General features: G+C 45.5%; 61 protein-coding genes (1 of these 61 only partly in view). 9 read left to right on the top strand and 52 right to left on the bottom strand.

What is annotated here, in order from left to right:
• From BW931_RS04445 to BW931_RS04310, 28 genes are all read right to left on the bottom strand, one after another.
• Positions 1–486, bottom strand: partial view of a dihydroorotate dehydrogenase gene (locus BW931_RS04445; RefSeq protein ID WP_076570319.1) — the 5' portion only. Its footprint begins 417 nt before the window's first position; 486 of the gene's 903 nt are visible here — the first part of the coding sequence; the start codon lies at positions 484–486; the stop codon falls past the left edge of the window.
• Positions 483–1199: a dihydroorotate dehydrogenase electron transfer subunit gene (locus BW931_RS04440; protein WP_076570643.1), complete on the bottom strand. Its 717-nt coding sequence runs from the start codon at positions 1197–1199 to the stop codon at positions 483–485. The genes BW931_RS04445 and BW931_RS04440 overlap by 4 nt, the downstream gene beginning before the upstream one ends.
• Before the next feature lies 1 nt (position 1200).
• Entirely contained in the window at positions 1201–4404 is a 3204-nt protein-coding gene (gene carB, locus BW931_RS04435) for a carbamoyl-phosphate synthase large subunit (RefSeq protein WP_076570316.1), read from the bottom strand.
• Positions 4391–5479: a glutamine-hydrolyzing carbamoyl-phosphate synthase small subunit gene (gene carA / locus BW931_RS04430; RefSeq protein WP_093105585.1), complete on the bottom strand. Its 1089-nt coding sequence runs from the start codon at positions 5477–5479 to the stop codon at positions 4391–4393. Before carA ends, carB begins: the two co-directional genes overlap by 14 nt.
• Complete coding sequence (locus tag BW931_RS04425) at positions 5479–6753, bottom strand: dihydroorotase (RefSeq protein ID WP_076570312.1); 1275 nt, start codon at positions 6751–6753, stop codon at positions 5479–5481. The genes carA and BW931_RS04425 overlap by 1 nt, the downstream gene beginning before the upstream one ends.
• Positions 6701–7621 carry an aspartate carbamoyltransferase catalytic subunit gene (locus tag BW931_RS04420; RefSeq protein WP_076570310.1) on the bottom strand — a complete coding sequence of 307 codons (921 nt, stop codon included), beginning with the start codon at positions 7619–7621 and terminating at the stop codon, positions 6701–6703. Before BW931_RS04420 ends, BW931_RS04425 begins: the two co-directional genes overlap by 53 nt.
• Positions 7622–7631: 10 nt before the next feature.
• On the bottom strand, positions 7632–8993 hold the full coding sequence (locus tag BW931_RS04415) for a uracil-xanthine permease family protein (RefSeq protein WP_076570308.1): 1362 nt from the start codon (positions 8991–8993) through the stop codon (positions 7632–7634).
• Positions 8994–9134: 141 nt separating this feature from the next.
• Positions 9135–9677, bottom strand: coding sequence for a bifunctional pyr operon transcriptional regulator/uracil phosphoribosyltransferase PyrR (gene pyrR / locus BW931_RS04410; protein WP_076570305.1), 543 nt, complete (start codon positions 9675–9677; stop codon positions 9135–9137).
• 142 nt (positions 9678–9819) lie between these two features.
• Positions 9820–10728: an RluA family pseudouridine synthase gene (locus BW931_RS04405; RefSeq protein ID WP_076570303.1), complete on the bottom strand. Its 909-nt coding sequence runs from the start codon at positions 10726–10728 to the stop codon at positions 9820–9822.
• The gene (gene lspA, locus BW931_RS04400) at positions 10725–11198 is read right to left on the bottom strand and encodes a signal peptidase II (protein WP_076570301.1); all 474 of its coding nucleotides are present in this window, start codon (positions 11196–11198) and stop codon (positions 10725–10727) included. Before lspA ends, BW931_RS04405 begins: the two co-directional genes overlap by 4 nt.
• Positions 11199–11312: 114 nt before the next feature.
• Entirely contained in the window at positions 11313–12080 is a 768-nt protein-coding gene (locus BW931_RS04395) for a YlmH family RNA-binding protein (RefSeq protein ID WP_076570299.1), read from the bottom strand.
• Between the two features lie 94 nt (positions 12081–12174).
• Entirely contained in the window at positions 12175–12444 is a 270-nt protein-coding gene (locus BW931_RS04390; RefSeq protein ID WP_076570297.1) for a YggT family protein, read from the bottom strand.
• Positions 12445–12450: 6 nt separating this feature from the next.
• Positions 12451–12891: a cell division protein SepF gene (locus tag BW931_RS04385; protein WP_076570294.1), complete on the bottom strand. Its 441-nt coding sequence runs from the start codon at positions 12889–12891 to the stop codon at positions 12451–12453.
• Positions 12892–12893: 2 nt separating this feature from the next.
• On the bottom strand, positions 12894–13583 hold the full coding sequence (locus BW931_RS04380; protein WP_200802034.1) for a YggS family pyridoxal phosphate-dependent enzyme: 690 nt from the start codon (positions 13581–13583) through the stop codon (positions 12894–12896).
• Between the two features lie 14 nt (positions 13584–13597).
• Positions 13598–14392: a peptidoglycan editing factor PgeF gene (gene pgeF, locus BW931_RS04375; protein WP_076570291.1), complete on the bottom strand. Its 795-nt coding sequence runs from the start codon at positions 14390–14392 to the stop codon at positions 13598–13600.
• A 292-nt stretch (positions 14393–14684) separates the two neighbouring features.
• Complete coding sequence (gene ftsZ, locus BW931_RS04370; RefSeq protein WP_008589762.1) at positions 14685–15830, bottom strand: cell division protein FtsZ; 1146 nt, start codon at positions 15828–15830, stop codon at positions 14685–14687.
• 39 nt (positions 15831–15869) lie between these two features.
• Positions 15870–17204 carry a cell division protein FtsA gene (gene ftsA / locus BW931_RS04365; protein ID WP_052034745.1) on the bottom strand — a complete coding sequence of 445 codons (1335 nt, stop codon included), beginning with the start codon at positions 17202–17204 and terminating at the stop codon, positions 15870–15872.
• Between the two features lie 172 nt (positions 17205–17376).
• The gene (locus BW931_RS04360; RefSeq protein ID WP_076570289.1) at positions 17377–18210 is read right to left on the bottom strand and encodes a cell division protein FtsQ/DivIB; all 834 of its coding nucleotides are present in this window, start codon (positions 18208–18210) and stop codon (positions 17377–17379) included.
• A gap of 260 nt (positions 18211–18470) precedes the next feature.
• Positions 18471–19811 (bottom strand): UDP-N-acetylmuramoyl-L-alanine--D-glutamate ligase, encoded by a 1341-nt coding sequence (gene murD / locus BW931_RS04355; protein ID WP_076570287.1) that lies wholly within the window; start codon positions 19809–19811, stop codon positions 18471–18473.
• Positions 19808–20794, bottom strand: a complete 987-nt coding sequence (gene mraY / locus BW931_RS04350) for a phospho-N-acetylmuramoyl-pentapeptide-transferase (RefSeq protein WP_008589755.1) — start codon at positions 20792–20794, stop codon at positions 19808–19810. The genes murD and mraY overlap by 4 nt, the downstream gene beginning before the upstream one ends.
• 36 nt (positions 20795–20830) lie before the next feature.
• On the bottom strand, positions 20831–22180 hold the full coding sequence (locus tag BW931_RS04345; RefSeq protein WP_008589753.1) for a UDP-N-acetylmuramoyl-tripeptide--D-alanyl-D-alanine ligase: 1350 nt from the start codon (positions 22178–22180) through the stop codon (positions 20831–20833).
• A gap of 1 nt (position 22181) precedes the next feature.
• Positions 22182–23645, bottom strand: a complete 1464-nt coding sequence (locus tag BW931_RS04340) for a UDP-N-acetylmuramoyl-L-alanyl-D-glutamate--2,6-diaminopimelate ligase (RefSeq protein ID WP_008589749.1) — start codon at positions 23643–23645, stop codon at positions 22182–22184.
• A 145-nt stretch (positions 23646–23790) separates the two neighbouring features.
• On the bottom strand, positions 23791–25932 hold the full coding sequence (locus BW931_RS04335; protein WP_076570285.1) for a penicillin-binding protein: 2142 nt from the start codon (positions 25930–25932) through the stop codon (positions 23791–23793).
• A 19-nt stretch (positions 25933–25951) separates the two neighbouring features.
• Positions 25952–26320, bottom strand: a complete 369-nt coding sequence (ftsL, locus tag BW931_RS04330) for a cell division protein FtsL (protein WP_008589745.1) — start codon at positions 26318–26320, stop codon at positions 25952–25954.
• Entirely contained in the window at positions 26317–27294 is a 978-nt protein-coding gene (gene rsmH / locus BW931_RS04325; RefSeq protein WP_076570283.1) for a 16S rRNA (cytosine(1402)-N(4))-methyltransferase RsmH, read from the bottom strand. Before rsmH ends, ftsL begins: the two co-directional genes overlap by 4 nt.
• Before the next feature lie 21 nt (positions 27295–27315).
• Complete coding sequence (gene mraZ / locus BW931_RS04320; RefSeq protein ID WP_076570280.1) at positions 27316–27747, bottom strand: division/cell wall cluster transcriptional repressor MraZ; 432 nt, start codon at positions 27745–27747, stop codon at positions 27316–27318.
• A gap of 218 nt (positions 27748–27965) precedes the next feature.
• Positions 27966–29585, bottom strand: coding sequence for a bacillithiol biosynthesis cysteine-adding enzyme BshC (gene bshC, locus BW931_RS04315; RefSeq protein ID WP_008589740.1), 1620 nt, complete (start codon positions 29583–29585; stop codon positions 27966–27968).
• A gap of 133 nt (positions 29586–29718) precedes the next feature.
• Complete coding sequence (locus BW931_RS04310; RefSeq protein ID WP_076570278.1) at positions 29719–30102, bottom strand: DUF3397 family protein; 384 nt, start codon at positions 30100–30102, stop codon at positions 29719–29721.
• A 147-nt stretch (positions 30103–30249) separates the two neighbouring features.
• On the opposite strand from BW931_RS04310, the gene BW931_RS04305 reads away from it, so the two are divergent.
• Entirely contained in the window at positions 30250–30738 is a 489-nt protein-coding gene (locus BW931_RS04305) for an N-acetyltransferase (RefSeq protein WP_008589736.1), read from the top strand.
• A gap of 60 nt (positions 30739–30798) precedes the next feature.
• Here the strand turns inward: BW931_RS04305 and BW931_RS04300 are convergent, their stop codons facing one another.
• From BW931_RS04300 to BW931_RS04290, 3 genes are all read right to left on the bottom strand, one after another.
• Complete coding sequence (locus BW931_RS04300; protein WP_008589735.1) at positions 30799–31542, bottom strand: enoyl-CoA hydratase/isomerase family protein; 744 nt, start codon at positions 31540–31542, stop codon at positions 30799–30801.
• Between the two features lie 125 nt (positions 31543–31667).
• On the bottom strand, positions 31668–31841 hold the full coding sequence (rpmF, locus tag BW931_RS04295) for a 50S ribosomal protein L32 (RefSeq protein ID WP_008589733.1): 174 nt from the start codon (positions 31839–31841) through the stop codon (positions 31668–31670).
• A gap of 49 nt (positions 31842–31890) precedes the next feature.
• Positions 31891–32406 carry a YceD family protein gene (locus tag BW931_RS04290; protein WP_008589731.1) on the bottom strand — a complete coding sequence of 172 codons (516 nt, stop codon included), beginning with the start codon at positions 32404–32406 and terminating at the stop codon, positions 31891–31893.
• Between the two features lie 143 nt (positions 32407–32549).
• Between BW931_RS04290 and BW931_RS04285 the strand changes: the two genes are divergently transcribed.
• Positions 32550–33749 (top strand): nucleotidyltransferase, encoded by a 1200-nt coding sequence (locus BW931_RS04285; RefSeq protein WP_008589729.1) that lies wholly within the window; start codon positions 32550–32552, stop codon positions 33747–33749.
• A 120-nt stretch (positions 33750–33869) separates the two neighbouring features.
• Here the strand turns inward: BW931_RS04285 and BW931_RS04280 are convergent, their stop codons facing one another.
• From BW931_RS04280 to rsmD, 3 genes are all read right to left on the bottom strand, one after another.
• Positions 33870–34886 carry a SepM family pheromone-processing serine protease gene (locus BW931_RS04280; protein WP_076570275.1) on the bottom strand — a complete coding sequence of 339 codons (1017 nt, stop codon included), beginning with the start codon at positions 34884–34886 and terminating at the stop codon, positions 33870–33872.
• Positions 34887–35087: 201 nt separating this feature from the next.
• Positions 35088–35570 (bottom strand): pantetheine-phosphate adenylyltransferase, encoded by a 483-nt coding sequence (gene coaD / locus BW931_RS04275; RefSeq protein ID WP_076570272.1) that lies wholly within the window; start codon positions 35568–35570, stop codon positions 35088–35090.
• Position 35571: 1 nt separating this feature from the next.
• Positions 35572–36129: a 16S rRNA (guanine(966)-N(2))-methyltransferase RsmD gene (rsmD, locus tag BW931_RS04270; RefSeq protein ID WP_076570269.1), complete on the bottom strand. Its 558-nt coding sequence runs from the start codon at positions 36127–36129 to the stop codon at positions 35572–35574.
• Between the two features lie 214 nt (positions 36130–36343).
• On the opposite strand from rsmD, the gene BW931_RS04265 reads away from it, so the two are divergent.
• Entirely contained in the window at positions 36344–36727 is a 384-nt protein-coding gene (locus BW931_RS04265) for a DUF7147 family protein (protein ID WP_008589722.1), read from the top strand.
• An 80-nt stretch (positions 36728–36807) separates the two neighbouring features.
• Here the strand turns inward: BW931_RS04265 and BW931_RS04260 are convergent, their stop codons facing one another.
• Together BW931_RS04260 and BW931_RS04255 are read right to left on the bottom strand one after the other, a co-directional pair.
• Complete coding sequence (locus tag BW931_RS04260; RefSeq protein WP_008589720.1) at positions 36808–37083, bottom strand: YlbG family protein; 276 nt, start codon at positions 37081–37083, stop codon at positions 36808–36810.
• Positions 37084–37099: 16 nt separating this feature from the next.
• Positions 37100–37534 carry a YlbF/YmcA family competence regulator gene (locus BW931_RS04255; RefSeq protein ID WP_008589718.1) on the bottom strand — a complete coding sequence of 145 codons (435 nt, stop codon included), beginning with the start codon at positions 37532–37534 and terminating at the stop codon, positions 37100–37102.
• A gap of 183 nt (positions 37535–37717) precedes the next feature.
• Between BW931_RS04255 and BW931_RS04250 the strand changes: the two genes are divergently transcribed.
• Both BW931_RS04250 and ytvI read left to right on the top strand, forming a co-directional pair.
• The gene (locus tag BW931_RS04250) at positions 37718–38089 is read left to right on the top strand and encodes a YugN family protein (protein WP_008589716.1); all 372 of its coding nucleotides are present in this window, start codon (positions 37718–37720) and stop codon (positions 38087–38089) included.
• A gap of 82 nt (positions 38090–38171) precedes the next feature.
• The gene (ytvI, locus tag BW931_RS04245; RefSeq protein ID WP_076570266.1) at positions 38172–39230 is read left to right on the top strand and encodes a sporulation integral membrane protein YtvI; all 1059 of its coding nucleotides are present in this window, start codon (positions 38172–38174) and stop codon (positions 39228–39230) included.
• A gap of 157 nt (positions 39231–39387) precedes the next feature.
• Here ytvI and BW931_RS04240 read toward each other — a convergent pair whose 3' ends face one another.
• The 10 genes from BW931_RS04240 to BW931_RS04195 form a co-directional block, all read right to left on the bottom strand.
• A complete protein-coding gene (locus BW931_RS04240) occupies positions 39388–39843 on the bottom strand; it encodes a DUF420 domain-containing protein (protein WP_008589712.1) in 456 nt (151 codons plus the stop codon).
• A gap of 2 nt (positions 39844–39845) precedes the next feature.
• Positions 39846–40763 (bottom strand): cytochrome c oxidase assembly factor CtaG, encoded by a 918-nt coding sequence (ctaG, locus tag BW931_RS04235; RefSeq protein WP_076570263.1) that lies wholly within the window; start codon positions 40761–40763, stop codon positions 39846–39848.
• 254 nt (positions 40764–41017) lie between these two features.
• A complete protein-coding gene (ctaF, locus tag BW931_RS04230) occupies positions 41018–41344 on the bottom strand; it encodes a cytochrome c oxidase subunit IVB (RefSeq protein WP_076570260.1) in 327 nt (108 codons plus the stop codon).
• A gap of 3 nt (positions 41345–41347) precedes the next feature.
• On the bottom strand, positions 41348–41971 hold the full coding sequence (locus BW931_RS04225) for a cytochrome (ubi)quinol oxidase subunit III (protein ID WP_008589707.1): 624 nt from the start codon (positions 41969–41971) through the stop codon (positions 41348–41350).
• A complete protein-coding gene (gene ctaD, locus BW931_RS04220) occupies positions 41968–43791 on the bottom strand; it encodes a cytochrome c oxidase subunit I (protein WP_143023809.1) in 1824 nt (607 codons plus the stop codon). Before ctaD ends, BW931_RS04225 begins: the two co-directional genes overlap by 4 nt.
• A gap of 62 nt (positions 43792–43853) precedes the next feature.
• Complete coding sequence (gene coxB / locus BW931_RS04215) at positions 43854–44921, bottom strand: cytochrome c oxidase subunit II (protein WP_076570257.1); 1068 nt, start codon at positions 44919–44921, stop codon at positions 43854–43856.
• Between the two features lie 67 nt (positions 44922–44988).
• Positions 44989–45930: a heme o synthase gene (gene cyoE, locus BW931_RS04210; RefSeq protein WP_076570637.1), complete on the bottom strand. Its 942-nt coding sequence runs from the start codon at positions 45928–45930 to the stop codon at positions 44989–44991.
• Positions 45931–46201: 271 nt separating this feature from the next.
• Entirely contained in the window at positions 46202–49645 is a 3444-nt protein-coding gene (gene pyc / locus BW931_RS04205) for a pyruvate carboxylase (protein WP_076570254.1), read from the bottom strand.
• Positions 49633–50823 (bottom strand): putative lipid II flippase FtsW, encoded by a 1191-nt coding sequence (ftsW, locus tag BW931_RS04200; RefSeq protein ID WP_076570251.1) that lies wholly within the window; start codon positions 50821–50823, stop codon positions 49633–49635. The genes pyc and ftsW overlap by 13 nt, the downstream gene beginning before the upstream one ends.
• 97 nt (positions 50824–50920) lie before the next feature.
• The gene (locus BW931_RS04195; protein ID WP_008589694.1) at positions 50921–51202 is read right to left on the bottom strand and encodes an Fpa/YlaN family protein; all 282 of its coding nucleotides are present in this window, start codon (positions 51200–51202) and stop codon (positions 50921–50923) included.
• Positions 51203–51401: 199 nt separating this feature from the next.
• Between BW931_RS04195 and BW931_RS04190 the strand changes: the two genes are divergently transcribed.
• A complete protein-coding gene (locus tag BW931_RS04190) occupies positions 51402–51896 on the top strand; it encodes a hypothetical protein (protein ID WP_076570249.1) in 495 nt (164 codons plus the stop codon).
• An 83-nt stretch (positions 51897–51979) separates the two neighbouring features.
• On the opposite strand, the gene BW931_RS04185 is transcribed toward BW931_RS04190, so the two are convergent.
• On the bottom strand, positions 51980–52270 hold the full coding sequence (locus tag BW931_RS04185) for a hypothetical protein (protein WP_076570247.1): 291 nt from the start codon (positions 52268–52270) through the stop codon (positions 51980–51982).
• Between the two features lie 131 nt (positions 52271–52401).
• On the opposite strand from BW931_RS04185, the gene BW931_RS04180 reads away from it, so the two are divergent.
• Positions 52402–52605, top strand: coding sequence for a YlaI family protein (locus BW931_RS04180; RefSeq protein ID WP_076570244.1), 204 nt, complete (start codon positions 52402–52404; stop codon positions 52603–52605).
• Between the two features lie 42 nt (positions 52606–52647).
• On the opposite strand, the gene BW931_RS04175 is transcribed toward BW931_RS04180, so the two are convergent.
• Positions 52648–53016 carry a YlaH-like family protein gene (locus BW931_RS04175; protein ID WP_076570242.1) on the bottom strand — a complete coding sequence of 123 codons (369 nt, stop codon included), beginning with the start codon at positions 53014–53016 and terminating at the stop codon, positions 52648–52650.
• A 130-nt stretch (positions 53017–53146) separates the two neighbouring features.
• On the opposite strand from BW931_RS04175, the gene BW931_RS13475 reads away from it, so the two are divergent.
• A complete protein-coding gene (locus BW931_RS13475; RefSeq protein WP_156330869.1) occupies positions 53147–53290 on the top strand; it encodes a hypothetical protein in 144 nt (47 codons plus the stop codon).
• Positions 53291–53421: 131 nt separating this feature from the next.
• Here BW931_RS13475 and BW931_RS04170 read toward each other — a convergent pair whose 3' ends face one another.
• On the bottom strand, positions 53422–54222 hold the full coding sequence (locus tag BW931_RS04170) for an inositol monophosphatase family protein (protein WP_076570239.1): 801 nt from the start codon (positions 54220–54222) through the stop codon (positions 53422–53424).
• A 221-nt stretch (positions 54223–54443) separates the two neighbouring features.
• On the opposite strand from BW931_RS04170, the gene BW931_RS04165 reads away from it, so the two are divergent.
• Complete coding sequence (locus tag BW931_RS04165) at positions 54444–55067, top strand: YktB family protein (protein WP_076570236.1); 624 nt, start codon at positions 54444–54446, stop codon at positions 55065–55067.
• A 28-nt stretch (positions 55068–55095) separates the two neighbouring features.
• Here BW931_RS04165 and BW931_RS04160 read toward each other — a convergent pair whose 3' ends face one another.
• The 3 genes from BW931_RS04160 to BW931_RS04150 all read right to left on the bottom strand — a co-directional run bounded on the left by BW931_RS04160 (position 55096) and on the right by BW931_RS04150 (position 56542).
• Positions 55096–55365 carry a UPF0223 family protein gene (locus BW931_RS04160; RefSeq protein ID WP_076570233.1) on the bottom strand — a complete coding sequence of 90 codons (270 nt, stop codon included), beginning with the start codon at positions 55363–55365 and terminating at the stop codon, positions 55096–55098.
• A 6-nt stretch (positions 55366–55371) separates the two neighbouring features.
• Positions 55372–56328, bottom strand: a complete 957-nt coding sequence (locus BW931_RS04155; RefSeq protein WP_076570230.1) for an NAD(P)H-dependent flavin oxidoreductase — start codon at positions 56326–56328, stop codon at positions 55372–55374.
• 109 nt (positions 56329–56437) lie between these two features.
• Positions 56438–56542 (bottom strand): GapA-binding peptide SR1P, encoded by a 105-nt coding sequence (locus BW931_RS04150; RefSeq protein ID WP_073991988.1) that lies wholly within the window; start codon positions 56540–56542, stop codon positions 56438–56440.
• Positions 56543–56751 lie beyond the last annotated feature (209 nt).

The raw sequence follows: 56751 nt of genomic DNA, 5'->3' as shown, positions 1-56751 counted from the left end.
TTTTACATAAACCGGTACTTCCGATACTTTTTTTACCTGTCCAACCACGTTCGAAGCGAGGTCAGGATCGGTTCCGAACTGGATTCCTCCTTCTTTCACGTTCGGACAGGAGATATTCAACTCAAGCGCCTGTACATGTGGAGACATTTTCTTTGCTGTTTCTGCATATTCTTCAGGGGAGGACCCTGCTATATTCGCGATTTTCGGAAGTGCATATTCGTTCAGAAACGGCATTTCTTCGCTTATTATTTTATCGACACCCGGGTTCTGTAATCCGATAGCATTCAGCATACCGCTTGAAGTTTCGGCGACTCTCGGTGTTTTGTTACCCAACCGGGGCTCTTTCGTAGCAGCCTTCATAATTACTGCTCCAAGAGTATCGAGATCATAGAACTGCGCATATTCTTTACCGAAACTGAAGCATCCGGAAGCAGGCATGACGGGATTTTTCAATTCCAGTCCGGGTAAATGTACATGCAAACTCATGGCAGTTTCACCCTCCCCTTCGGAAAAACAGGCCCGTCCTTACATACGTTGACGTAACCGCCATCCGTGGTTTCGACAGTACAGGCGAAGCAGGCCCCGATAGCACAGCCCATCCTCTCTTCCATGGAATTATAGCCGGGGATGGCAAGTTGTGCTTCCAGAGCTTTCAGCATGGGGTTCGGTCCGCACGCATAATAAACATCAGCTTCCGGATCCAGCCACTTCGTAACCAGTCCTTTTTCACCGGAAGAACCATCGTCTGTAACTACCGTCACTTCCGCATACTCCTCCATTTCTCTTCTGTAAAAAACTTGATTTACAGATTTGAAACCTAATACAGCACTGACTTTTTTGCCATTCTTATGCAGTTCTTTTGCAAGCCAGAGTAACGGGGGTACACCGACCCCTCCTCCTACAAGCATCACCTTTTTCTGCTCGGGCAGGGTGAACCCGTTTCCAAGGGGACCGAGAACGTTAACCGTCTCCCCCCTCTTTTTGTTCGCGAGGGTTCGTGTACCTTCTCCGAACGTCTTATAGACCACGGTGATTTCCCTTCCGGAGGAAGAAGCAAGTGATAACGGACGTCTGAGCTGATGGGGAGGATCTACAAGGATGTGCACAAACTGACCGGGCTCCGCAGGGAAAAAAACATCAGTCTGTAATGTTATTTCGTACGTACACTCGGCAATTTCTCTATGGTTCACGACTTTCATATCATACGTCTGCACTTGTTACCAACCCCCTTCGATTTGATAACGGCCTTGAGGTAAGGCTCATGGATTTCAATACATCCACAGCTGCAGACGCAGTATCCACGCTTGTAAAGCATGCTTTCCCGTATTCTACAGCTTCCCGCCGGATACGGAACCCGTCCGTATGCGCCTTCCTCTTCCTGTTCAACGTATTAATCACCATCTGCACCTTCTGTTCCCGGATAACTGCCAGGACGCCTTCGTCCTCATCCACTTTTCCTACAGTTGTAACCGGAAGATTTCTTTCTTTTAAAAACCTTGCCGTTCCGGCCGTGGCAATTAAATGAAAACCCAGATCGACGAGTGTGGCTGCGAGCGGTTCCACTTCCTCTTTATCTTTATCCGCTACGGTCAACAGAACGCTTCCGTGTTCCGGAATCTTCATACCTGCTGCCAGCATACCTTTGTAGAGCGCTCTTTCCAGATCTTTATCGTATCCGATCACTTCTCCCGTCGATTTCATTTCGGGCCCGAGGGTAGTGTCGACACTTCGTAATTTTTCAAAGGAAAACACAGGTACCTTTACATATATGCCTTCTCTTTCAGGCACGATTCCGGTAGAGTAGCCTTCGTCCGTAAGTCTCAAACCCGTCATCACTTTCGTAGCCAGTCCGGCCATCTGTATTCCGGTGATTTTGCTCAGGAATGGAACCGTACGGCTGGCACGCGGGTTGACTTCGAGTACGTAAACTTTCTCTTCCTGGACTACAAACTGAATATTGATCAGTCCTTTTAAAGGCAGGTTTTTCGCTATCTTTATCGTTGCTTCTTCCAGTTGTCTGATCACTCCCTGCGAAAGGTTTTGAGGAGGATATACCGCCATCGAGTCACCCGAATGGACGCCCGCCCGTTCAATGTGCTCCATAATACCCGGTATAACCACATCTTTCCCGTCCGTAATCGCGTCAACTTCCACTTCCTTACCGGAAAGATATTTATCTATTAATACCGGATGACCATTGGAGACGAACTTCGATAAGTAATGAGTCAGCTCCTCCTCCGAATAGACGATTTCCATAGCCCTGCCCCCAAGGACATACGAAGGACGTACGAGTACCGGATATCCGACAGCCTGCGCCACGCGGTAGGCATCCTCTTTTTCATCCACGCTTTCCCCTCCGGGATGACTTACCCCGAGATTATTCAGCAATTGTTCGAAGGAGCTCCGATCTTCCGTCTTCCTGATGGAGTCGATGGTCGTTCCGAGAATCGTCACGCCTCTTTCCTCCAGCCCGTCCGCCAGATTCACCGAAGTCTGACCGCCGAACTGCAGAATCACCCCTTCCGGCTGTTCGAGATCCACAACGTTCATGACATCCTCTACAGTAAGCGGTTCAAAGTAAAGTTTGTCGGACACACTGAAATCCGTTGAGACAGTTTCAGGGTTATTGTTGATGATGATCGCTTCATACCCTAACTCTTTTAATGCAAGGACCGAGTGGACCGTAGCATAATCGAACTCCACGCCCTGGCCGATACGGATGGGTCCGGACCCGACAACAAGAACTTTCTTTCTCTTTGTTACATCTGATTCGTTGAAAGTTTCATAAGTGGAGTAGTAGTAAGGGGTCGCCGACTCAAATTCCCCTGCACACGTATCCACCATCTTGTAGACAGGAGTGATACCTTCTGAACGTCTCTTTTCACTGACGTCTGCTGCGGTGGTTTTCAGCACGCGTGCAAGATGACGGTCGGCAAAACCCTTCTCCTTGGCCCGGCTGATCAGTTCGGTATTCCAGCCTTTCTCCCCGATCTCTTTCTCCAGAAGAAGAATAGAGTCAATTTTCCGGAGAAAAAAACGGTCTATCCTCGTTTTTTCGTGAATAACTTCGAGACCGATTCCTCTTCTCATCGCTTCCGAGAGGATGAACAGACGCCTGTCATCCGCTCTGTGCATCTGTTCAAGCAGTTTTTCATCCGGGAGACCGGTGAAGTCGGGATCATAGAAGTCACCGTCATTCTGTTCAAGAGAGCGGACCCCTTTCAGAAAAGCCTCCTCAAATGTACGCCCCATTGCCATCACCTCACCGGTCGCCTTCATCTGTGTACCGAGTATACGGTTACCGTCTTCGAATTTGTCAAAAGGCCAGCGGGGGATTTTACACACGACGTAGTCGAGAGAAGGCTCGAAACAGGCAGTAGTCGTTCCTGTAACCGGATTACGGATTTCATCAAGACTCATACCTACGGCGATTTTGGCTGCGATCTTGGCAATCGGGTACCCGGTAGCTTTTGATGCGAGAGCGGAGGAGCGGCTGACCCTTGGGTTCACTTCAATGACGTAGTAATCGAAGCTCTCCGGGTCCATTGCAAGCTGAACGTTACATCCCCCCTCGATTCCCAGTGAACGGATAATTTCTGTGGAGGCATTCCTCATTATCTGATAATCCCGGTCACTCAGCGTCTGTGTCGGAGCTACTACAATCGAATCCCCCGTGTGGATCCCTACCGGATCAACGTTTTCCATAGAACAGACGACGATACAGTTATCTTTTTTGTCGCGCATCACTTCCATTTCTATTTCTTTGAAGCCGGCAATGTTCTTCTCTATGAGGCACTGATGCACCGGCGAAAGATCAAGGCCATTCCTTACAACTTCCGTGAGTTCTTCTTCGTTTCTGCAAATGCCTCCTCCGGCTCCCCCCATCGTATAAGCCGGACGTACAATCACCGGGTAACCGATATGCGCTGCGGAAGTTAAAGCCTCTTTTGCCGTTGATACGATATCACTTTCGGGGACAGGCTGCCCGATTTCCCTCATAAGAGACCGGAATAATTCCCTGTCTTCCGCTTTCTGGATTGCCTGAAGAGAAGAACCGAGAAGTTCAACGTTCATCTCTTTAAGGACTCCTGACTCATCCAGCTCCACGGCCAGGTTCAGCCCGGTCTGCCCTCCAAGTGTCGGCAGCAGAGCATCGGGACGTTCTTTACGTATGATTTTAGACAGAAAGTCCACCGTCAGGGGTTCCATGTAAACCTGGTCGGCGAACGTGTAATCAGTCATGATCGTTGCCGGGTTGGAATTGGCAAGGATGACTTCATATCCTTCTTCTTTCAGCGACTGGCAGGCCTGAGTGCCTGAATAATCGAATTCTGCAGCCTGACCTATAATAATAGGTCCGGAGCCTATAACGAGGATTTTTTTTATATTCTTATGTTCGGACATACGTCTCCTCCTTCCAATTACGTACGATACTTAAAAATCGATCAAATAAGTGGCCGGTGTCTTCAGGACCCGGGGTACTCTCGGGATGGTACTGAACGGAAAACACAGGATATCTCGCATGTTCCAAAGCTTCCACCGTATCATCATTCAGAGAGTACTGAGTGATTTTCAATTCAGTTGACATAATTGAATTATAATCAACTGAATAACCGTGATTCTGGGACGTCATATAGGTACGGTCGTTGACTTTGTCAAATACAGGCTGGTTTACCCCGCGATGGCCGAAAGGAAGTTTTTCCGTCCTTGCTCCACAAGCTCTGGCAATAACCTGATGCCCCATACAGACACCGAAGACAGGCACCTTGCCGATCAGCTTTCTTACTGTCTCTGTCGCCTCCGGTATGTGCGCAGGATTTCCGGGACCATTTGAAAGAAACACTCCATCCGGTTTCTGCCTCATTATTTCTTCAGCAGAAGTATTATAAGGCACTACCGTAATGTGACAACCTCTCTCTGTAAAGGCTCGCAGCAGACCATTTTTCATACCGTAATCGACGACTACAATCCTTTCTCCCCGATGAGGGATGACGTAAGGTTTATCAGTCGAGACGCTCGCCACCTGATCCGTCGGAAGCTCATACTCCCTCATCTCTTCCAGTACTTCCCGTACATTCCTCTCACTGCTTGTGATTACTGCCTTCATCGTCCCGGTTTCTCTTATGATTTTTGTGAGCTCTCTCGTATCGATTCCGCTGATTCCGGGTATCCCTCTTGCTTTCAGAAAAGAATCCAGCGTCTCTTCATTCCTGAAATTAGACGGGTATTCACAATGTTCCTTAACCACCACTCCCGATAAAGATGGAAAGATAGTTTCAAAATCATCCCGGTTCACTCCATAGTTTCCAATCGATGGATATGTAAAAGTTATTATCTGTCCGTAATACGAAGGATCGGACATTACTTCCTGATAACCGGTCATACCGGTCTGAAAGACGATTTCTCCTATTACATCCTTTTCGCTTCCGAATCCGTTGCCGCTGAACACCGTGCCATCTTCAAGAACGAGTCGCTTCATCATTTATTCCACCCTTCCCAGGCGATGTGCCCTTCTATCATTGTGCATTTTGGAATACCGCTCACTTTCGCCCCGTGGAACGGGGTATTTTTTCCTTTGGACAGGAACCGATGTCTGTCGATTTCCTCTTCCGTATACAGGTCAACGAATGTGAGCGTTGCAGGCTGTCCAGGTTCCAAAGTTCTCTGACTCATTGAAAAGACTTTTCTCGGTTTTGCCGTCAGCCATTCTATAAGCTGCCCGGTCGTCCAATTGCCGTTTCTGACAAAAGAGGTGTACAGCAGAGGGAAGGCCGTTTCAAGTCCGGTTATTCCGAAGGGGGCCTTCCTCATGCTCTGCTGTTTTTCATCCTCGGAATGAGGAGCATGATCGGTAGCTATAAAATCAATAGTTCCTTCTTCCAGACCCTGGATAAGCGCCTGACGATCTTCCTCGGAACGTAAGGGAGGATTCATTTTGTACATGGCGTCATCTTTATGTATATCACTTTCATTGAGAAGCAGATGATGCGGTGTAACTTCAGCTGTAATGTTGATCCCTGCATTTTTCGCTTCCCGTATCACTCTGATCGAGGACGCTGATGATACGTGACAGACGTGGTAGTGACATCCGGTTTCACCGGCAAGAATGGCATCTCTTGCTATGTGAACAGATTCTGCACTCGACGGGATCCCCGGCAGCTCCAGTCGTTCGGACACCCCGCCTTCGTGTACGACTCCGGAACCTGCAAGCCCATTATCTTCACAGTGAGCGACGATCGACATCCCGAGAACAGCAGCATTCTGCATCGCTTTTTTCATGAACGAAGCCTCCTGAACCCCCACTCCGTCATCGGTGAATGCAAATGCTCCGGCTTCTTTCAAAGCTTTCATGTCAGTGAGACTTTCTCCTTTCTGCCCAAGAGAAATGGAGGCGTAAGGCAACACTTCCACTACTGCATCATTTTTTATTCTACTCATGAGATTTTTCAGATTTTCTTTCGTATCGGGCACTGGAGAGGTATTCGGCATCGGGCAGACGGTTGTAAACCCTCCTTTGAGAGCAGCTCCCGTACCGGAGGCGATCGTTTCTTTATATTCCGCTCCGGGCTCTCTTAAGTGGATGTGTACATCAGTGAAGCCGGGTGCGACAAGGGTACCCCTGGCATCAAAAACCTCTTCCCCGCTAACCTCTCCCATTTGATTTTTAATCTCTGCAATCATTCCGTCTTTTACACGGATTTCACATGGTTGCAAAGAGTTCTCTTTCCATCGGAACGCATTTGTTATTTTCATTGTGCTTCCCCCCCATTAATTCGTCTATTATAGCCATTCTCATGTAGACCCCATTGTTCATTTGCGTAAATATACGTGATCTTTGACACTCCACTAGAGCAGAATCGATTTCAACACCACGATTAACAGGAGCAGGATGGAGAATGATGGAGTGATTCTTCATCCGCCTTTCTCTTTCTTTCGTCAACCCGTAATCCGTAAGATAGGCGGGGATATCCCCTTCCGAGTCGTGGCGCTCCTTCTGTATTCTGAGCAGCATAAGAACATCGCTCGAGGCGACGGCCTCATCCATTGTTACGTACGTCTTCCCCGGTTCCTTCCATTCGTCGGGAGAAGAAAATTGAACCTCTGCCCCAAGCTGCTTCAGAGCGTATGCGTTCGACCTCGCTACTCTGCTGTGTTTGATATCACCCGCAATAGTGACTGTCACACCTTTAAAACAGCCGAACTCTTCATAAATAGTGAACAGATCCAGCAGACTTTGCGTCGGGTGTTCACCCGTACCGTCCCCTGCGTTAATAATCGAGATTCCTTTACATTCTGAAAGTTCCTGAAGAGAATCGCGCTCGGACTGCCTGATAACCAGAATATCGGTTCCTATCGCCTCCAGAGTACGGACTGAATCATACAGCGATTCACCTTTGAGAAGGCTCGACTGCTCCGCTTCCATTTCCAGCACTTCCATCTGCATCCGCCTCTCTGCGACGTGAAAGCTTTGTCTGGTTCTCGTGCTCGGTTCAAGGAAAAGATTCGCTGCAAACCTTCCTTTCCACGTTTTCTGCTCGCCTTTTTTCATGCGTCCGGCGTTTTCAAGAAGTGAATAAATCATTTTGTTACTTAATTGATCCATAGTTAATAAGTGATTCATGGAACCCCTCCTATGCTATTTCTTCATCCTTTTCGAACACTGATTTCTGCTGCTTCTCTTCTTCCGACTGAGGAATAATGAGGTTAAGCACTATTCCCGTCAAAGCCGCAAGTGCCATCCCTCCGAGCTCTACCTGTGGAGACAGCCGGATGAAAGCACCACCCACCCCGATTACGAGAATGACAGACGTGATCACCAGATTCCGGTTATCCCCGAGGTTTACGTTATGGTCGATCATCATACGAAGCCCGCTCGCCGCTATGACTCCGAACAAAAGAATGCTGACACCGCCCATGACTGCCTGGGGTATCGAACTTATCAGAACCGTGACCATTCCTATCCACCCGAATACAATGGCCATAACCGCTGCAAGTCCTATTACGAATACGCTGAAAACCCTTGTTACAGCCAGCACTCCTATATTCTCACCATAGGTTGTGTTCGGCGGTCCCCCGAGCATGCTCGCAATCATTGTCGCCGCTCCGTCACCGAGAATCGTTTTATCGAGTCCGGGGTTCTTCAGAAAATTCCTGCCCGTCACTTTTGATAACACCATTTGGTCACCCGTATGTTCCGCGAGCGTAACGAGAGCAAAAGGCATCATAACCATGGCGATATCCAGACTGAGAACACTGAAAGGTGAATAATCGATAAAGGGAAGGAGGAAGTCCGGCGTCCGGAAGAAAGCCTGCAGAAAGCCCGTAAATGACTCGGCACCGGTCCAGTTTTCCCACTCCGTCTGAATTCCTGATGTGTCTACCACTCCGTTCACCAGTGCAAAAGTATAGCCGGTCGTAATTCCGATTAAGATCGGTATAAGGCGGAATATCCCCCGCAGGAATACCATGGCTATAATTGTAGCTCCGAGTGTGACGAGAGCGGTGGTGATGTGGATAGTACTGTAAACCTTGTCGCTTCCCGGTTCGTACATAGCCATGTCTACAGCAGTGGAAGCAAGCCCGAGGCCGATCACCATAATGACCGGTCCCACTACGACCGGCGGAAGCAGTTTAGTAAGCCACTTTACACCGAAAATCATGATGAGCAGGGAGGCAGCACCGTACACAAGCCCCGCAAGAAAGCTGCCGACCATGGCTCCCGCGACTCCGGAAGATTCGGAGATCTGGGTAATCGGATAAATAAAAGCAAAACTTGATCCTAAGTATGCCGGAACTTTCCCCCGTGTTATCAGGAGATAAGCAAGCGTTCCTGTTCCACTGGCTACGAGAGCTACTGAGGGAGATAGGCCGGTCAGAAAAGGAACCAGTATCGTAGCTCCGAACATGGCAAACAGATGCTGAAGGCTCAGGGCGAGCCATTTCGCCGGAGCCGGCTTCTCTTCAACGTCGTATACAATCTCTCTGTCATTCATTCGAATTCCTCCTCTTTTTGTGCATAAAAAAATCTCTTTGCTTCAATAAGCAAAGAGATCACAGCATCGGTACATAGGTATACCCGTGCCTTACTCCTTACCTTTGAAGCCTCTCGGGACATTCATTAAAGGTATCTTTATTCATTTTTCGTAAATGACTACTTCCTCCTGCTGATCGGTCTCCTCGAGACGTACAGTCACTACTTCTTCCTTAGAAGTCGGGATATTTTTACCGACGTAATCTGCTCGTATCGGTAATTCTCTATGACCCCGATCCACGAGCACTGCCAGCTGAATGGAGGAGGGCCGTCCGAGGTCCACGAGCGCGTCCATTGCGGCACGCACTGTCCGACCTGTATAAAGGACATCGTCTACGAGTATTACTTTCTTATCGCTGATATCGACCGGAAGTTTAGAATCCTTCAGTTCCGGTTCATGATTGTCTGTCACTTCCTTCAGATCATCGCGGTACAGGGTGATGTCAAGCTCTCCCTGAGGAAGGGACGCTCCTTCAATATCTTCGATTTTACTTTTAATTCTCGTGGCAAGAGGAACTCCCCGTGTCTTCACCCCGATAAGCACAAGGTCTTCGATGCCTTTATTTTTCTCCACGATTTCATGCGAAAGTCTTGTAAGGGTCCGCCTGATCGCTGCATCATCGAGTACAGTCGCCTTTTTATTCATATTGCATCCTCCTACAAAAAAACCTTTTCTGCACACGTGGGCAGAAAAGGTCAAAAATCCGGTTCCTTCTCAGCCTCACGGGACTGTCGTTAAAGGTCTCTTATTAACTTGTTGACTATTATTACAAAAGCCCGGGTTTTTGTCAACTCGTTTCTTCCAGTTCACGCAGAACTTTTTGGAAGTGTTCGGGTGCAGGAGCAGTAAACTTCATTCTTTCCCCGCTTACCGGGTGAGTGAAGGAAAGTGTTTTGGCATGCAGAGCCTGACCTGGAAGGGCGAGCGTTTTCCTGGGTCCATATTTGTGATCCCCTGCCAGCGGATGTTCAATATATCTCATGTGTGCCCGAATCTGATGGGTCCGTCCCGTTTCCAGTTTACAGGTAAGATGCGTGAACTCTTCAAAACGACGTTCCACGGTAAAATGAGTTACTGCATCTTTCCCCTCCTCCGTCACGGCCATGCGCTGACGTTCTTTAGGGTCACGGCCGATGGGAGCATCGATCGTACCGTGATCGTGGGCGATAACCCCGTGAGCAATCGCTTCATACTCCCTTTCCACGGTTTTTTCCTGCAGCTGATCTGCTAAATGCTGATGAGCCTTATCGTGCTTGGCTACCATCAGTAAACCGCTCGTATCTTTATCAATTCGGTGTACAATACCCGGCCGCTCCACTCCGTTAATACCGGAAAGATCGTCACAATGGTATAAAAGGCCGTTTACCAGCGTTCCGCTGTAATGGCCGGCTGAAGGATGAACCACCATCCCGACCGGCTTGTTAACTACAAGCACGTCTTCATCTTCGTAAACAATAGTAAGAGGGATATCTTCTTTTTCAATGGTAGCCGGTTTCACTTCCGGCACTGACCATGCTACAAGATCTCCTTCCTGTATTTTATAATTGCTTTTCACGTGTCGTTCATTCACAGAGACGTGGTGTTCCCTTATCCACTGCTGAACCTGAGCACGCGATACATCTTCAAGATGATCACTGAGCCACTTATCTATTCTCTTAGAAGCATCCGCCGCTTCCACATTTAATTGTTCATTCATGGCTGTTCTGTCTCCTTTTGTCTCTTGTCTTCGATAAATGTCGCTATAAGGAATAGTATAACGCCGATGGTCAAAGAAGCATCAGCAACGTTAAAAATCGGGTAATTGTAACTGCCGATGTACACATCTACGAAATCCACTACTTCTTTTCTGAACAGGCGATCGATGAAATTCCCTATTGCTCCTGCAAGTAGAAGAGCTATAGCCACAGCACTCCATCTACTGTTTTTTCCCTGCGTCTGCATGTAGTAGATCAGAAATCCCACAATCAGAACTGTAATAATATAAAAGAAAAGCATCTGGCCCTGTAATATCCCCCATGCGGCCCCCTGGTTCCTGTGAGAGGTAAGCAGAAGAAAGGAATCTATGACGGGTATTCTCTCTCCTATTTCCATATATTTAGTTACCAGCCATTTGCTGATTTGATCTATTGCAATTATCAATAATGAAAGTCCATAAAACCGAAACATTCAAATCCTCCATCCCCTGCGAGTCCTTATTATTATATCATTTATCTACGGGAAGCCAATAGTTATGTATAGAGCAGCGCTCTATGCCAGAGGAGAGCCATCACGAAATAGTGATCAGGACAACACCGAAAAAGTAATGCGCCATTTATCTTTCTTCGTCTGTCCCATCACTTCAGTCAGTTCGCTCCTCCCTTTTCCCCTTAAGGAGATAAGATCCCCTTCTTCAAGCAGAAAAGAGGGGTCATCCACCGTGCGGAAGTTGACTTTCACCTGACCTCCCTTAATATACATTACCGATTTTTTCCGCGGCATATTGTAAATCTCTTTCAGTACGACGTCTATCCTAAGCGACGACACCGTAGCAGATGATTCTTTCCACTCTTCTTCCGATGTCATCCGCGAACCCATCTCTATTTCCTTCCACGTCACCGAAGCTTTATTAATCTGCTGCAGCTGCATCTTAATAAAATCACTGATTTCGGCGGCTGCGATAATATGTATAAGGCCGTCTTTGACTATGAGATCTCCAAGCTTTTCACGCTTGATACCGAGAGACATGAATGCCCCTAATACATCCCTGTGTTCCAGGCTTACAAATTTCGCCGGGTAAGAGGCTTCCAGAAGTGTCAGCTGAAAATTCTCCTCTTCAATCGCCTCGTATTCCGGAGCTATAATCATGCGGCGTCTTTCTTCATCATCTTCTCCGGAAAATTCCACCTGAAGGTCCGTATTACGTAACAGGGAGGTGGCAATTTGCCGTTCTCTCGGGTTGAGAAAATCCGTGAGTTTTCGCTGAAACCTCATTTCGACGTTTTTCCGCCAGGCTTCCACCTGATCGATGAATGGTCTTTCTTCTTTTCTGAAGTGCTGGTATATTTCCATAGTGTCCTCCTTTTCCCTTACGCCCCGTCAAAACGAGGCACAAGACATTAACCAATAAAGAAAAAAGAACAGAAACTTCAGCTTCTGTTCTTTCTTATGCGACCACTAACATGATATATAACTGCTGAATCCCTCTTGAGGCGAAATTCAAAGTTAAAATCGCAACTATCGGAGAAATATCAATCATACCGAGTGGCGGGATAAATCTGCGGAATTGCTCCAGAAATGGTTCCGTCACTCTGGCCAGTCCCTGCCCGAAACTGGAGTCTCTTGCTCCCGGGAACCAGGACATCAAAATGTAGATAAACAATAACAAGACGTATATATCAATCGCACGTGTTAAAAGAGAAAATATCAAACCCACAAAGCATTACCACCTTCTGTTAAATTCGTCCTCGTTCTGCATTATTTCGGAGATGGAACCTGAAATTTCAACGTTTTCCGGCACACATAGGAATGTCTGAGATCCAAGCTTCTGAATATCTCCTCCAATAGCGTAAACTGTTCCGCTCAAAAAGTCCACTATCCGTTTCGCCTGGTCCCGCTCCACCCGCTGGAGATTTATGACCACTGCGCGATGACTTACGAGTTCATCCGCAATATCCTGCGCTTCACTATAATTTCTCGGTTCATGTAAAACCATTTTAGAAGATCGCTGGGCACTTTTCAAACTAACGACGTTCTGCTGTTTATTACTTCTGCTATTCTCCTCCGGCTGCCCGGTTTCGTTTTCTTCATAAGCGTCTTCTTCGACGTATTCATAATCTTCATCCAGTGTGAAAAAAGATTTGAATCTATTCTTCATACTCATGATCACTCACCTCCATAAGTTTCGTTGCCTACAAGACTTGTACCGATCCGTATGTGGGTGGCCCCTTCTTCGATTGCAATAGTATAATCGTTACTCATACCCATGGAAAGATACTCACAGGGAGCGTGCGCCATATTCTCATTCCTCACCTTATCCCGGAGGGCGCGTAACTGTCTGAATGTTGCACGCAGTTTTTCTTCATCTTCTACATGAGGGGCCATGGTCATGAGCCCGATCACTCTCACTTTCGGATAATCCTCAAGCATTTGTATAAATGGAAGAACATTTTCCGCTTCCAACCCGTGCTTCGAATCCTCTCCGCTTATATTCACCTGAACGAAACAGAACACAGCAGTCTCTGCCCGTTTATCGATTTCTTTAGCTAAAGACTTGCGATCCAGAGAATGGAGGACGTCTATCTGTCCTATCACATCTTTCACTTTCTTCGACTGAAGCGATCCGATAAAGTGCCACTTGGCCTCGTCTTTGATCTGGGAATACTTTTCAAGAAAACCTTCTTTCCGGTTCTCTCCAAGATTTACAATTCCCGCTTCAATAGCCTCTTTGGCTCTTTCTGTGCTTACGTACTTTGTTACTGCTATCGTTGTCACTTCGTCCGGATTCCGTTCAACTTTAGAACAGGCCCGTTCAATAGAATCTTCAATAATAGCTGCATTTTCTTTTACGTTCACTGTCATTGCTCCTTTCAACAGCGAGACTTGACAATATACCCGAGCATTCTCCCTGTATTGCCCCGGTCCCGGCGATGTGAAAAAAACAGCTCCTCATCTGAATATGTACAATGATCAGTGCTGTACACTCTATCTTCGCCAAGACCATGCTCTAAAGCGATTAATCTGTTCATCCGCTTAAGATCTAATTTCCATGTATTCGTATCTACAAGCTGAAGTACGTCATTTCTGTATTTCTCCGAGAATTGTTGAGCCACATTATTATCCACGATATAGTTACTTTTGGAGATACAAGGGCCGATCACCATCTCGATCGATTCCCTTTCCGCCCCTTCCGTAACCAGGGCTTCAATCATTTCTCCCGCCATGTGATTCACTGTCCCTTTCCAGCCGGCATGAGCAAGTCCTATCCAGCCGGTCTGTTTATCGCTGAAATAAAGCGGAACACAGTCGGCGTAAAAACCGGCGAGAAGTGTGTTTTCACTTTTCGTAATCAACCCGTCTGCTCCCTGCACAGCTGATTCCAGATCTTTTACACCTTTTCCCCGGTCCTCTGCGGTCACCGTCTGTACTTTCGTACCATGTACCTGCTCTGGAAAAACCCATCTTTCCAAAGGTACCTCTATCTCTTCCGCTACTACTTCCCGGTTTTTGACCACGCGTTCCGGGTCATCACCAATATGCAGACCAAGATTCAACGATCCCTCGGGGTAGGGAGAGTACCCGCCTTTACGTTTTGTGAACCCGGCAGACACTTCCGGGCTCTTCCAGTTGAATGTCAGTAATTTCTCTGATGACGAAACAAACATAACGCAACACCTCTATTGATTCCCATTTTACCACATGTTAGCCACGTATGCTTTACCAACGCCAATATTCCCTACAGGATTCTGTAGCCTGTGAAGAATGATATACCAATTTATCCTCACTGAAAGCCAAAAGGCAGCTTCATATATTACTCTATAACTTATTCCCTATTTCACTTAAATACATGTCATATTCCTAAAGGTTTACAAACACACCGGCAATCGGTCACGCTGCGCGCTTTTTCCGATAATAAGAAAAAACTTCCGCCCTTAGAGGGACGGAAGTCAGGATTAATTATCTTCTTCTGTTTCTGTTACGAAGGAAGGTTGGTATATCCAGTGTATCTTCTTCCTGAGACGGCTGCTCTTCATTTTGAGGTTCTCTCGTCTCACGTCTCGGAGATTCCTCTCTATGACGGGGCTCGGATGATGTCTGCTGCTGATTGATGTTGCGCTGTCTCGGCTTGTTCTGCCCTTCTTTCATTTGAGCTTCATCAAAACCGGTAGCAATTACTGTAACTACGATTTCATCTTTAAGATTTTCGTTAATCACAGATCCGAAGATGACGTTAACTTCCTGATCAGCTGCAGAAGTAACGATATCTGCTGCTTCCTGAACTTCATACAGGCTGAGGTTCGTACCTCCGCTGATGTTCATCAGTACCCCGTGGGCACCATCGATGGAAGTTTCCAGAAGTGGAGAGGAAATAGCTTTTTTGGCTGCTTCTGCAGCTCTGTCTTCTCCAGTAGCAATACCAATCCCCATTAACGCGGACCCTTTGTCCACCATGATCGTTTTCACATCAGCAAAGTCGACGTTAATCAGTCCAGGTACCGCAATGAGATCCGAAATACCCTGCACACCCTGACGAAGTACGTTATCTGCTTCACGGAACGCTTCAAGCATAGGGGTATTCTTGTCTACGATTTCAAGCAATCTGTCGTTCGGAATGACGATAAGTGTATCAACACTCCCTTTGAAACTGTCGATTCCTCCGGTTGCCTGCGTCGAACGTTTTCTTCCTTCGAAACTGAACGGTCTCGTCACGACACCGACGGTAAGAGCTCCGACTTCTTTAGCCACCTGAGCAATGACTGGTGCTGCTCCGGTGCCTGTTCCTCCGCCCATTCCGGCGGTAACGAACACCATGTCAGCCCCCTGAAGCGCTTCTTCGAGCTGTTCCTTGCTTTCTTCTGCTGCTTTTCTTCCTACTTCAGGGTTTGCTCCTGCGCCAAGACCTCGGGTCAACTTGTTGCCTATCTGCATTTTCACTTCTGCTTTCGACATATTCAGAGCCTGAGCATCCGTGTTTACTGCGATGAACTCAACACCCTGAACCCCATGTTCTATCATACGGTTGACAGCGTTTGAACCACCGCCCCCAACTCCAATGACTTTAATGGTTGCTAACTGATCCATGCTCGTATCAAAATCTAACATCATTCGTTCCTCCTAACCGACTTATCACATTCTTTTATTTTAATCAAAAAATGCTTTAATAAATTTTGAAAAACCTGTTTCTTCTTTTTCTTTTGATGATTGTTGCTTTTGTGTTTGGGATTTCTGTTTTGGTTTTTGAGCTTTCGGCTGTTTCGGTGCAGTTTTAGCAGGTTCCCCTATATTCTGCACACTCGGGAAGATATCTTTCCCTTGTATTTTCGCATTGCGGTAAGCAAATTGCAAGGTACCGACCCCACTCGTATATTTAGGGTCACGTACGCCCAGGTAATCAGGAACTGCAAGTCTTAAATTTGCACTGAAAACGTCCTGAGCCAGCTCGAGAACTCCCGGCATGTTCATAGATCCTCCTGTAAGCACGAAACCGCCCGGAAGATCCTGGACTCCCATGCGCTGTAATTCTTTTGCCACCATAACATACACTTCTTCCATTCTGGCTTCAATCATATCAGAGATATCTACCTGATTGTAAGTTTCCTGCTGGTTGCTTCCGATAATGTTTACTGAAAATGTCTCCTGTTCGTTCGCATCCTCATAAAACGCATGGCCATGTTCCACTTTGATACTTTCAGCTTCTTCTGTGGAGGTCCGCAGGCCTACTGACAAATCCTTAGTAATATTGTCGCCTCCCACGGGGATCATAGCTGTGCCGACGAGGTGTCCTTCTTTGAACACCGAGATGGTCGTAGATCCTCCTCCTACATCCATAAGCGCTATCCCGAGGTGTTTCTCATCCTCCGACAGTGCAGCAGTGCCTGTTGCCAGAGGCTGGAGACATACATCAATCACCTCGAGCCCGGCTCTTTCCACGCAGCGCAATGTATTATGCAACACTGTTTTAGTACATGTGATGATCGTTCCTTCCATCTCGAGCCGGACGCCTATCATTCCCCGTGGATCCGTTATTTCATCCTGTCCATCCACGATGAATTCTTTCGGGATTACATCTATGATTTCTCTTTCCGGCGGGACCGAGACGACTTGTGCCGCATCTATAACCCTGGCGATATCTTCATCTTCGATTTCACGATCTTCACTCGACACGGCGACGACCCCATGACAGTTTTGCAACTGTACGTGGTTGCCATTCACTCCTACGACTACGCGGTCGATTTTCATATCCACCATACGTTCGGCCTGATCCACTGCAGAATGGATAGACTGGACAGTCTTGTCAATATCTACAATGGCACCTTTTTTCATTCCGAGAGAAGGAGCCGTTCCTACCCCTATTACGTTCAGGGAATCATTGGCTACCTCCCCGATTATTGCTTTTATCTCGCTCGTGCCTACATCCAGGCTCACGAGTATTTCTTTTTCATTATTCAATCTGGCGCACCTCCTGTAAACGACCATAAAAAATATTCCATCCAGTATAAGGATAACATTTTTCAGAACCGGTTGATTTAATCAACTGTAATGAATAATTTCTTTTTGAATACTGTTTTTGTTCAACTGCCCGGTGTGTTCACTGTCTCAATATAAAGCCACATCCGGTCTTTCACTGGTTTACAACTTCGGCAGAACGTCAGCCTTCTTCCTCCCGCTCCTGCGGACTTTCTTCTGACGGGATATTTCCCTGCTCCTCTTCCGTTTCCAGTTGTTCTTTGTCACCACCGGCGTATGACTCAAAGTACGTCCCTACACCTACATGGATAACCCCTTCCGCATCCGGATCCAATTGGGAAACGATGGAAGGATAACTGGGCATCTTTTCGGAAAATTGCCGGACGGATGCTATTACCGTGTACCCGTCACTCATGTACAACCGTACTCTGTCCCGTTCGTCTTCGTCCATCCAGTGGATTTCGGAAATCAAGTTCGAAACGCTGGCGGGTAAGGAATTCAGTTCTTTAGCCAATTTCGTTAAATGTTTATTATCCGGGAAGCCGTAGAAGATAGGAGCGTCTCCGCCCGGATTTTCGACGAGGGCGTCCCCGAGTATCGTTCCGTCCTCAAGGATCGGAGCAAACTGTTCCTCCACCTTAACGTAGGCAATTCTATGTTTCTCATCCAGTGAAATTTCAATACCTCCGGTCAGGGTGCGTCTAACTTCCGTACTGCTGACCTCCGGAAGCCCTTTTATTTTATCGGAAACAGCTTTCGGGTCTATTCCCCATAAATTACTCGTCCCGGTTATACCACTAACTTCTTTGACTTCACTCTTAGTCAGGTCTTCATCTCCTTTTACTTCTACATACCTTACGTGACTAAGTGGAGATTGAAGATATATTACAATCCCTATCAGCAGAGAGAGGAGAATCAGGTAAAAAATCAGCTGGCGGGCAGCTTTCTTTTTTCTTCGTTCTTTCAACTGAGGCATGCGCTCTTCAATTGAAACGACATTCTTTTCTTTCTTCATCTCAGGCTCTCCTTATGTACGTGCAGGTATAACGCCTGAACGGTACAGTTGCAATCCCTTTTATTGTATCACACATAAAAGCTTCTACGTAGTCGATAATTGAAGGAAAATCAAAAAAATTAGACTATTGTTTCAGTCCGGTTCTTCTTTCGGCCAAGCCGTTTAAAAATCCGGGGGCAGAAGGTTCCGAAAATGGAAGAGACCTGCTTCAACAAAACCCCAATCCCTGAAGAGGGGGTGGGGCCTGTTGCATATCATATTCAGAGGTTGCCCACAGCTTCTACAAATTTATTACCCCGTTCCTCAAAGGTACGATACTGATCCCAGCTTGCACACGCCGGGGAGAGCAGAATGACATCGTTCTCTTTTGAATTCCGGTATGCTCTGGCCACAGCTTCTTCCATGGAATCCACCGGAGTGCAGGGGATGTCCAGCTGCCCGGCCACTTCTGCAAGTTTGGCACTTGTTTCCCCGAACACAACTAAGTGTTTCACGTTTTTAAGGTAAGGGGCGAGTCCGTCAAAAGAGTTTCCGCGATCCAGTCCTCCGGCCAGTAATATAACAGGGTTTTCAAACGCTTCAAGCGCATAACGCGTAGCCCGGATATTTGTAGCCTTGGAGTCGTTATAGAAATAGCGCTCCTTTTTTTCCTCTACGTACTGCAGGCGATGTTCCACCCCCTGAAAGCTGTAAAGAACTGCCTGAATAGCCTCATTGGTAACCCCTGCGCTCTTACAGGCTGCAACGGCAGCCAGACAATTCTGCAGGTTATGTTCCCCGACGAGCACGATTTTCTTTCGGTCTGCGACGATCTCCCCGTCAAAATATACGTGGTTCTCATCGGCACTCGCTCCACGACCGTTCTCCTCCAGCGTAAAAGGCACCGCTGCAGCCACAGATTTTTCACGGAAAGTGGAAACGATGCTGTCGTCGTTGTTGAATATAAAGGAATCCTCTTCCAATTGATTTTTCATGATCCTCGACTTGGCTTCGATGTAGTTGTCTCTTGTTTTATGATAATCCAGGTGGCTGTCGAAAATATTAAGCCACACAGCTGTATGGAGACGTAATTTGTCGATACCGAGAAGCTGGAAAGACGAAAGCTCAATAACCATCGTGTCCTCCGGCCCTGTCCTTCGTGCCACCTCACACGCTACCTCCCCGATATTCCCGGCGACGCGCACGTTTCTTCTGTCTTCTTCAAGCATGCGGTGGACAAGAGTAGTGGTGGTCGTTTTACCATTCGATCCCGTAATGCCTATAATGGGACCGTCATGCAGATAAGTTACCAGTTCCACTTCCGTAATAACAGGAATATTCCGCCTTAAAGCTTCCATGATCATTTCATTTTCATATGGTATGCCCGGATTTTTTATGACAACCTCTCTATCCTCAAGGAGTTCGAAAGGATGGCTTCCTGTAATTAACGGGATGCCTGCATCTGCAAGTTTCACAGCCTGTTCCCCTGTGGAATCCGCGTTCAGGTCATTGACTTTCACGTCAATTCCACTGGTATGCAGAAGGTCTGCAGCTGCAAAACCGCTTTTGGCAAGACCTAACACCAAAGCTTTTTTATAAGGAAAACCTTTTAAGTGTTTCATCCTGCCATCACCTCCATCGATAATCCGAGAGCAGCAAAAAGCAATCCGGCTATCCAGAAAGCAGTGACTACCTTCCACTCTGACCAGCCTTTCAGTTCGTAATGGTGATGAAGAGGGCTCATCCTGAACACTCTTTTACCGGTAAGTTTGAAAGAAGCTACCTGGATAATTACAGACAGGGTCTCCAGTACAAACACACCTCCGACAATAACGAGCAGAAGTTCCATTTTCAAAATTATGGCGATCATAGCTATCGCAGCTCCGAGAGCAAGAGACCCCGTGTCCCCCATAAAAACTTTTGCGGGGTGAGCGTTAAATACAAGGAAGCCAAGAAGCGCCCCTACAATGGAAATGGAGAACAGAGCAGTTTCCACGTCCCCGGCAACTGTCCACGCTAAAATGGCAAAAGCACCAAAAGCGATAGATGCTGTACCTGCGAGCAGTCCATCAAGTCCGTCAGTCAAATTAACAGCATTGGAGCCCCCGACGAGCATCAGGAGAAGCAGAATGCCATATCCTGCCCCCAAATCGACAGACAGATCGGTCGCAGGGATGCTGATTGTCGTACTGAAATCCCCCGTCAGCAGAATAATATAAACTACTGCAGCAATTACCAACTGCATAAGCATTTTCTGTTTTGAAGTCAGTCCCAGGTTTCTTTTCAGAGCCACTTTAATGTAATCATCGAGAAAACCTATAAGTCCGTACCCCAGGAGAACAATTAAAAGAAGGGCCGTTTTCCTCCCTATCCCGTCTCCGAGTATGAACGGAAGAAACAGCAGAGTCGTGATTGCGACTGCAAACAGTACCATGACTCCTCCCATGGTCGGTGTGCCGCTTTTTTTCTGATGGGAAGAAGGGCCTTCTTCCCGTATTTCCTGGCCGAATTTCAATCTTCTTAAAAAAGGGATGACGACCGGAAAAAGGGCTACTGTAATTAAAAAAGCTATTCCGGCTGTCATCAATAATAATAAATCGTTCATTTTCTGAATATCCTCCTTAAACCTTCACGACCGGCACTACTCATTTGTTATGGATTGCACAATCCGTTCCAGTTTCATCCCCCTGGAAGCTTTAATGAGTACGATACTGTCTTCAGTCATCAATTCTTTCAGTTGCCCGGCAAGAAGTTCCGGGTCTTTGAAATGCCGGGTTGTAATGGATGAAAACTTGCCCGCTACTTTATCGCTGATGGCTTTCGAGTCTCCGCCAATTGTAAATACTGCATTGATCTGAGGATTGATCGCCTCGGCCACCTGAGCGTGTAGTTCATTGGAATGCATACCGAGCTCGAACATATCACCGAGCACCAGAATTTTATGTTTTTTCGTATTGTACATCCGTACAAATTCGATTACAGCCTTCATAGATGTAGGAGAAGCGTTGTAAGTGTCATTGAAGACGTGGGCACCGTTCAACCCCGTAAGTTTCTCAAGCCGCATGCCGGTCATGGATAACCGTCTCAAACCGAGCTGGATTTCTTCCCTGTCCATTCCCAGTTTCTGCGCAAGTGTCACTACATACAAAGCGTTTTTAACATTGTGCTTCCCTACTAAAGGTACTTCGTATTGCTCCCCATTCACCTCGAAACGGCTTCCTTCGTCATGCAGGAAGATACCTTTCGCCCTCTGATCGACGTGATCTCTGAATCCGCAGGCGGTCCCTTCCACTCCTCGAAGTAAAGGTTCATCTCCATCAAAAATAAGACTGCTGCCCTCATGGAAACCTTTTGTAATTTCCATTTTTGCTCCTGCGATATTTTGCCTGCTGCCGAGCTGCTCAATATGAGACTCCCCGATATTGGTGATAATCGCGTAATCAGGGCGGGCGATATTGCTCAGCACTTCGATCTCTCCAGCATTGTTCATCCCCATCTCGATTACAGCGACTTCGGTATCCTCAGGCATGGAAAAAATCGTGAGCGGAACTCCGATATGGTTATTCAGATTCCCTTCCGTATGATGGGTTTTGAACTTCTGGGCAAGTACAGAAGCGGCAATATCCTTAGTGGTCGTTTTGCCGTTCGACCCTGTAACAGCCACAACGGCAGGTCCGACGTTCTTGATATAGTTTTGCGCAAGAGTCTGCATCGCTTTTACAGTATCCTCGACAAAGAAAACGGGAAAGTTTTCCGGCACATCTTCCGGAAGTTCTTTCTCTTTCTCCCACAGTGTCGCCACCGCGCCGTTTTCGACAGCTTTATTCAAAAAAGAATGAGCATCAAAATTTTCTCCGGCTATCGGAATGAACAGGCTCTGCTTCTGCGGGGATCTCGTATCGGTCATAACGTGCTCTATTGTTGAATCTTCCCCGGTTTCCCCTCTGTAATCCTCAAAAATAGAGGTAAGTGCTTCAGTCGTTGTTATCATATTACATCCTCCCTTGTTTAACGGATTGTTCGGCTATTTTACGATCATCGAAATCTATTTTCTCCCCGTTGATTTCCTGGTATGTTTCATGCCCTTTTCCGGCGATAAGCAGAATATCTTTACTCCTGCAGGATGTAACGGCTCTTCTTATCGCTTCTTTACGATCAGTGATCCGCCGGTATTCTCCGGAGAGGTGGTCAGTCATATCGTTCAATATCGATTCGGGATCTTCGGATCTTGGATTATCCGAAGTGAAGTAAACGTCGTCTGCAAACGTCATAGCTATGTCTGCCATTGCAGGACGCTTTCCTGTATCTCTTTCTCCGCCGCAACCGATCACTACACGGAGGTCGCCTTCACATACGCCTTTCAACGTCTTCAGAACATTCTCAAGTGAATCGGGAGTATGAGCGTAATCGACTACGATGCCGTAGGATTGTCCTGCAGATACAGGTTCCAGCCTTCCCGGAACTCCTTTTGTCCTGGCAAAAGCGGAAGCGATCGTTTCAAGACCTACCCCCCGGGCAATAGCTGCCCCTGCTGCAGCAAGCATATTATACACACTGAATGTTCCAATCAGGCTGCTTGAAACTTCCACATTACCAGCCGGGGTGACCATTGTAAACGATATTCCCGTTTCGCTCGTGCGAATATCCAGTGCGTGGATATCCCCCTGTTCCAGCCCGTAAGTCAATACCGGCTGCGCTGAGGACTTGATCAGAATGTCCGCAGCAGCATCATCCCTGTTAATTACGGCAAACTTCTTTTTCCCGTTATCGTAGTGATTGCCGAGCTGGGAAAAAAGCAGGGACTTGGCCCGCAGGTAGTCATCCATATCTTTGTGATAGTCCAGATGATCCTGGCTGAGATTAGTAAAGACAGCGACATCAAAATCAAGGCCGTACACTCTCCCCTGGTCAAGGGCATGGGAGGATACTTCCATCATTGCCACATCGACGTCTTCCTCCGTCATTTTGTGAAAAAAGCGATTGAGGCTGACCGCGTCCGGAGTAGTGTTCGATACGTCATACGTCTGTTCGCTGATTTTAGTCTGAATTGTACCGATTACTCCGGTGGACTTCCGATCCTCGGTAAAGATCTCATCCAGCAGGTAGGTAACAGTCGTTTTTCCGTTTGTTCCCGTAACTCCTATCAAATCCAGTCCTGATGTCGGATCGGAATAGAAACAGGAAGCTATCTGAGCCATGGCCCTCTTCGTATCCGATACCACTACGAGCGGAGTGTCTTCAAGTTCAGTATATTCCATCGCTACTATCGCGGCCGCGCCTTGCTCGATAGCCTTAGATATATATTGATGTCCGTCTGTTTTGAACCCTCTGATACATATGAACAGATCTCCAGGACCCACTTCCCGGGAGTCCATAGTTACTCCAGTTATTGTTACGTCGTTTTCGCCATACTTCCTGTAAAAAGAAAGACAGGCGATCAGTTCATTTAACTTCATCCCATTCATCCTAACTTTCTTTGTAGATTACACATTCCTGTATATTATATCAAAAACCTATGTACTTTTGGGTCAAAAAAACATCCGCCTTAAAAGCGGATGTCTTTACCTTAATCGTTCTGTTCATAAAAACGCAAACGTGACGTTATCCTTCCTCGGGAGGTTCAAGTTGCACTTCCACCTGTTTAACCTTCGTCAAATCGGAACCTTCTTCGATACTTTGTTCCTTAATATAGCCGTTCCCTTTCATCTCAAAGGGGATATCGAAGTAATCGGTCAGTCGCTGCGCTTCCCTTTGGGACCAGCCTTCCATATCAGGCATTTCCGGTTGACCTGTAATAACGAAAATATGCTCGCTGCTCACGACATCCTTTTCGCTTTCAGGCAGAACCGCTTCTACTCTGGCACCTTCCCCTATAACAGTAACTTCTTTAAAGCCGCTCAACGCGGTCTTCGCCTTTTCGACAGAAGCTCCCTGCAGGTCAGGTATATCCATCATTTTCACTTTTGATTTCTCCTTCTGTTCCGGAGAAATATTAAGATAGTGAAGACTGTTTTGCATTACTGTTTTAAATACGTGAGATACAGCATCCGAACCGACTTCGGAATTCTCAAGCTGAGGCTGGCGGACTGCTACATACATGACCAGTTCAGGGTCATCGGCAGGAGCCATGCCGAGAAATGAGAATGTGTAATTGTTTCTGCCGGAGAGATATCCACCTTCGGATATGTTGGCTGTTCCTGTTTTCCCGGCCACTTTAAAATCCTCCAGTGCAAAAGGTTTACCTGTACCTTTTTCATCACTGACCACTTTACGAAGCAGTTTCCTCATTTTTTCTGCCGTTTCTTCAGAGATCGGCTTTCCAAGTACGGAAGATTCGTTTTCTGTGATTTTATCACTGGAGTTAGCCTCCCTGATTGAATCAAAAACATAAGGCTTCATCATTTTTCCGTCATTCGCAATGGCAGTTGCCGCTGTCAGCAGCTGCAACGGTGTCATTGTCGAGCCCTGCCCATAAGCTGTGGTCACTGTCTCGATGGGACGGTCGTTCAAAATAGTACCCGTCTTCTCTCCCGGCAGATCGATGCCGGTTTTTGCATTGAGGTTGAATTTGCTGATATATTTTTCGAAACGATCCGGCCCAAGCTTTTCGTAACCCAGCTTCGCCGCCGCAACGTTGGAGGATCTGATTAGTCCTTCGTCATATGAGATTGACCCCCACCCGGTTCTGTTGTAATCGGAAATCGTGGAGCCATCTACGGAATACGCTCCGGACTTGAATTTTTCGGAGCCGTCGTAGACTCCTGCCTCCATAGCAGACGCCCATGTGAACATCTTCATGGTCGAGCCTACTTCAAACGGGTAGGCAATCATATCGTTGTACCAATTCTCCACATTGCTTCTGTCATTGGGATCATAGGCGGGGCGATTCCCCATAGCCAGAATTTCCCCTGTATCAGGGTCCATGACACCCGCCATTATCTTACTTGGTTCATACTTCTCTTCCACTTCCGTAAGAGCGTCTTCAAGGAATGTCTGGATTTTCTGGTCTATCGTCAGATACACATCTTCTCCGTCCTCCGGAGGATGTAATACTTCTTCCGGATTCAAAAGTTCCGTACCGTACTTATCACGTTTGTAGGAGATTTTACCGTCTTCCCCTTCCAGGTATTTTTCCATGGATTTCTCCACTCCGGTTACACCCTCAACCCCTTCGTCCGTAGACTTGGCAAACCCGAGTACGTGAGAAGCAAAAGTACCATTCGGATAATACCTCTCCGTTTCCTCAGCAAACGTTACGCCGGAAACAGACTTCTCTTTTAAAGCTTCTTCTATCACTTCTTTATCATCTTTTGCAATATCCCGGCCTTTGCTTCCGAATTCCACCTGAAATTTCCCGCTTTTTTTAGCTTCTTTAATACGCTTTACTACTTCTTCTTTTTCCAGATTCAAATGTCCGGACACCACTTCCCCCACGTCTTCAGGGGAGGTTACGTGTTTAGGTTCGGGAAGATTTTCGGAGTAGGAAGGGTCTACGATCGCCTGCAGGCGATAGGTAGGTCGATCGTAAGCGAGAACCATCCCGTTTTTGCCGTAGATTTCTCCCCGTTCCGAAGGGAGAGTATAGGAGCTTGTTCTTTTTTTCTCGGCCCATTTTTCTAAATCGACTCCCTGAACACTACCGGTAGTCTGTATGTAAAGAAACCTTCCTGCTATCAGAAGGAAGGCGATACTGAAAATGATCAGGAGTAGAGAAGCGCCACGTGATGTGTTTCTGTGCTTCATGATGCGAGCCTCCTGAGTGTTATTTCGAAGAAACGGCCGTGGCCTGTTTCACCTGGGACTGTTCAATATCCAGTCCATGTTTTTTAGCAACATTCAGAATTCTCTCCGGATTTCTGAGTTGCTCTACATCGTAAGTTAACGAATTGTTTACAGACTGCTGCTGTTCAACTTTTCCTTCAAGACTTTCAATATCTCTGTTAAGCGTATCCGTAGCACTCGAAAAACTGATTACGTAGGCACAAGCACACAGTACTGTGCCGCTGATAATGGAATAAAGGTATTTTTCTCCCTTGCTTATCCATTTATTCTTTTTTACTCTGACTTTCACCTGTCTTTTTGCAGGTTCTCTTTCGGGCTGATGATAAGGTTTTATTTTTTCTATACTCACGTCATTTTCCACCCTTTCTCAAAGTGAAATTCTTCTGACCAGGGCCTCACTTTCTCAACTACTCTCAGTTTAGCCGAGCGCGACCTGCGGTTTTCTTCCAGTTCTTCTTCTACTGCTTCTATCGGTTTTCTCGTAATCAAAGTGAAAGGAGGCTGTTTCTCCTCAGGAATGACAGGAAAATTTTTCGGAAGAGGAGGTATTGTACTCCAATGTTTGAATGCCTGTTTGCAAATCCGGTCCTCCAGGGAATGAAAGGTGATAACTGCTATCCTTCCCTCGAGAGATATGTATCGTGCTGCCTGATCAAGCGAGGAAAGAAAAGCCCCCAGTTCATCGTTTACAGCAATACGTATAGCCTGAAACACACGTTTGGCAGGATGACCGCCTTTTCTGCGGGCTGCTGCCGGTATACCTTCTTTAATCAATTCAACCAGTTCTCCTGTAGAGGTTATAGGTGCTTTTTCTCTTTGTTTCTCTATTTTTCGGGCTATCTGTTTCGAAAATTTTTCTTCCCCATACCTGAAAAATATGCGTACAAGGTCTTCATAAGCCCACTCGTTAATTACTTCATACGCACTGACGGTATCCGTCTGATTCATGCGCATATCTAGCGGGGCGTCCTGCTGATAACTGAAGCCCCGTTCTTTTACGTCCAGCTGCGGACTTGATACTCCAAGATCGTAAAGGATGCCATCCACTTCTTCTACTCCCCGCGCCTGAAGTTCTTCTTCCAAGTGTCGGAAATTCGAAGGTATGAACGTAATGTTGGATGCATAGTCAGCAAGGTAGTCTCTCGCAGATTCCATTGCGTTTACATCCTGATCGAACACGTAAAGATGACCGCTCGTCAACTGTCTGGCAATCTCTTTACTGTGACCTCCACCCCCGAGTGTGCAGTCAACGTACACCCCGTCAGGCCGGATATTCAATTTTTCAATCGTCTCTGTCTTTAATACGCTGTAATGGTCAAACATGCACTCACTCGTTTCTGTTATTCATAAATCAAGATCAAGCAAATTTTCGGAAAAGGATTCTAGTGATTGGCGCGAATCTTCCATGTAGCTGTCCCACTTATCTTCTGCCCACACTTCCAGTCTCGTGGAGACGCCGACGATAACGCATGCCTTTTCAAGATCAGCATGCTCTCTGAGCGGCAGCGGGATATGAATACGCCCCTGATTATCCAGGGTGCTTTCCATGGCGCCCGATAAGAAAAAACGCGTGAAGGCCCGGGCATCTTTTTTAGTCAGGGGGAGGGATTGTAATTTCCTCTCAAGTTTCCCCCACTCTTCAGGAGGATAAATGAACAGGCAATTATCCAGTCCTCGTGTAACTACAAAGGACTCACCCAGGGAATCCCGTAATCTGCTCGGGATTATTAAACGTCCTTTGGAATCCATATTATGTCGATGTTCCCCCATCAGCATATAAATGACCCCACCTTCTTTATTTAGCGTACCACACTACACCACTTTGTACCACAGTAAACTAACGGAAAACGAAAAAAATCTTTCAATAGAATTAATCCCTTTCCACACTTCAAACGTATAAAGAAAACAGCATAGTAAAAAGTACAAAAAACCTCCCGGAGCAAGTATCGCCGAACACTGGCGACATACCCCGGGAGGCCTTTCCCTATATATATTTAACTGTAAATCAAATAATGCTGCTGCCGGAAGTCCCATTCATATTCCGGGATCTTCGAAAAGAAATCCCAGCCGAATTCATTGAGGAACGGCAGCGGGTTCCATATCCTCTCCTGAAGCCCGCCTTTAGGACGGATTACATCTTCAAGACGACTATAAAAAGCAAGGACGTTTTCATATTTTTTGCGATGCTCTTTGGATATACGGTCTCCCATATCGTCGATAAGCGACTCCATATATTCAAGGTTTTTTTCCGCATAACCTAAGACATCGGGTCCCGTCCTTTCCGCTTCCCTGCGGAAGGGGGCGTGGAGACGCGAGATCTGCTCTTTCATTTCTCTCTTCATTTCCTCCAAAGGAACTACAGAGTGGGACGAGAGGAAGTTGATTTTCTCCTCACTTAATCCGTTACGCAGAACCTCGTAAAGATCGATACCTTCCGTTCTTGCCCTGTTTTTGATCCTGTCACTGACAAAGGTGAAACTGAGTCTTGGAAGTGTCGGAGGCATCTTTATCGATAACTCCGAGAAAGCAGGTCTAAGCACCGACCAGTAGCTTATTTCTCCCGGTCCTCCTACAAAGCCCAGACAGGGAAGCAGCAGATCCTGCATCAGCGGACGTGTGACGACATTGTTACTCAGCCTTTCGGGCGTTTCCTCGGCTATCATCAATAATTCATCCTCACTGAATTCCACTTCCCCCTGCTTACCCACAAAACGGGATCCTTCCCGCATAAGGAGAACACGCTGCTTTCCATCGTGGTAGAACAGATGGGCATCACTTACTTCTGCATCTATAGTAACAGGATAGCCCTGCCTTTTATTTTCCTGTTCCTGTGCATATACTCCAGAAGCTATAGCTTCATTATGCTCGATCATCTGAATAAAGTAGTCGCTTTCGAGCTTACGTATGGAAGGAGCGTGAGCGTCCAGTACGATCAGCCCCTGATGTTTGAAAAGGCTGGTGAGGAGTTTCGCAAAAAAATCTGAATACGTTCTGGCCCCATCCAGTGCATGATGAACGTGCCGGTAAACATCCTTCGTATGCATAGACTCGGGCAGATGTCTGAAACAAGCTTCTACGAATTCGTTTGCAGCTTCGCTGTCCAGATCGACGTCGGAAACTGAAGTTTTTCCATCTGTCGTCTGAGAGATTTTTTGTTTTTTCAGACCGTCCTGTTCGAGATAAACATGATTGATTTCTTCAAAGTCATGATCTTCTCCTGCTACCCAGAATACCGGGAGCACAGGTTTACCAAGCATTTTTTCTTTCTGTTTAGCCGCTTCAATGACTGAAATAGCTTTATTGACGGTATACATGGGACCAGTGAGCAAACCAGCCTGCTGACCGGCGATCATCACTGTAGAGTCTTTCTCGTACAAACGCTCAATATGGGCTAATGTTTCAGCTCCCGCTCCGTAATATTCGTTCATTTTTTTCAGAATTTCCACTGTTTCCCCTCTTTTGAAGTCGCGGTTTTGAAGTTCATGTAACCGCTCCTCCCATGAACGTTCCACGAAAGGGAAGTAATCGAATTTATTTGCCAATTTCTCGAAATTGTAACGGTAATCTTTCATCAAAGTATTCGTTTCTCCGAACTGTACCGGATCTATTCTCATCACACATTCTCCTTTATACGCACCTATGTATCTTACATCCTCATAACATTGTACATAATAATCAACCTGCATTCATCTAATCTGTTTACATACGCGGAACGTGAATAAGCAGCAATTAAAATCAGGTCAAATCTTAAACGTTCAGCGCTCCTGCAGCGACTGTACTTAGCAAAAGCATAATATATAGTATGACAAACACAAAGAAAGTAAGTCTCAGAAAACTGGTAAGAGTTTTACGTAACTTCATTTCTCCAGCTGTTCTATACTGAATATACAGCGAAACACCGACCAGGACGAGCAACGCGACGATAACCCAGCCTGAATTGTTACCTCCAAGCAGCAGGTTCATAAGTTCGCGCACAGCAAAAACCAGAAAAGGAGTACTTATATATACGGCTCCCCGCAATGCTTTTCCTTTCCTTGCCGTCCACTTCAAAAACAACATATACAACACAACGAAGATTATAGGAGTTATTATTATAAGCAGCCACGAGACCGAAAGGTCGTTTTCAGGCATCTGTCCCACCTTCTTCCTGCATTTTTCAAACTCTATTGTAGCAAACTTGTAACAGATATAGCAGGTAAAAGTAGTCCATTTGATTCTGAAAATTTTTATACTATAATGTAGTTGGAAGCAAGATTGCCGAAAGGAGCGTCACGGTCGATGAGTATCAGTACAGAAGTGCAGCCTTTACTAATCAACTATAAAACACTCGAGGAGTTCAAACGTTTCAAAGAGTATGGTCTTCAGGAACTTACTATGCTCGAAGATTTACAGAGTAACATCGTGGAAAATAACAGCGAATCTCCTTTTTTCGGGATTTATATCGGTAATGCCATGATTGCAAGAATGAGTCTCTATAGAATTTCCGCTAAATATGATAATTATTTCAATCCCCCTCAGGATTATCTCGAACTATGGAAACTGGAAGTACTTAAAGACTATCAGGGCAAAGGTTACGGGAAACAGCTGGTGGACTTCGCCAAAAGCTACCATTTGCCTATTAAAACGAATCCGCGCATTAACTCTCATGGGTTCTGGGAACGTCTCGGTTTCCAGAAAGCTACTTATAACATGGAAAGAGACCGCGGGGAGAACCCTCTCTTATGGTTGCCTGAGGGAGTGGACGAACAACCGAAAGAAGACAGCTGATATCCAGGAAAGAGCCGTTCAGTGAGAACGGCTCTTTTTTAGCGATAAGCCGTCAGACTTTTATTGATTTTTGCGGCTGAAAAACGCATTCACTGCTTTTTTATGAGCTTCGGACGGCCATAAAGCCGCTGACTGCCGTGTTTCCTCTTCCATCTTTCTGTAAAGTACTGAAGTGTCTATATTTTCCATAAGCTGTTTTTTCCAGAACCTGAGCTGTTCCTTGGAACGATTGGTGAATATACCGAGATCCAGTTCGTTTGCCAACCCCTGGAGCCACCCGAGCTGCTTCGCTTCTTCTGCGTCAATAACCTCACTTGCAGTCAACCAGTGGAAAGCCTGGACCGGAGAAATTCTCTCATAAAGAAGCGCTCCGCCTCCCCATCCGGGTACGATACCAAGTTTTCCCTGAACAAAGCCGAACCTGCTTCCTTCTTTTCCTATTCGTATATCACAGGCGGTAGCAAGTTCGCACCCCCCTCCCCTCGCTTCTCCGTTCAAATAGGCGAGCGTCGGCACCGGCAGCGTCGCTATTTCATAAAGTAATTCCTTCATCGGAGAAAGAACCGTATACGCTTCCTCCTCCGATAAATCTCCATGCAGCTCTTTCAGATCTCCTCCCGAACAAAAGGCACGTTCTCCTCTGGAGGTAAGTACAAGTGCTTTCACCTGTTCATTCGCTTTAATTTCTTCAGTAATCTGCCTGAGTTCCATCGTCATTTGTCTGCTGACTGCATTTCTTTTATCTTCCCGGTTCAACGTAACCACAGCCACGTCCTCTTCATAAGTGACATATACCGTTTCCACTGCATCAACTCCCCTTGGTGAGATTAAAAGTCTCTGCTTTCATTCTACATCTTTTTCTGCACATGAAAAGATCGGCGAACAAGACAAAAAAGCATAAAAAAAAGCCTGCGGTCACAGGCTTTTCTTTATGCTTCGACTACTTGCTTGCCATTGTACTGGCCGCAAGAGCTGCACACACGGTGTGGCTTCGTCATCTCTCCGCAATTTTGACATGCCACCAATTTAGGAGCACTCAATTTTTTATGCGTACGACGTTGATTTTTTACCTTTTTGGACGTTCTGCGCTTAGGTACTGCCATTGCTGTCCACCTCCTTTATAAGTAAAGAGAAGAGCGGTCGATGCCCTCTCTATTTCTCTTTTTCATCTAATAATGATTCCAGTTTAGCTAATCGAGGATCTATTTTGCTTTCAGAGTCCGGTTTCTCGTCCACGACTTCCCAGCCATCTCCTTCTTTCGGAGGGACGACGTCAGGATCATCCGAAAAGACACGATAGGGAACCTCCAATAGCACATTCTCCTTTATATAAGGAGTCAAGTCAAGCAGTTCTCCATGCAGCGGGTGTACTTCCGAGTCATCCTCCTCCTCATAATAAGGAGAAAGATTGAAGTATTCCGTAGCCTGAATATTAAATACGAAAGGAACATCCACCAGCGTTCTGGCACAAGGAAGAATCATATCTCCTTCAATGGTCATCGATACTGATATGTTTTCTCCTTTCATTTCTGCCTGACCGGTTACCGAAACAGGAGAAATTTCCCGGATATCATTTTTGGCATCCTCCAAAGAGGAAAGGTCCACATCCCCTTCAAAATGATAAGGGTTGTCCCCTGCCTGTTTTACTTTTTGTATTGGAAATTTCACGGTCATCACCTCATGACAACAAGAGTAATTTTAAAACCAAATAAACGTTTTGTCAACATTTTTTCTTTACACCATCGCTTATCTTTATCTAATGTTAAGATAGAAAGGAAAGGAATGCAAATATAGCAGGAAAGGAAGATCCTATGCAAGCTTCAGGTATTATCGTGGAATACAACCCGTTCCATCTCGGCCATGACTTTCATGTAACACAGGCGAGGAAACAAACCGGCGCTGACTGTATCATCGCTGTCATGAGCGGACCTTTTCTACAGCGTGGAGAGCCGGCTATAATGGATAAATGGGAAAGAGCGAGATCCGCCCTTCTGCAGTCCGTGGATCTAGTGGTTGAACTGCCTCATTTGTTTGCGGTTCAGCACGGGGACTATTTCAGCAAAGGGGCTGTTGAGACTCTGGACAGGTTGAACGTCTCTTCCATCTGTTTCGGCAGTGAAGAGGGAAACATTGCTCCTTTCGTCAACTCCCACAGTAAATGGAAAGACAACCAGGGGAAATTTGACGAACATTTAACCTCTTTTCTGGATGAGGGGATGTCCTATCCGGAAGCATCACGCCTGGCTTACCGGGCTATCGGCGTCGATGAACTTGATTTATCGCAGCCGAACAACATTCTCGGTTACAGCTACGTAAAAGCAATAAAGCAATTTGCTCCTCATATAAAACCGGAGACGATTACGCGTATTGAGAGTGAATATCACGATGAAATAATCAAAGGGAAAATCGCCAGCGCTACAAGCATTCGCAGAGAGATACATACAAAGGGAGAAATCACGGAAGGAGTAAAACAGGCTCTTCCGGATTCTACAGTACAATCCCTCCATAATTACATAAAAGATAAAGGGAAGTTTCATCAGTTCGAAGACTATTTCCCTCTCATTCAACATCTGCTGTGGACATCCTCCCCCGAAGAATTAAGGCAGATCCACGGAATCGAAGAAGGACTGGAACACCGTCTGTTATCAAGCATCAACAGAAGCAGTTCGTTCCAGGAAATGATGGAGTCCGTCAAAACGAAGAGATACACCTGGACGAGACTGCAGCGCATATTCGTTCATTTAATAACGAATACAAGAAAAAAAGACAGCTATCTTCTGAACGAATCTGTACCATACGTCCGAATACTCGGTATGAATAAACGGGGGAGACAATACCTTTCCGAACAGAAAAAATATATAGAAGTTCCATTAGTGACTCAGCTTAAACAAATCGATCATCCGCTCTTCGACATTGATCTGAAAGCTCAAAGGACCTACCTTTACCCTCTTTCGGGAAATCAAAGAGTAGAAAGTTACCACCGGGAAAAACTCCCCCCTTTATTCGTTTAAACTCCGAATATCTTAGCTTAAACATATTCGATAAAACACCGGCTCTCCCGGATTCCCGTAATGAAGGAAATCCGGAAGGGCCGGTGAAAACTGAACAGGCTTTTAAACGAAGTAAAGCTTTTATTTATTCTTCTTCAAATAGTCAACCGCTTCCTGGAACGTATCCACCGGAACGATCTCCATATCTGTACCGATGTCCTCGGCAGTCTGTGCGGCTATTTTATAGTTGGAATCCTCCGCTCCTTCTTCATTAGGTGCAAAGAAAACAGAAGCCCCTTCTTCATCAGCTGCAACTACCTTTTTGTCGATACCACCGATCTTCCCGACTTCACCATCATAATTTATTTCTCCTGTACCGGCTATTTCTTTGCCGGATGTTAAATCATATTCCGTCAACTGGTCGTAAATCTCAAGTGAAAACATCAGTCCGGCGCTTGGTCCGCCAATTTCTCCGCTTTCGACACTTACTTCCGGATCCACCTCTACAGATCGGTCGGTTACAAGGGATATACCTATCCCCACTTTCTCTTCATTGTCAGGAAAAGGAGCCAGTTCGACTTCCCTTGTCAGCGTCCCTTTCTCTCTCTCGATGAGAAGGGAGACGCTTTCCCCGGCTTTTTTGTTTTCCACGTAGTTAATAAGGTCGCTGGACTCTTTTACTTCCTGACCGTCAACTTCCACTATACGATCACCGGACTGCAGACGATCTGCGGCTGGCATACCTTTTACCAGCTGCATCACGTAAACACCGTCATACTGGATATCGATCTGCTTTCCGGCAGCTTCGTATGCCACCACCTGGGCTGCTTCCTGGGAGGTTTCCATCATCTGCAGCTGCGCGTGGAAGTATTCCTGTTCGGATACACCCTCCGGCCTGACTTCATCAAGCGGCATCAACTCATAATAGGGTCTGAATTGAGTAAGCAGCCACTGAACTGCAGTCGCCTGACCTCCACGGATTGTAACGAGATGCATATCGCCTTCACTTGCGTATCCTCCATCCACTTCTATAACCGGATCAAGAGCCTCGGCGGTACCGGGCTTGTAAACATAGTATGGTAACTGATAAGAAAATAACACAGCAGTTATCAGTGCAGTAATAACAATAGCTATAATCGTTTTTCTGTTCGGACTCATACCCTTACTCCTTCCTTACCTGTACAGAACGTCTGAAGCAGGTCTGCTTTACTGAAACACAAATATATTTTACATCCCGTCGTTTAGGAAGTACAGCAATCCCTGTCACGTAAATAAAAATACGTGAACCCTTATTTTTCACACTCCGGGTTCACGTATACATACTTTTTGATCAACTTTCCTGTCAGGACAGGTGGACGCTCATCTTTTGAAACGTTCCTGCAGAGCCTTTTCCACGACTTCCGGGACAAGCCCGGTAATCTCTCCCTGATATTTCGCTATCTCCTTGACGATGCTTGAACTGAGGAACGAATACTGATTATTCGTCATTACGAAAAACGTTTCAATCTCTTCATTTAATTTACGGTTCATTGAAGTGATCTGCATCTCGTATTCAAAATCACTGATTGCTCTCAAGCCTCGTATAATCGCCTCAGCCCCGGCTTCTTCTGCGTACTTCATAAGTAGTCCGCCGTAACTCTCCACCGTCACGTTGCTTATCCCGACCGTAGACTCCCTAATCAATTTTTTTCTTTCCTCCACAGAAAAAAGCGGAGATTTACTTTGATTATTAAAAACTACGACCCGTACTTCGTCAAACACTCTGGCAGCCCGTTCTATGATATCAAGATGTCCGTATGTAATCGGATCGAAACTCCCGGGGCAAATCGCTAAACCGGCCATATTATCCCTCCTTCTTATAAAACGCCACTCCGATATTAGAGCCGTACTCTTCCTGCTTGAACATAAATACAGAACCTACCTGCTGAGGCAGCGATTCTGACACATCGTGTTCGCACACTATTATAGCTTTTTCCTCGAGAAGTTGATACTCCTGAAGGTTTTTCAGTAATTCTTCATAAGAAAATTTCTTATAGGGGGGATCAAGGAATACGTAAGAAAAAGTGAGCCCCCTCTTCCCGGCTGCTTTCATAGCTCTGTATGCATCGGTTTTGAAGACTTCAGAGCGTTCCTCGAGCTTCAGAGATTTGAGGTTGTCCCATATCGTTTTAATAGCTGCGGGTTCTTTATCTATGAAAACTGCCTCCTCTGCTCCCCTGCTGAGACATTCGACCCCGAGGCCTCCGCTTCCTGCAAAGCAGTCGAAAACTTTGCCCCCGTCAAAGTAAGGACCAATGATCTGGAATATAGCTTCTTTAACTTTATCAGTCGTAGGCCTTGTGTTGTGTGTGGGTACAGAATAGAGACGCTGCCCTTTGTGACTGCCGCTTATTACTCTCATGCTGATCACCTCCTGTTACAAGGTTTTTCTTAATGCTACCATAAAACGTCCTGCAGAAAAATCATCATTCACCCGAACTATGTATTTTTATTTATCGATGCTCCACTCGGTCGTCATTAGTGAAAGGACTGACCACTGTTTTATATAAACGGTTTATTACAAAGAGCTGGCGTGCTAGAGTAATAATGATGCAGGGAAGAAAGGAGAAATACTTATGAGACAGAAATTCATTGAACTGGGGGAAGGTTACACGGATATCTATGAACTTGTTGAACTGGGGAAACGTATGCCCGCCCGTGTTGAAGCCGCCCTTGCTTTTCACAGCGAAATTGACGGAAAACCGAAAACGTCTCTCGCCTTAATAATGAAGCCGGCCGAAAAGTTTCAGCCCATATATATATGCAGGGAAGGAATACCAAATCCTCATGAGATTCCGAACACCAGGTTCGATCTGTTCAAAGAAATGACGGACGAAATCGGAGTGGAAATTCAGGAATATACGCTAAAACCATCTACGATGTTTCCTGAAACTGATTTATACTATCAGTATCTGATAGGAATATTAAGAAGTAACAAGGCCCTGGCAAGGCTTACGTGATCGTTCAAAACTAAATAACCCCGACCAGGTCATTTGTGCCCGGTCAGGGTTAATATATCTATAAGAATGCGTGATCGTAACTATATACCGAACTTATAGTCATATTCTTTAGCTTTATCGGGCTTGGCGTTTTCAAAATCCGTTTCTACCTGCGGTTTCCAGGAAGGTTCCACGCGGAGTACATAAGATAATTTATTCAGTGTCTCCATCTTTTCCTCAAGTTCTTCCCGGTTCACGTAAATAACCGCATATTTCCGTTTTTTGGAAGCGTGAATCAAATGCCCGTATTTCTTCAGGTGACGAACATTTTTCATCTGCTGAAAATAAACGATAATCCCCTGTCTTTTAACTCTCATGTTTCACACATCCTTCTTAAGAACAGCCACAGCCGCCGCCACTGCCGCATGAACAGCCGGTGTCTGTGAACACCATCCCGTTCCGTGGGACTTTAATCTGTTCACTTACGCTGAAAGCCACGTCCTGGCTGATATCATCGAGCAGCTTCTGAAGTTCACGTTCAGCACGCTTGTAGCGGGCGACGCTCGGGTGCATATCCATTTCTCTTTTCACACTTCGGATACTTTTCATAATTTTACTGTAATCGGGATGATATCTTCCGAAACGCTGCACTTCTTCATATTGATCTTTCATTTTATTAAAATTACGTATGAGAGTCTGAGCTTCTTCATCTTTGGCAAGGTCGGATTTCGCCTCATAGAACTCTTCCATAACGTCTGATTTCATTATTATCTGGCCTATCTCTTCCGATCTATCCAACAAGTCTACAATTTCCATAGTAGCTAGCATAAAAGGGATTCACCTCCTCCTTTATCATATCAGACTAATACACATAAGAAAATCGTTCTTGAGAAATTCCCCTTTCGCGTGAAAAAGACTAAAATTAACGATAAACCCTTCCGGTTTAATTGCAACTTTCTTCTTTTCATAATAAAATGTTAACTATACATAATTTGTTGTGAGGTGGAGAGTATGAAATTAGAAAACACTGGTATCGAAGATTTAGTACTCGACGTGAAGACGTTGACACGTATCATGGAATCAAACGGGTTTATGCTCGGCGGATCCTGGGACTATGAAAGGGTTACATACGATCATAAAATCGAATCCCCTGAAACGAACATCACTTATTACGTAAGAATCCAGGGGTATGCTCTCAGTGGAGACGTAGATAAAGGAAATGCCGTTATGAAACTTATGACTCCGCTGCTCGGAAAGCATTATTATCCTCATGGAGTCGAGTATGGTGAGGAAGAAGGATTCTCCAAAGATTTAATCGATAAGTCTCATTATTTGATAAGCAAAGTACAGGCTCCGGCAAAAGCGAACCAGACAGACGAGTAATGGATTGGGAGTCGCGCATCGTGAATGATGGGCGACTCTTTTTTCGAACGATTTCTTAAGGGAAAGGAGACACGGCCCCGCGTTGTTTAAACAAATAACTAAACGTCAATGGACATTGATCTTTCTTACAATTATCGGGCTCGCAGCAGCTTATTTCATACTGCCTGTAGCAGTTCCCCTCATAATCGCCTTCATCACCGCCCTATTTCTGAACCCGTCGGTACGCTGGTTTCAGTATAGGTTCCATATAGGCCGGCAATTTGCCGTGTCTATCGTATTTCTCTTGTTTCTTTTACTTCTAGGGCTCGTAGGTACATTCGCCGTAACAAGAGCTGTAGCTCAAATCATACATCTGATTGATAACGCCCCTCTTTATATTTCCCAGCTGAACCAGGTAGTCATCGATTTAAAAGATAATATGAACAACCTTACAGAAATGCTGCCTAAGGAGTTCATTGACGAGACTTCCAATCGTATCGAAGAGAGTTTGGAAAGGTCCACCGAAAGACTTACCGATACATTAAACATAGAAAATGTAACTGCACTGGCAGCTAAAATACCTAATCTGATAGTAAGTCTGCTCGTGTACCTGATCGCTCTCTTTCTGTTTATGCTGGAACTGCCAAGGCTGAAAACGAAAATGCATTCCTACTTGACCGAAGAAACTTCCGAAAAGGTTCAGTTCATGAATGCACGTCTCAGCTATGTCGTATTCGGTTTTCTGAAAGCACAGTTCCAGGTCAGTATCATTATATTTGTAGTTACGCTGGTGGCACTTCTCTTCATTTCACCCGAAGTCGCTATTCTTATGGCTCTGATCACCTGGGCAGTAGATTTCATTCCGATTATCGGTTCCATCGCCATTATAGGCCCCTGGTCCGTTTACATGTACGCTACCGGAGATGTTGCGACCGGAACTCAACTTATGGTGCTAGCTATCGTCCTGCTGGCCATACGACGTACGGTCGAACCCAAAGTCATGGGAACACAGATTGGCCTGTCCCCGCTCGCTACTCTTGTAGCAATGTATATAGGTCTGAAACTGATAGGGGTACTTGGATTTTTCGTAGGTCCTCTCGTCATCATAGCCTTCAATTCCGCTAAAGAAGCCGGGCTGATCAAGTTGAATGTAAGACTTTAATATACCTGTTTCTCACATTAATCTTCACTCGTGAGGAATTTCAGTAAAATGACGTAAATAAATATAATATTCCTCATAAAAAGCGGTCTGCTTGGGGCTTTCCCCCGTACAGACCGCTTTTTGTAATTTTTCCTGAATTTTCTATTTACGCTACCGATCATGTACCCAGAATCGCTTTAATGACGCTGGTCGTGTCTCCCCCGTCATATATAATATATAGCAGAAGATAGACGGCCACTCCGGTTATCGCAGTAAAAAACCATATGATACTGGTGACCGGTCCGATCTTGCGATGCTTTTTAATATTCCGTTTAAGCGCAAGGATGATCGTGATAATACCGAACACCGCTCCGGTTGTCGCAAGCGTTATATGGAAAATCAGAAATACCGTATAATAAATCTTGTATTCCTCAGGTCCTCCAAAGCTTGTATTTCCGACGAAGACGGTCCGGCTTACGTAAATTATGAAAAATATCAGAGCGCTGAGTGCAGCTGCAAGCATAACTTTCTTATGAGCTGATCTTTTATCATTAGCTATGAGAATCCAGCCGATCCCCACCAGAACAGCACTTAGTACAATAAAAGTTGTACTAATTGTCGGCAATAAGGGCATTGTTATCTCTCCTGTACATATTCATTTTGTTCCATCGTTACTTCCGGTATAGGATCGATTATATTTCGTTCCTTGTTGAACCATGAGAAAAAGATGTGCCCGATGATAGCCGCAAAAATAACTTCCTGCATTATTTTCATGATGATCCCGCCAAGCTGCTGATCCTGCAGCAGAGGCATGGACGTAAAGAATTCCGGCCCGTTCAGTGAACCTGCCAGCCCTTCAAGAACTCCGGTAGGTACACATAGACTGAGAGCGTCCATCCAGGCACCGGACTGCGTATATGTCGCATACAGCGGAGCATCAGAGAAAATAATCAGAGCACATGCAGGGGTCAGTAACACACCACTTCCGAAAATGATGCCTATCTTCAGTAAAGGTCCGAGTCTGTCTACTCCTTCCGTAGGAGGGAAGACGGATACCCACATACAAAAAGCGAAGAAAAGGATAGTGGTGGAAAAACCGGCGTGGACGATTTCGTTCGATTTGGCGAAATCAAAAACTGCAGGCACGTGGTACATGGAAAAGAAACCGCTAAACAGTAATAGTGACAACAACGGTTTTGTAATGAACTTCAGAAACGGCCGTATTACCGGACGGTCAAAAATTCTTCTCCAAACCTCACCCGGCACTCCATTAATGATCAGAAAAGGAAACACGAGATAGTACAGAGCCATCTGGGTCATATGAGCGGCAAACATGATGTGCGCCATTAGATCTATGGGAGACCCTTTAACTATGTAAAGGAGCACTAAACCTGAGAAAAACGTGATCTGTTGGAAACCTGTCGCTTTCTCCTTATCATTACGCCGGCCCGGCCCTGTCAGATAAAAGTATACCAAAGCAAGTACGGCAACGAAAATCATATAGAAAGGGCTCCACAATGCCCGGAATCCGAATATTTGTAATTCTAACCACATCTATCTCACCCCTTAAAATAACTTGCTACCTGTTATTTTAAATCACAACGTTCGAAAATAATAGATATATACCCTATTGTTTTCTAAAATGTCAAATTTGCTTAGTTGAAGTTCTTTCTCTGCACATCTTTCAATTCCTTTCTTCTCCCCAAATATTATGTCAGTCTTCTCAGGAATTTAGCTGAAGGAAAAACGGATGTGGAATTTATATACTTTTACACGAAAAAACCGGAGGAGAGCCCCCGGTTTTTGTTTTACCACCAAATGATTGTAGTAAAAGTAATAATAGTTGCAAGTGCAATTGTCATTCCGCCGAACATGATGATGGTCGGCATGAAATGCCCTTTGTTCTTCATATGCATAAAATAGAACAACTGGAATGCTACCTGAACTCCAGCTAGTAAAAGAAGTGTCGGTTTTATGAAATAAGAACTGATGTCCAGGATTACCATACTAAAAGCAATAAGGGTAAACAGGATCATGAGCGCAAAAGTAATGACCTGCTGCACCATTTCTTCTTTGTTCTCATCTTTCCGTACATTCAATTTGTGCCTTGATACGTTCTCCGTACGTTCCGACATCGCTTACCCCACCTTTCCTAGTAGGTATACTACGGTGAAAATGAAGACCCACACTACGTCAATGAAGTGCCAGTAAAGACTGGATATATAGAATTTAGGTGCGTTATACAAATTCAAACCGCGTTTCTGGTTCCGGATCATCAATGAAGTTATCCAGAAAAGACCAAATAGAACGTGTCCTCCGTGGAAACCGACCAATGTATAAAACCCGGATCCGAAGGCAGAAGAACGGAACGTGAATCCGTATTCGTGGATATAGTGGTAAAATTCATAAATTTCGCATCCAAGAAAACCAAGTCCCAGAAGTACTGTAACTCCCAACCAGAGCTGCATTTTTTTGAAATTGTGGTTCTTCATATGGTACATAGCATACACGCTGGTCAAAGAACTTGTCAGCAGCAGCATAGTCATTATGAAAACAAGCTCTAACCCAAACAGGTTTTCGGGAGTGTTGTCGCCGGATGTAGATCCGGACAGAGCCAGATATGTTCCGAAGAGAGAGGCGAAAAGTACCGTCTCTCCTCCGAGGAACATCCAGAAACCGACAAATTTATTTTTACCTTCAAGGGTGGCTTTTTCCGGATCATGGGGCATATGTTTTGGATTTAAAACGTCGTCATGACTCATTCTTTGCCATCCCCCTTTTCAATAAGATCTTCTTTATGAATATGATAACCGAGATCATCTTTGAACGATCTGGTGAACATGGAAGCGAAGAAAAGTCCCATGCCGACAGCAACTGCTATAAACCACAGTTTGTTGTCTACCTGATAAATAAATCCGAAGCCTGCAATAAACAGACCCATTGACATCAGGAATGGAAGTATAGAGCCATTAGGCATGTGAATATCACCAAGCGGTTCCGCAGGAGTAATACCTTTTCTTCCTTCCATCTTCTCGATCCATAATGGATCCAGTCCACGTACGAGTGGAGTCTGTTTAAAGTTATAAAATGGAGGTGCAGACGGCAGGGACCATTCGAGAGTACGACCGTCCCAAGGATCTGCAGAAGCTTTAGGTTCCTTAATTGCTGTATAAATTACGTTATACAGGAATATCAGAGTTCCTATAGCCATCAGGAAGGCACCTATTGTACTGATCAGGTTACCGGTTGCAAGACCCTGACCTTCGAAATATGTCCAGTAACGTCTAGGCATTCCCATCAGTCCCAGGAAGTGCTGGATAAAGAATGTCAGATGGAAACCGATGAAAAATGGCCAGAAACCTAAGTGACCCAGTTTCTCGTTCAGTACTTTTCCGAACATCTTCGGCCACCAGTAGTGCATAGCCGCAAATAGACCAAATACTGTACCACCGACAATAACGTAGTGGAAGTGGGCAACCACGAAGTATGTATCGTGATACTGGTAGTCAGCTGCTGCTGAACCGAGCATTACCCCAGTCATACCTCCTATTGTAAATGTAGGTATGAATCCGAGTGCCCAGAGCATAGCGACACTTAGTTTAATACTTCCGCCCCACATGGTAAACAGCCAGTTAAAGATCTTGATTCCTGTAGGTACGGCGATCGCCATAGTGGAAACTGCGAAAATAGAGTTTGCAATCGGACCGAGTCCTACTGTAAACATGTGGTGGGCCCAAACCATGAACCCTAGAAAACCGATCAGCACTGTTGCAAATACCATTGCCGAGTAACCGAAAAGTCTCTTCTTAGAAAATGTAGAGAAAATATCACTGAATGCCCCGAACACAGGAAGAATCAGAATATAAACTTCCGGGTGCCCGAATATCCAGAATAAGTGTTCCCAAATGATCGCGTTTCCTCCGGCAGTTACGTCGAAGAAGGCAGAGCCAAACATACGATCGAACATCATAAGGAATAGACCTACTGTAAGAGCCGGGAACGCGAAGAGAATCAGAACGCTGGTGATGAATGTTGTCCAGGTAAATAGCGGCATGCGCATATAGGTCATACCAGGTGCCCTCATGTTAATGATCGTTACCAGGAAGTTAATACCACCGATCAGTGTTCCTGCCCCCGCTATCTGAAGCCCCATTACGTAATAATCCACTCCGTGTCCCGGAGATGTCGAGGATAACGGTGCATAGTTAGTCCAGCCCGCATCCGGCGCTCCTCCCGTAAACCAGGAAACGTTCAGTAATAGACCTCCAAATAAAAACAGCCAGAAACCAAGGGAGTTAAGGAAAGGAAATGCTACGTCCCTCGCTCCTATCTGCAATGGTACTACGGCGTTCATCAATGCAAATATAAGTGGCATGGCAGCCAGGAATATCATCGTAGTACCGTGCATCGTAATCATCTCGTTGTAAAGACCTGCTGAAATAAAGTTACTGTCCGGCTGCATCAGCTGGATACGTATTATCAGCGCTTCGAGTCCGCCGATCAGGAAGAATAGACCTCCGGCGACCAGGTAAAGGTGCGCAATTTTTTTGTGGTCAACCGTTGTAATATAGTCCCAAATCATAGCACCAATACCGCGCTGTTGTACAATCGCATTACTCACACTATAACCTCCTTTTTAATTATTTACTTCTTGCCGGAAGAGCCATTCACAGAATCAGGAGTAACTTCTGAATGGTCTAACTGCATTAAGTAGTCAGCTATTTGTTGTGCTTCTTTTTCAGATACGTTGTAGCCTTCCATTTTGTTGCCAGGTTTGAACTGATCCGGATCCATAATCCAGTCTACAAGGTTTTCTTTGTTGTGATCGAGAATACCGGCAATTTTCGTACGGTTTCCGAAGTTGCTGAGGTTCGGCCCCACACCTGCTGGAGAGTTCCCTATGGCGTGACAGCCCATACAGCTGTTTTCGAAAGCTTTTTGTCCGTCTTTAGCCGAAGCGGTTTCAGGTGTCGCTTCCGGGTCAATGTTCTGCATATCGGAAACCCACTGATCATACTCTTCGGAACTTACTGCGACTACTCTGAAGTCCATTAACGAGTGTGACTGACCACAAAGTTCGGCACAGTGTCCCCAGTATACACCTTCTTCATAAGCTTCTAAGTACATAGTGTTTTCGTTATCACCAGGGTTTGTGTCCATTTTACCCGCGATGGAAGGTACCCAGAACGAGTGGATAACGTCACTTGATTTCATATCTAAGTATACGCGCTCTCCTGTTGGAATATACAGATCCTGACTGGTCGATATTTCCTGATCAGGATAGTTAAAGTGCCACCAGTACTGGTTACCGGTTACTTCCACAGTAATCGAACCGTCTTCCTCACGCGGTTTTTCGTCTGCAAGGTCGAAAGTCGCCTGTACAGTCGGCACTGCCAGAATAAGGAGAAGCAGTACCGGTATAACGGTCCAGATAATCTCCAGCGATTTGTTACCCTCTGTCTGTTTAGGGATATAGTTCTCCTCACCCTTTTTACGACGGTAACGAATAAGAACGAAAATATAAATAGCCATGACGACCACGAATACGAAAGTCATAATCGCAAGACTGATCACCATAAGATCAAGTAATAGATCTGCCCCGTACCCTTTGGGCTTGAGTGCACTCAGGTTCTCTTCCCCGCACCCGGCAAGGAAAAGTACCAGCACACTAAAAATGAATACCGGACGAAGCTTGCCCATCCAACCTCTCATGTGAAATACCTCTCTTTCTTTTTTGTATTTGAAAGTATATTAATGTGAACTAGGTTTTCACCTAATTTCAAACGTAAGGAAATGGCATAGTTACCAGCACCATTGTAAGGAATAGAATTGTAAGATAATTAAGGGAGTACACAAACATCCATGTAGCCCATTTCTTATCATCTTTCATTACAAAACCGGCTAATGCCAATACAAGCCAACCTACAGATAATACATAAGCGACCGTCAGGAAGACTCCGCCTAAAGAAGCAAGATATAAAGGTAAAGGCAGAAGACATGCGACATATACGACTATCTGTCTTTTGGTCATCTCAAATCCTTTGACTACCGGAAGCATCGGAACTCCTGCTCTCTCATAATCATCTTTCTTTTTCATAGCAAGTGCCAGAAAATGGGGCGTCTGCCATAAGAACATGATAAGAAACAGCATCCACGCTTCCATACGAAGGCCCGGCTCAATAGCAGCCCAGCCTATCAATGGGGGAACGGCTCCGGAGAAACTCCCTATAACCGTGTTTAAAGTATATCTTCTTTTGGACCACATCGTATAAAGGATTACGTAAACAATCCATCCGAACACTCCCCAAAGTGCTGCCTGCCAGGAAGCGAGTGTCAAAACGAGAAAACCGGCTGCTGAAGTGATCAGCCCTCCAATTAAAACAGCCTGTAACGACATCGTCCCTGTTACAGTAGGTCTGTTTTGCGTACGATCCATAATCGGATCGATGTCCCTGTCATACCAGTTGTTCAGAATACAGCCGCCTGCAATAACAAGCGCAGTACCAAGGAGCGTCCACAGGAGCGTGACCCATTCTGTCACAACACTTGCCCCGGTGTAGTACAAAGCGAGCCAGAAACCCGCAAAAGTAGTGATCAGGTTAGAATTGATGATTCCAACCTTTATTAAACTTTTAATATCTTTTACCAGGGAAGTCTCCCGGTTCGCTTCTTCTTCCATAACGTGAGCAGACGTAGAATCGACTGTCCTCGGATTGTCCATCACTTGATATTCCTCCTCCTGCCTTTTGCTCAGTACACAAAAGTTACAGAAATATTAACCATTGTCACAAAAAACGTCAAATTAATTGTATCACGGAACCATATTTCTATCTATTCAATTGCTATAAAATTATACAAATGTGACGTAGTTGTGAAAAAAGTGTGTAAAACCTATGTAAATGTGAGGACATATTCATTTTTACCATTACACGACTATTTTTGCAAGGAGACTTTTCATAAATACAGCCCGGCACCTGAAGCCGGGCTGTATTCTATTCAAATTCGATAAGAAGATCTCCCACGTGAATAGCTGAATCATCTGTTACGTGAACGGCTTTAATCGTTCCGTCAAAAGGAGCCTGTACAGTCGTTTCCATTTTCATAGCCTCTGTCACCATCAAATGGTCCCCTTTAGTAACCTTTTCACCTGCTGCAGCCATAACTTTCACAGCAGTACCGGGCATACTGGCTCCGATATGTTTTTCATCTGATTTGTCCGCCTGTGGTCGCACGGCTGTAGTGGCAGTTATGCTATTGTCTTTTACAACTACTTCCCTCGGTTGTCCGTTAAGCTCAAAAAATGCAGTCCTGGTTCCGTCTTCCTGAGCTTCACTTATGGACACCAGTTTCACTATCAAAGTCTTCCCTTTTTCAATGTCTACTGCAATTTCTTCGCCCAGTCTCATTCCGTAGAAAAAAGTGGGGGTGTCGAGCATCGACATATCCCCGTACTGATCAAGGAATTTCTGATAATCCATGTAAACTTTAGGATAAAGTGCATAGCTTATCATATCGAAGCTTGTTACTTGACGGTCCAGCTTATGGAACAGCGTCTCTTTCAATTCTTTGAAGTTAACAGGGTCTAAAAATTTCCCCGGCCGATCTTGAAGAGGCGCTTTTCCTTTCAGAATGAGGTGCTGAAGTTCGGTAGGGAATCCCTGGTAGGGCTGGCCCAGATACCCCTGGAAAAATTCGATGACACTGGCCGGGAAATCAATCGCTTCCCCTTTATTATACACGTCATCTTCGTTCAGATCGTTTTGCACCATGAACAAAGCCATGTCCCCCACCACCTTTGAGGAAGGAGTTACTTTGACGATATCCCCGAACATGTTGTTCACCCGACTGTACATCTTTTTAACTTCATCCCACCGGTCTCCAAGACTTACGGCTTTGGCCTGCTGCTGAAGATTCGAATACTGGCCGCCCGGCATTTCATGTTCATACACTTCTGTATGAGGGGCACGCAGGCCGCTTTCAAAGTCTTCATAATAATTTCTTATATCTTCCCAGTAATGCCCGAGTTTCTCATAAGCTTGTATATCCAGCCCGGGTCTTCTGTCACTGCCTTCGAGAGCATAGTACAAACTGTTAGCACTCGGCTGGGAAGTCATTCCTGCCATTGAACCTGCAGCAACATCCACTACGTCAACCCCGGCCTCAACTGCTTTTGCATACGTGAAAATGCCATTCCCGCTTGTGTCGTGGGTGTGGAGGTGCACAGGAATGGAGACTTTCTTCTTCAACGCACTTATCAGCTGGTATGCAGCTTCAGGTTTAAGAAGTCCTGCCATATCTTTTATCCCTAAGATATGAGCGCCCGCCTCTTCCAGTTCGCCTGCCAGTTCAACATAATAATCCAGGTCGTATTTAGAGCGGTCCGAATCCAGAATATCCCCGGTATAACACATGGCGGCTTCCGCTATTTTACCTGTCTTTCTGACGGCTTCGATGGCAGGTTTCATACCTTCCACCCAGTTAAGACTGTCGAAAATTCGAAAGACGTCTATTCCTGCATTGGCACTTTTCTCTACAAATTCTTCAATCAGGTTATCCGGATAGTTTTTATACCCTACCGCATTGGAAGCACGGAGCAGCATCTGGAAAAGAACATTCGGAGCTTTTTCCCGTAAGTTAAGCAGCCGGGACCACGGATCTTCGTTCAAAAAGCGGTAAGACACATCAAACGTAGCTCCTCCCCACATTTCTAAGGAAAAAAGTTCGGGCAGAAGACGTGCCGTAGGTTCTGCTATCGTTTCGAGGTCTTTTGTTCTCACCCTGGTGGCAAGCAGCGACTGATGAGCATCCCTGAACGTCGTATCAGTAAGAAGTACTTCTTTTCGTTCTTTCAGCCAATTCATCAGTGCTTCCGGCCCTTCTTCATCCAGAATCTGTTTGGTACCTTTCGGAAATTCATCAGTGCGCGGAAGTTCCGGGACCCGCGGATCTGGATAGTCAGGTTTCTTTCTGCCGCCTTCTCCATCATATCCGTTCACCGTTTTATCAGCTATGTGCTGCAGCATTTTGGTGCCGCGGTCTTTTCTTTTCGGAAACACGAATAGTTCAGGAGAATTGTCAATAAATGTGGTGCTGTATTCGCCGTTGATAAACTGCGGATGTTGAATAACATTTTGCAGAAAAGGAATGTTTGTTTTGATACCACGAATTCGGAACTCTTTTAAATTTCTGACCATTTTTTGTGCAGCCTGTTCAAATGTAAGGGCCCAGGTAGACACTTTTACAAGTAAGGAATCGTAGAACGGGGAAATCACCGCACCCTGAAATCCGTTACCTGCATCCAGACGTACTCCGAACCCTCCTCCGGTACGGTAGGCCATGATTTTTCCGGTGTCAGGCATGAAGTTATTCAGCGGGTCTTCCGTCGTAACTCTTGATTGAATAGCGTAGCCGCTCGTAACTAAGTTTTCCTGGGATGGTATCCCTATGTAACTTTCAAACAATGGATGGCCTTCCGCCACTTTGATTTGAGTCTGAACGATATCAATTCCTGTTATCATTTCAGTGATTGTATGTTCCACCTGTACCCGCGGATTAACTTCAATAAAGAAAAATTCTCCATCGGCAACCAGAAATTCCACAGTTCCGGCATTCACATATCCAACATTCCGCATCAGTTTGACAGCTGCGTCACAAATATTCTCCCGCAGTGTGCCGGACAAGGACATACTCGGCGCCATCTCAACCACTTTCTGATGCCGTCGCTGCACGGAACAGTCGCGTTCATAAAGATGTACCACATTTCCATCTTCATCACCGATGATCTGGACTTCGATATGTTTAGGATTTTCAATTAGTTTTTCGACGTAGACTTCTTCACTGCCAAATGCCGCTTTCGCTTCTCCTCTGGCTCTCTCGAAAGCTTCCTCAAGATCTCCGGGAGTCCGGACAATTCTCATGCCGCGGCCTCCGCCTCCCATAGAAGCTTTTATTATAATCGGATATCCGTGTTCTTCGCCGAATTTTTGTACTTCTTCCACTCCGGCTACGGGTTTGTCGGTACCCGGAATCAGCGGAATATCAGCTTTTTGCGCCTGCTCTCTCGCCTTCACCTTGTCACCGAACATTTCAAGCTGCCTGCTCCCGGGGCCTATGAATTTGATATCTTCCTCTTCACAGCGTGTTGCGAAATGGATGTTTTCAGACAAAAAGCCATAGCCCGGGTGAATGGCATCCACCCCTACTTCCTTGGCCACTTCTATGATATTTTCGATATCGAGGTAAGCGTCGATCGGTTTCTTTCCTTTCCCGATCAAATAAGCTTCATCCGCTTTATATCTGTGATAAGAGCCTGTGTCTTCCTGAGAATAAACCGCCACTGTTCTAATATCGAGCTCAGTACATGCACGAAATACCCGGATAGCAATTTCCCCGCGGTTAGCGACGAGTACTTTTTTGATTTTCCTTAATTCTGCCATGATTTCACTCCTCGATTTTTATTGGTGGTCCTCTCCTTGAACTGACCGGGTTCTTTTTCTTTCACTTCTTTCTCTTCATTAAAGCGAACCCCCCTGGCTACGCTGTTCAGCATCCCCGCTGCGAGCATGAATATCAGCAGAGCCGACCCGCCATAACTTACAAAAGGAAGAGGGACCCCTGTTATAGGAAGCAACCCGCTCATAGCCCCTAAATTAATTATCGCCTGTATAGCGACCATGGAAGATATCCCTATGGCCAGTAAAGAACCAAAAGGATCTTCGCACTTCTTAGCTATATAGAGCCCCCGTAACACGAAGAGAGCCAGAAGACCAAGAGTGATCACCACTCCAATGAATCCCAGTTCCTCGGCAATGACCGCCATAATGAAATCTGTATGAGGTTCAGGCAGGTAACCCAACTTCTGGACCCCCTGCCCCAGTCCTTCTCCTGTCAGACCGCCACTGCCAATAGCTATATAAGACTGGATCAGATGATAACCGTCCGCTTCCGGAGTCTCAAACGGCTGGTAGGCGCCCGTAAACCTGGAGGCCCGCTCATCCGTTATCATCTGCTGACTGGCAAGCACCGTGACGAGCACTATACCGCTCACTAGAATCATTACGTGCTTCATTCTGATCCCGGAAGAAATTACAACACTTGCAGCTATCATTGCTATAACGGCGGCTGTACCTATATCAGGCTGCATAATGATTAAGCCGAGCAGCAGCGAAGTCAAATACAAAGGAGGAAGAACCCCTTGAGTGAAATTATCTATGTAGGGCTGCTTTTTTGCATATACAGACGCTAAATAAAGTACCAGTCCGACTTTCACAAATTCGGCGGGCTGGACACTGAATCCCCCGAATACATACCAGGACGTCGCATTGTTCCTCGTCTCTCCGAAAATGAAAACTCCCACCAGTGACAGTATCATAATAAGCACGGTAAGTTTAACGAATCTCCGATACTGCCTGTAAGGGATGAATGCCGCTACGAGAAAGACTGCCAGTCCAATCACTGCCCACTGCAACTGCTTAAGCAGAAAGTGGTTCGGTTCCACTTCGAATTTAACAGGTGCATCCACCATACTCGCACTATAGATCATTACTGTGCCGAATCCTATAAGTACCAATGGTGCGAACATTAAAGTGAAATCTAATGATTTCCATATTTTCATATATCTCATCCCTTAACTAAAGCCTTTTAATATTCTGAAAACGTATATGTAATAAAAAACTCAAATTACAACTGAAGGTCGCAATCTGAGCCTTTACTTATGACCGTTGAGATGCTTCATGTAAAACATTCAGCTGTTTTTCCAGGTTGTCGAGAAGTTCTTTGCCCTCTTCTTCGGTTATAAGATTCAACCTTGTCGCAAAATTGATTTCCCGCGACAATCCGAACATCTGGGTATCCAGTACCTCTTCGTATAACGGGCACTGAGGCATAGTCAAATTATCTATTTGTACTTTAATTAATTGAAGAATTTTATCTGCGTCCGCTTTAAGAAGGGCATATGCTTTCTCCCGCTGATCAACTGCTACATCAGACAACATTCAACTCCCCCCTCTTCTGCATTCTTTCATTTAATATTATCGTTTATCAAGGTGAAATGCAACATAACGATCACTGAATCCTTACCTATTATAGCAAAAAAATAAAAATTCAGCGACAGTGGGACCCGATTTAATGAAATGCCGGAGAAATTCTGCTATCATGTGAAATAAATTGTTTAAGGAAAGGCGGCTATCATCCATGATTGTACAAATTACCGGTAAGGTTACTTACCCTATTACCCTGGACCCCACCGTTTGGATTTTTGACGATCGTAAACTTACTTTTTCCGAAGTTTTTGAAGACGGAATCACTTCCGAGGAGGAAAGGGAGATTGATGAACTGCGCGAACAGGCGGAGCGCTTCAATAGAGCCATGTATCAGCAGAAAGTCACTCCACCCGTCAACAAAAGCGTAAACCGCTATGAGAAAGAGCGGGCTGTAAAAGGAACGTTTTTAATGCCTCTGTTACCTTTTTTACATACAAGTGACATTCATGATGAGGCAAAAACAGCAGTTCTTGAAACTTCAGAAGGGGAAAAATCAGTCACCGCAGAGGAAATTCGTGACGCTTATGCCCTGTTTGCCGAAAAAGGAAAGCCTTTGAAGGATGACGGCCCTATTCATCTCTACATGGGGGATGGTTCCAACAAAGACGAACCTATTAAGGGAATTAAAAAAATCAGGTTTGAATAGTCAGTGTTTATACCGACTGTACTGAAACATAGCAAACAACAGAAAGAACCCCCGTTCACCTTTGTGGAACGGGGGTTCTTCTATCAATCCTGGTCTCGGCTTTTTTCAAGAATTTCTCTCTCTTTTTCGGTCAGCTCATTGTAATACTGGACTCCGAACTGGGACCCCTCCGATACCATTTTCGAGTTTTGGAGATTGTCCGCTTCCGGTTCGCCGGCTTCCTGTATCGGCATATCACTCAGATCGTTTGATTTTTTGCTTAACTGACTCACTTTAGAAGTCATTTGAGTTCTCCGCTCTTCATCATACATGAGATATGCAGCAGCTCCACCTGTGATCGCTCCTGCCAAAGCCAGCTTCCATCGCTTTCTCATCTTACCACCCTTTCCTTTAGTGCTACATATAATCTTACCCTATTATACACCATTCAAACTTTTAAAAAACAGCTTCTTTTGAGGAGAAAATATTCAACTGCTGTGATACAATCAGTGAAGAGGTGAGTAGTATGAGAGTACAATGTGTTATATGTGACCATATAGAATCCATCGACAGTAAAAGTCTTCAGGCTAAAAGACTCCGCAATCGCAGGAATTCCACATATATGTGCCAGACGTGCCATGACCGCATCGCCGACAATACTGCTAAACGGGTCAATTCAGGTAACTTCATTTTCCGTCGCGAGATAAAAAACGAACACTATCTCTCCTGATTCCCGTAAAAAAAGCCCTCTCCCGCCTGGAGAAGGCTTTTTCTATGCCTGATTACCGTTTCTCTCTCTGGAGAGCCTCAATCTGTAAAGACCCAGAACCACTGCAGTTACAATTAGACTTTCCGCCAGCGGTAAGTTTAACCCGAGCATAAGCGTCAACAGAAAAGTACCGATAACAAGAACTGTATAGACCACGACGTTTTTAAGTAATGGCAGCTTCTTAGCGAAACCGAGCTTGAAAGTGATTACAGTCAATATGACTGTAGTAAGGTATAACCAGAAGAAGCTTTGGAATAAAGATGTAGCTTCGCCTGCATTGTTAAGGTTTATCTCAGGACCGAGACCTCTGAAAAAGAAATCGGCCACCGGCCATAAATCTTCAGGAACTGTCAGTGTTGGTGATGCCTGCATGTTGCTTCCCCCTCAAAGTTATCTTCACTCATCATACTAAATATTTGCAGCTGTGCCAATTGTTTAAGTTACGATTAATTTGTTTTATACTAATATTGGAATCGAGGTGAGAACATTGAGGAATATCTTATTGGCGACTGCTGTAATTCTGTGTTTCGTATTTACGGGCTTTTCGATAGCTATAGAACTTTTCTGGCTGGCTGCTCTGTTTTTCGTTGCAGGAGGCGGAATTATGGGTTACGGAATTAAAATCAACAAAAATGAGAATACATAATCTTCATCCTTGGCGTTGACCGGCCCCGGAAGCGCCGATGTCTCAAAAACGCTCTTTCCGGACTGCCGTTTCTTCAAATATAAAAGGGCCGGCCAAGTTATGGCCGCCCTTGATATGTTGAAGGTTTTTTATTATTTCTTAAGGTTGATATAGTTCTCCACTGTCTCCTCGTGGATGTTCCTTCTTGCAGCACAAACACTCGTACGATCCATCATGGACAGGGGACTGTTATCTCCTGTTGTAACTACTCCCCCTACTTCTTCAACGAGCACTTTGCCTGCGGCTATATCCCACGGCATAAGGCTCATAGTCACGTACCCGTCAAGAACCCCTTCAGCAAGAAAGGCAAATTCCAGAGCCGCCGACCCGTAGGATCTCGTGCTTCTGAGACTTTTCACCAGTTCCCTTATACCCGATGCTTCCACAAGCGTGTTCTCTTCCAGGAGCCACGTTGTATTCAATGAAAATATAGAACGCTTCAAAGGTTCTGTAGTCGAAAGCTGAGGAAGACGATTACCGTTTTTGTAAGCCCCTTCTCCTTTTACGGCACTGTAAAGCACGTCATTCATTACATCATAAATCAAACCGATTTTGCCCGTGCCGTCTTCATACACCCCTATCGAAATCGCAAAGTTCCTCTGCTGATGGACGAAATTCATAGTTCCATCGATAGGGTCTACAATCCATACGACTCCTTCAAGGTCGGAGATGTCGTCCCCCATCCCCTCTTCACTGAATATTCTGTGATCCGGAAATTGATTTCTGATTTTATCGGCAAAAAACTTTTCAGTCTGCTGATCCATCTGCGTTACAAGATCGTCCGGTGTTGATTTCGTATCTATTTGCAGAGGTTCGTTAATATTTGCTCTGATGTCTTCTCCTGCTTCGAGAACCCAGGATCTGGCGTACTGCAGTATTTGTTTAGTGTCCATTAAATGAGCTCCTTTTACACCTGTGTTATCTTCAATGTTACCAAAAGCCGCTGATCTTCACACGGATTTCAGTTGCATATCGTGGCGAGGCCCCTTCTTTAGCGGAAAGTGGGCTTTAGACACAGTACCCCTGAATTCTTTCTAATAATCTTCCCCTCCATTAAATTTTTCCCATTATCTGTGTTAAACTTTGGATTGTTACTATAAAATGAGGTGATACTATGAACGGGTTCAACGGTTTTTCCGAAAAAGATTTTGACGTTTTTTCTATTGAAGGTTTGGAGAACAGAATGGAAGCGCTCCGATTCCGGCTTTCTCCGAAACTGGAAGAAATTGCCTATGAACTTCAACCGGCGATTTCTGCTGAAACAGGAGAGGAGATGTACGTCCACGTAGCGAAACATGCCCGCAGAAGCAAAAACCCTCCAAATGACACATGGGCGGCGATCGCAAATAATAAACGCGGGTACAAGAAACTTCCCCATTTCCAGATCGGTCTCTGGGGAAACAACGTTTTTCTTTGGCTGGCATTTATTTATGAGCTTCCCGACAAAGAAAGAATAGCGGAAGCTTTTCTGGAAGATTCCGATTTCCTGAAGTCCGAAATCCCTGATCATTACGTACTATCCAAAGATCACACAAAAAACGAGGCCTTCGCATACAATGCAGAGAACTTATCGGAAACACTTCACCGTTTCCGGGATGTAAAAAAAGGGGAGTTTCTCGTAGGGCGCCGCTTTTCTTCAGACGATGATTTATTAAAGGACGGCAATGCTTTTATCAATGAGGCTCAAAAAACGTTTGAAACTCTGCTGCCACTGTACAAAAAGGCAATGAACATCTAATAAATGTGAAGGGCCAAAGAAGGTCCCTTCACATTTTAATATAATTGACACCGTCCCGGCCGGACTCTTTGACTACATGATAAGGAGAATATTCCGAAACTTGTTCAAATTGCCTGAACAAAGTTTTTTCTTCGCTTTTTGAAGGCACTATCTGTTTAAAACGCGCATAAGCGAGCTTAAGATCTTCTTTCTTTACACCTTCTTCATAAGCTTTCTCAACCAGGCTGTAAAAATTCACAACGTCTATAATTTCTTCCTTCGACCAGTACTCCTCATCAATAGGGTAAGTATAGCCCATTAGAATTCACCTCCACTTTTCACTTATGTATTCCGCTTCTGAAATAATTTCATCGAATAATTTCCGTACACTTAACACTTCACTGATTCTTGCCGAAACCTGGCCAGCCCACCCGAAACCTTCCTGCTCGATTCCTTCGTAAATGTACTTCTTATTAGCTTCCCCTGAAATATAATCTTTCATTTTATCGTAATCGGCTCCTTCTTCTTCCAGCGAAAGAATTCGTTCGGTCCATGTATTTGCAAGCGCCCGTGCCGGAGAGCCGAGAGACCTTTTGATAACTGCAGTATCGTCCGTACCTGCGCTCACTATTTTGTCCTTATAAGCCTCGTGAGCGTGCACACATTCTTCCGTAGCAATAAACCTTGTACCCATCTCGATACCCTCTGCCCCAAGAGCCAGAGCTGCCATCAGCCCGCGACCGTCCGAAATGCCGCCGGAGGAAATTACAGGTATGGAGACTGCATCCACAACTTCCGGGGTCAATACAAATGTCCCTGTATCTGAACGCCCTATGTGACCTCCACCTTCCTGTCCCACCACCATAACGGCGTCGGCACCTAGTTCTTCGGCTTTTACGGCCTGACGTTTTGCAGCTACAAGTACTATTTTTTTGATCGCAGTACCTTTAAGCAATTCCAGAACGCCTTTTGGATTACCACCTGTTACTGAAACGACAGGTACTTCTTCTTCCACTGCCACTTTCACCATATCCTCGTACGGGCGGCCATGGTTCCCGATGGCAAAATTTACACCGAATGGAAAATCGGTTTTTTCTCTCGTTTTTTCTATTTCTTTCCTCAGCTCTTCGGGAGATTCCAGACTCATCGCGGTGATCTGTCCGAGACCTCCGGCACTGGAAACGGCAGAAGCAAGTTCCGAATAAGCCAGGTAAGCAAGTCCTCCCTGGATGATCGGATATCGTATACCCAATAAATCTGTAACTTTCGTATTCCAATCCATAATATCCCTCCCTGCTTCAAGTGTAGCATAAACTGACCGCAGGTATTACCGCTCTGCAATCTCACAAATTAAAAACCGCCGGGCAGCCCGGCGGTTTCTGGAAGATAGATTATTTCGAGTTGCAAGTAGGACAAGTACCGTAAAGAGTCGAAACCTTTTCGTCCTCGTAGTGCTCGATGACTCTCTGACAATCCTGACAAACAATTGTACCCATTCCTCATCCATCCTTTCTATTTTTGGTATCGCTTTCAATGTAATTTTATTATATGGGTTAATACTGTTTTCGTCAACAGTATAGTATATCTTTTTTATAAAAATGTCATACTAACTTGAATTGCAATAGTAAATGCAACAAAACTTCCTAGGGTACACATAGATTATGATAAAGCTTGTTTCTGTACTTCTTCCTGGAAGCGTTCCTCC

It is taken from the genome of Salimicrobium salexigens (genome assembly GCF_900156705.1).
Classification (GTDB): domain Bacteria; phylum Bacillota; class Bacilli; order Bacillales; family Halobacillaceae; genus Salimicrobium; species Salimicrobium album.
This window is presented reverse-complemented; position numbering and strand designations above follow the sequence as displayed.

What these genes read in the sequence shown, in the direction of transcription:
- BW931_RS04340 (WP_008589749.1), bottom strand. Translation starts at nt 23,645, where the DNA reads ATGAAGTTAAATGAACTGATCGCCTGTCTTTCTTTTTACAGGAAGTAT.
- murD (WP_076570287.1), bottom strand. Translation starts at nt 19,811, where the DNA reads ATGAAACACTTAAAAGGTTTTCCTTATAAAAAAGCTTTGGTGTTAGGT.
- BW931_RS04260 (WP_008589720.1), bottom strand. Translation starts at nt 37,083, where the DNA reads ATGAGAGTTAAAAGACAGGGGATTATCGTTTATTTTCAGCAGATGAAA.
- BW931_RS04190 (WP_076570249.1), top strand. Translation starts at nt 51,402, where the DNA reads ATGATTGTACAAATTACCGGTAAGGTTACTTACCCTATTACCCTGGAC.
- BW931_RS04250 (WP_008589716.1), top strand. Translation starts at nt 37,718, where the DNA reads ATGAAATTAGAAAACACTGGTATCGAAGATTTAGTACTCGACGTGAAG.
- BW931_RS04240 (WP_008589712.1), bottom strand. Translation starts at nt 39,843, where the DNA reads ATGCCCTTATTGCCGACAATTAGTACAACTTTTATTGTACTAAGTGCT.
- BW931_RS04285 (WP_008589729.1), top strand. Translation starts at nt 32,550, where the DNA reads ATGCAAGCTTCAGGTATTATCGTGGAATACAACCCGTTCCATCTCGGC.
- ftsA (WP_052034745.1), bottom strand. Translation starts at nt 17,204, where the DNA reads ATGGTCGTTTACAGGAGGTGCGCCAGATTGAATAATGAAAAAGAAATA.
- BW931_RS04335 (WP_076570285.1), bottom strand. Translation starts at nt 25,932, where the DNA reads ATGAAGCACAGAAACACATCACGTGGCGCTTCTCTACTCCTGATCATT.
- pgeF (WP_076570291.1), bottom strand. Translation starts at nt 14,392, where the DNA reads ATGTTTGTTTCGTCATCAGAGAAATTACTGACATTCAACTGGAAGAGC.
- carB (WP_076570316.1), bottom strand. Translation starts at nt 4,404, where the DNA reads ATGTCCGAACATAAGAATATAAAAAAAATCCTCGTTATAGGCTCCGGA.
- BW931_RS04395 (WP_076570299.1), bottom strand. Translation starts at nt 12,080, where the DNA reads ATGGAAATATACCAGCACTTCAGAAAAGAAGAAAGACCATTCATCGAT.
- BW931_RS04415 (WP_076570308.1), bottom strand. Translation starts at nt 8,993, where the DNA reads ATGAATGACAGAGAGATTGTATACGACGTTGAAGAGAAGCCGGCTCCG.
- BW931_RS04405 (WP_076570303.1), bottom strand. Translation starts at nt 10,728, where the DNA reads ATGAATGAACAATTAAATGTGGAAGCGGCGGATGCTTCTAAGAGAATA.
- ftsW (WP_076570251.1), bottom strand. Translation starts at nt 50,823, where the DNA reads ATGAAAATATGGAAATCATTAGATTTCACTTTAATGTTCGCACCATTG.
- BW931_RS04175 (WP_076570242.1), bottom strand. Translation starts at nt 53,016, where the DNA reads ATGCAGGCATCACCAACACTGACAGTTCCTGAAGATTTATGGCCGGTG.
- BW931_RS04165 (WP_076570236.1), top strand. Translation starts at nt 54,444, where the DNA reads ATGAACGGGTTCAACGGTTTTTCCGAAAAAGATTTTGACGTTTTTTCT.
- carA (WP_093105585.1), bottom strand. Translation starts at nt 5,479, where the DNA reads ATGAAGCGACTCGTTCTTGAAGATGGCACGGTGTTCAGCGGCAACGGA.
- BW931_RS04180 (WP_076570244.1), top strand. Translation starts at nt 52,402, where the DNA reads ATGAGAGTACAATGTGTTATATGTGACCATATAGAATCCATCGACAGT.
- BW931_RS04310 (WP_076570278.1), bottom strand. Translation starts at nt 30,102, where the DNA reads ATGCCTGAAAACGACCTTTCGGTCTCGTGGCTGCTTATAATAATAACT.
- rsmD (WP_076570269.1), bottom strand. Translation starts at nt 36,129, where the DNA reads ATGAGAGTAATAAGCGGCAGTCACAAAGGGCAGCGTCTCTATTCTGTA.
- ctaF (WP_076570260.1), bottom strand. Translation starts at nt 41,344, where the DNA reads ATGTCGGAACGTACGGAGAACGTATCAAGGCACAAATTGAATGTACGG.
- BW931_RS04420 (WP_076570310.1), bottom strand. Translation starts at nt 7,621, where the DNA reads ATGAATCACTTATTAACTATGGATCAATTAAGTAACAAAATGATTTAT.
- BW931_RS04440 (WP_076570643.1), bottom strand. Translation starts at nt 1,199, where the DNA reads ATGAAAGTCGTGAACCATAGAGAAATTGCCGAGTGTACGTACGAAATA.
- rsmH (WP_076570283.1), bottom strand. Translation starts at nt 27,294, where the DNA reads ATGTTTGACCATTACAGCGTATTAAAGACAGAGACGATTGAAAAATTG.
- BW931_RS04280 (WP_076570275.1), bottom strand. Translation starts at nt 34,886, where the DNA reads ATGAGTCCGAACAGAAAAACGATTATAGCTATTGTTATTACTGCACTG.
- pyrR (WP_076570305.1), bottom strand. Translation starts at nt 9,677, where the DNA reads ATGAATAAAAAGGCGACTGTACTCGATGATGCAGCGATCAGGCGGACC.
- BW931_RS04305 (WP_008589736.1), top strand. Translation starts at nt 30,250, where the DNA reads ATGAGTATCAGTACAGAAGTGCAGCCTTTACTAATCAACTATAAAACA.
- ftsZ (WP_008589762.1), bottom strand. Translation starts at nt 15,830, where the DNA reads ATGTTAGATTTTGATACGAGCATGGATCAGTTAGCAACCATTAAAGTC.
- BW931_RS04195 (WP_008589694.1), bottom strand. Translation starts at nt 51,202, where the DNA reads ATGTTGTCTGATGTAGCAGTTGATCAGCGGGAGAAAGCATATGCCCTT.
- mraZ (WP_076570280.1), bottom strand. Translation starts at nt 27,747, where the DNA reads ATGCTGATGGGGGAACATCGACATAATATGGATTCCAAAGGACGTTTA.
- pyc (WP_076570254.1), bottom strand. Translation starts at nt 49,645, where the DNA reads ATGGCAGAATTAAGGAAAATCAAAAAAGTACTCGTCGCTAACCGCGGG.
- BW931_RS04170 (WP_076570239.1), bottom strand. Translation starts at nt 54,222, where the DNA reads ATGGACACTAAACAAATACTGCAGTACGCCAGATCCTGGGTTCTCGAA.
- BW931_RS04185 (WP_076570247.1), bottom strand. Translation starts at nt 52,270, where the DNA reads ATGAGAAAGCGATGGAAGCTGGCTTTGGCAGGAGCGATCACAGGTGGA.
- ctaD (WP_143023809.1), bottom strand. Translation starts at nt 43,791, where the DNA reads ATGATTTGGGACTATATTACAACGGTTGACCACAAAAAAATTGCGCAC.
- rpmF (WP_008589733.1), bottom strand. Translation starts at nt 31,841, where the DNA reads ATGGCAGTACCTAAGCGCAGAACGTCCAAAAAGGTAAAAAATCAACGT.
- BW931_RS04255 (WP_008589718.1), bottom strand. Translation starts at nt 37,534, where the DNA reads ATGCTAGCTACTATGGAAATTGTAGACTTGTTGGATAGATCGGAAGAG.
- BW931_RS04425 (WP_076570312.1), bottom strand. Translation starts at nt 6,753, where the DNA reads ATGAAAATAACAAATGCGTTCCGATGGAAAGAGAACTCTTTGCAACCA.
- coaD (WP_076570272.1), bottom strand. Translation starts at nt 35,570, where the DNA reads ATGGCCGGTTTAGCGATTTGCCCCGGGAGTTTCGATCCGATTACATAC.
- BW931_RS04265 (WP_008589722.1), top strand. Translation starts at nt 36,344, where the DNA reads ATGAGACAGAAATTCATTGAACTGGGGGAAGGTTACACGGATATCTAT.
- BW931_RS04360 (WP_076570289.1), bottom strand. Translation starts at nt 18,210, where the DNA reads ATGAAGAAAGAAAAGAATGTCGTTTCAATTGAAGAGCGCATGCCTCAG.
- ctaG (WP_076570263.1), bottom strand. Translation starts at nt 40,763, where the DNA reads ATGTGGTTAGAATTACAAATATTCGGATTCCGGGCATTGTGGAGCCCT.
- BW931_RS04155 (WP_076570230.1), bottom strand. Translation starts at nt 56,328, where the DNA reads ATGGATTGGAATACGAAAGTTACAGATTTATTGGGTATACGATATCCG.
- BW931_RS04385 (WP_076570294.1), bottom strand. Translation starts at nt 12,891, where the DNA reads ATGAGTATGAAGAATAGATTCAAATCTTTTTTCACACTGGATGAAGAT.
- BW931_RS04150 (WP_073991988.1), bottom strand. Translation starts at nt 56,542, where the DNA reads ATGGGTACAATTGTTTGTCAGGATTGTCAGAGAGTCATCGAGCACTAC.
- BW931_RS04160 (WP_076570233.1), bottom strand. Translation starts at nt 55,365, where the DNA reads ATGGGCTATACTTACCCTATTGATGAGGAGTACTGGTCGAAGGAAGAA.
- lspA (WP_076570301.1), bottom strand. Translation starts at nt 11,198, where the DNA reads ATGTTTCGGTTTTATGGACTTTCATTATTGATAATTGCAATAGATCAA.
- BW931_RS04225 (WP_008589707.1), bottom strand. Translation starts at nt 41,971, where the DNA reads ATGAGTCATGACGACGTTTTAAATCCAAAACATATGCCCCATGATCCG.
- cyoE (WP_076570637.1), bottom strand. Translation starts at nt 45,930, where the DNA reads ATGGACAATCCGAGGACAGTCGATTCTACGTCTGCTCACGTTATGGAA.
- BW931_RS04345 (WP_008589753.1), bottom strand. Translation starts at nt 22,180, where the DNA reads ATGATAACAACGACTGAAGCACTTACCTCTATTTTTGAGGATTACAGA.
- bshC (WP_008589740.1), bottom strand. Translation starts at nt 29,585, where the DNA reads ATGAGAATAGATCCGGTACAGTTCGGAGAAACGAATACTTTGATGAAA.
- coxB (WP_076570257.1), bottom strand. Translation starts at nt 44,921, where the DNA reads ATGAGAGGTTGGATGGGCAAGCTTCGTCCGGTATTCATTTTTAGTGTG.
- mraY (WP_008589755.1), bottom strand. Translation starts at nt 20,794, where the DNA reads ATGAACGATTTATTATTATTGATGACAGCCGGAATAGCTTTTTTAATT.